Annotated in this window: 61 protein-coding genes and 3 tRNA genes (2 of these 64 only partly in view); 24 read left to right on the plus strand and 40 right to left on the minus strand. The window is 44.8% G+C overall.

Features of this window, described 5'->3' with window-relative positions:
• A protein-coding gene (lipA, locus tag G3M65_RS02200) for a lipoyl synthase (protein WP_173832936.1) crosses the window boundary here: on the plus strand, window positions 1-135 show its 3' portion. The gene continues 693 nt to the left of window position 1, outside the view; the window shows 135 of its 828 coding nt (coding positions 694-828); its start codon lies off the left edge, out of view; its stop codon occupies window positions 133-135.
• Here lipA and G3M65_RS02205 read toward each other — a convergent pair.
• The 8 genes from G3M65_RS02205 to G3M65_RS02240 are packed head-to-tail and all read right to left on the minus strand — an operon-like array spanning window position 118 to window position 6,546.
• Window positions 118-1,092: an MBL fold metallo-hydrolase gene (locus tag G3M65_RS02205; RefSeq protein ID WP_254426294.1), complete on the minus strand. Its 975-nt coding sequence runs from the start codon at window positions 1,090-1,092 to the stop codon at window positions 118-120. The genes lipA and G3M65_RS02205 overlap by 18 nt on opposite strands.
• Complete coding sequence (locus G3M65_RS02210; protein ID WP_173832937.1) at window positions 1,085-1,960, minus strand: DUF302 domain-containing protein; 876 nt, start codon at window positions 1,958-1,960, stop codon at window positions 1,085-1,087. Before G3M65_RS02210 ends, G3M65_RS02205 begins: the two co-directional genes overlap by 8 nt.
• Before the next feature lie 4 nt (window positions 1,961-1,964).
• The gene (gene soxB, locus G3M65_RS02215) at window positions 1,965-3,707 is read right to left on the minus strand and encodes a thiosulfohydrolase SoxB (protein WP_173832938.1); all 1,743 of its coding nucleotides are present in this window, start codon (window positions 3,705-3,707) and stop codon (window positions 1,965-1,967) included.
• A 52-nt stretch (window positions 3,708-3,759) separates the two neighbouring features.
• The gene (gene soxX / locus G3M65_RS02220; RefSeq protein WP_173832939.1) at window positions 3,760-4,443 is read right to left on the minus strand and encodes a sulfur oxidation c-type cytochrome SoxX; all 684 of its coding nucleotides are present in this window, start codon (window positions 4,441-4,443) and stop codon (window positions 3,760-3,762) included.
• Between the two features lie 5 nt (window positions 4,444-4,448).
• Window positions 4,449-5,288: a sulfur oxidation c-type cytochrome SoxA gene (gene soxA, locus G3M65_RS02225; RefSeq protein WP_173832940.1), complete on the minus strand. Its 840-nt coding sequence runs from the start codon at window positions 5,286-5,288 to the stop codon at window positions 4,449-4,451.
• A gap of 13 nt (window positions 5,289-5,301) precedes the next feature.
• Window positions 5,302-5,628 carry a thiosulfate oxidation carrier complex protein SoxZ gene (gene soxZ, locus G3M65_RS02230; RefSeq protein WP_173832941.1) on the minus strand — a complete coding sequence of 109 codons (327 nt, stop codon included), beginning with the start codon at window positions 5,626-5,628 and terminating at the stop codon, window positions 5,302-5,304.
• A gap of 45 nt (window positions 5,629-5,673) precedes the next feature.
• Window positions 5,674-6,117: a thiosulfate oxidation carrier protein SoxY gene (gene soxY / locus G3M65_RS02235; protein WP_173832942.1), complete on the minus strand. Its 444-nt coding sequence runs from the start codon at window positions 6,115-6,117 to the stop codon at window positions 5,674-5,676.
• A gap of 21 nt (window positions 6,118-6,138) precedes the next feature.
• Window positions 6,139-6,546, minus strand: coding sequence for a thioredoxin family protein (locus G3M65_RS02240; protein WP_173832943.1), 408 nt, complete (start codon window positions 6,544-6,546; stop codon window positions 6,139-6,141).
• 138 nt (window positions 6,547-6,684) lie between these two features.
• Here G3M65_RS02240 and lepA point away from each other — a divergent pair, with 138 nt between their 5' ends.
• Window positions 6,685-8,478, plus strand: coding sequence for a translation elongation factor 4 (gene lepA, locus G3M65_RS02245; RefSeq protein WP_173832944.1), 1,794 nt, complete (start codon window positions 6,685-6,687; stop codon window positions 8,476-8,478).
• Here the strand turns inward: lepA and G3M65_RS02250 are convergent.
• Genes G3M65_RS02250 through surE form a run of 6 tightly spaced genes read right to left on the minus strand, consistent with a single transcriptional unit; the run spans window position 8,456 to window position 12,570 of the window.
• Window positions 8,456-9,388, minus strand: coding sequence for a ketopantoate reductase family protein (locus G3M65_RS02250; RefSeq protein WP_173832945.1), 933 nt, complete (start codon window positions 9,386-9,388; stop codon window positions 8,456-8,458). The two genes, lepA and G3M65_RS02250, sit on opposite strands and share 23 nt — an antisense overlap.
• On the minus strand, window positions 9,385-9,882 hold the full coding sequence (locus G3M65_RS02255) for a LabA-like NYN domain-containing protein (RefSeq protein WP_173832946.1): 498 nt from the start codon (window positions 9,880-9,882) through the stop codon (window positions 9,385-9,387). The genes G3M65_RS02250 and G3M65_RS02255 overlap by 4 nt, the downstream gene beginning before the upstream one ends.
• A complete protein-coding gene (locus G3M65_RS02260) occupies window positions 9,879-10,070 on the minus strand; it encodes a hypothetical protein (protein ID WP_173832947.1) in 192 nt (63 codons plus the stop codon). The genes G3M65_RS02255 and G3M65_RS02260 overlap by 4 nt, the downstream gene beginning before the upstream one ends.
• Window positions 10,070-10,612, minus strand: a complete 543-nt coding sequence (locus G3M65_RS02265; protein ID WP_173832948.1) for a nucleotide exchange factor GrpE — start codon at window positions 10,610-10,612, stop codon at window positions 10,070-10,072. Before G3M65_RS02265 ends, G3M65_RS02260 begins: the two co-directional genes overlap by 1 nt.
• 15 nt (window positions 10,613-10,627) lie before the next feature.
• Complete coding sequence (locus tag G3M65_RS02270) at window positions 10,628-11,809, minus strand: pyridoxal phosphate-dependent aminotransferase (RefSeq protein ID WP_173832949.1); 1,182 nt, start codon at window positions 11,807-11,809, stop codon at window positions 10,628-10,630.
• A gap of 8 nt (window positions 11,810-11,817) precedes the next feature.
• On the minus strand, window positions 11,818-12,570 hold the full coding sequence (surE, locus tag G3M65_RS02275; protein ID WP_173832950.1) for a 5'/3'-nucleotidase SurE: 753 nt from the start codon (window positions 12,568-12,570) through the stop codon (window positions 11,818-11,820).
• A 17-nt stretch (window positions 12,571-12,587) separates the two neighbouring features.
• On the opposite strand from surE, the gene G3M65_RS02280 reads away from it, so the two are divergent.
• Entirely contained in the window at window positions 12,588-13,238 is a 651-nt protein-coding gene (locus G3M65_RS02280) for an ATP-binding protein (protein WP_173832951.1), read from the plus strand.
• 14 nt (window positions 13,239-13,252) lie between these two features.
• Here the strand turns inward: G3M65_RS02280 and G3M65_RS02285 are convergent, their stop codons facing one another.
• Genes G3M65_RS02285 through G3M65_RS02295 form a run of 3 tightly spaced genes read right to left on the minus strand, consistent with a single transcriptional unit; the run spans window position 13,253 to window position 18,277 of the window.
• Window positions 13,253-13,906, minus strand: coding sequence for a DUF554 domain-containing protein (locus G3M65_RS02285; protein ID WP_173832952.1), 654 nt, complete (start codon window positions 13,904-13,906; stop codon window positions 13,253-13,255).
• Window positions 13,906-15,114, minus strand: coding sequence for a glycosyltransferase (locus G3M65_RS02290; protein WP_173832953.1), 1,209 nt, complete (start codon window positions 15,112-15,114; stop codon window positions 13,906-13,908). The genes G3M65_RS02285 and G3M65_RS02290 overlap by 1 nt, the downstream gene beginning before the upstream one ends.
• A 10-nt stretch (window positions 15,115-15,124) precedes the next feature.
• Window positions 15,125-18,277 (minus strand): EAL domain-containing protein, encoded by a 3,153-nt coding sequence (locus G3M65_RS02295; RefSeq protein WP_173832954.1) that lies wholly within the window; start codon window positions 18,275-18,277, stop codon window positions 15,125-15,127.
• Window positions 18,278-18,381: 104 nt separating this feature from the next.
• Here G3M65_RS02295 and gap point away from each other — a divergent pair, with 104 nt between their 5' ends.
• The 8 genes from gap to truB all read left to right on the plus strand — a co-directional run bounded on the left by gap (window position 18,382) and on the right by truB (window position 23,998).
• Window positions 18,382-19,401, plus strand: a complete 1,020-nt coding sequence (gap, locus tag G3M65_RS02300) for a type I glyceraldehyde-3-phosphate dehydrogenase (RefSeq protein ID WP_173832955.1) — start codon at window positions 18,382-18,384, stop codon at window positions 19,399-19,401.
• An 18-nt stretch (window positions 19,402-19,419) separates the two neighbouring features.
• Window positions 19,420-19,492 (plus strand) — tRNA-Pro (locus G3M65_RS02305).
• A tRNA-Arg gene (locus G3M65_RS02310) sits at window positions 19,493-19,566 on the plus strand.
• Between the two features lie 48 nt (window positions 19,567-19,614).
• A complete protein-coding gene (locus tag G3M65_RS02315) occupies window positions 19,615-20,187 on the plus strand; it encodes an alpha/beta fold hydrolase (protein ID WP_254426323.1) in 573 nt (190 codons plus the stop codon).
• Window positions 20,141-20,797 carry a class I SAM-dependent methyltransferase gene (locus G3M65_RS02320; RefSeq protein WP_173832956.1) on the plus strand — a complete coding sequence of 219 codons (657 nt, stop codon included), beginning with the start codon at window positions 20,141-20,143 and terminating at the stop codon, window positions 20,795-20,797. The genes G3M65_RS02315 and G3M65_RS02320 overlap by 47 nt, the downstream gene beginning before the upstream one ends.
• Window positions 20,794-22,203 carry a Do family serine endopeptidase gene (locus tag G3M65_RS02325; protein WP_173832957.1) on the plus strand — a complete coding sequence of 470 codons (1,410 nt, stop codon included), beginning with the start codon at window positions 20,794-20,796 and terminating at the stop codon, window positions 22,201-22,203. The genes G3M65_RS02320 and G3M65_RS02325 overlap by 4 nt, the downstream gene beginning before the upstream one ends.
• On the plus strand, window positions 22,203-23,135 hold the full coding sequence (locus tag G3M65_RS02330; RefSeq protein WP_173834649.1) for a sigma-70 family RNA polymerase sigma factor: 933 nt from the start codon (window positions 22,203-22,205) through the stop codon (window positions 23,133-23,135). Before G3M65_RS02325 ends, G3M65_RS02330 begins: the two co-directional genes overlap by 1 nt.
• Window positions 23,135-23,998 (plus strand): tRNA pseudouridine(55) synthase TruB, encoded by an 864-nt coding sequence (gene truB / locus G3M65_RS02335; protein WP_173832958.1) that lies wholly within the window; start codon window positions 23,135-23,137, stop codon window positions 23,996-23,998. The genes G3M65_RS02330 and truB overlap by 1 nt, the downstream gene beginning before the upstream one ends.
• Here truB and prfA read toward each other — a convergent pair.
• Genes prfA through alaS form a run of 3 tightly spaced genes read right to left on the minus strand, consistent with a single transcriptional unit; the run spans window position 23,982 to window position 27,849 of the window.
• On the minus strand, window positions 23,982-25,055 hold the full coding sequence (gene prfA, locus G3M65_RS02340; protein ID WP_173832959.1) for a peptide chain release factor 1: 1,074 nt from the start codon (window positions 25,053-25,055) through the stop codon (window positions 23,982-23,984). The genes truB and prfA overlap by 17 nt on opposite strands.
• Window positions 25,055-25,240: a 50S ribosomal protein L31 gene (gene rpmE / locus G3M65_RS02345; RefSeq protein WP_173832960.1), complete on the minus strand. Its 186-nt coding sequence runs from the start codon at window positions 25,238-25,240 to the stop codon at window positions 25,055-25,057. The genes prfA and rpmE overlap by 1 nt, the downstream gene beginning before the upstream one ends.
• Entirely contained in the window at window positions 25,237-27,849 is a 2,613-nt protein-coding gene (gene alaS / locus G3M65_RS02350; RefSeq protein ID WP_173832961.1) for an alanine--tRNA ligase, read from the minus strand. The genes rpmE and alaS overlap by 4 nt, the downstream gene beginning before the upstream one ends.
• Window positions 27,850-27,903: 54 nt before the next feature.
• On the opposite strand from alaS, the gene G3M65_RS02355 reads away from it, so the two are divergent.
• On the plus strand, window positions 27,904-28,680 hold the full coding sequence (locus G3M65_RS02355) for a hypothetical protein (protein ID WP_173832962.1): 777 nt from the start codon (window positions 27,904-27,906) through the stop codon (window positions 28,678-28,680).
• Here the strand turns inward: G3M65_RS02355 and G3M65_RS02360 are convergent.
• From G3M65_RS02360 to G3M65_RS02380, 5 genes are read right to left on the minus strand one after another with little or no spacing between them, the layout of a single operon-like run.
• Complete coding sequence (locus G3M65_RS02360; RefSeq protein WP_173832963.1) at window positions 28,677-31,160, minus strand: AMP-binding protein; 2,484 nt, start codon at window positions 31,158-31,160, stop codon at window positions 28,677-28,679. The genes G3M65_RS02355 and G3M65_RS02360 overlap by 4 nt on opposite strands.
• Window positions 31,161-31,170: 10 nt before the next feature.
• On the minus strand, window positions 31,171-31,512 hold the full coding sequence (yajC, locus tag G3M65_RS02365; RefSeq protein ID WP_173832964.1) for a preprotein translocase subunit YajC: 342 nt from the start codon (window positions 31,510-31,512) through the stop codon (window positions 31,171-31,173).
• 9 nt (window positions 31,513-31,521) lie between these two features.
• Window positions 31,522-32,043, minus strand: a complete 522-nt coding sequence (locus tag G3M65_RS02370; protein ID WP_173832965.1) for a murein hydrolase activator EnvC family protein — start codon at window positions 32,041-32,043, stop codon at window positions 31,522-31,524.
• Entirely contained in the window at window positions 32,006-33,529 is a 1,524-nt protein-coding gene (locus G3M65_RS02375) for an NAD(P)H-hydrate dehydratase (protein WP_173832966.1), read from the minus strand. Before G3M65_RS02375 ends, G3M65_RS02370 begins: the two co-directional genes overlap by 38 nt.
• Window positions 33,530-33,554: 25 nt before the next feature.
• Entirely contained in the window at window positions 33,555-34,133 is a 579-nt protein-coding gene (locus tag G3M65_RS02380; protein ID WP_173832967.1) for a UbiX family flavin prenyltransferase, read from the minus strand.
• A gap of 38 nt (window positions 34,134-34,171) precedes the next feature.
• On the opposite strand from G3M65_RS02380, the gene accC reads away from it, so the two are divergent.
• The 4 genes from accC to G3M65_RS02400 are packed head-to-tail and all read left to right on the plus strand — an operon-like array spanning window position 34,172 to window position 38,084.
• The gene (gene accC / locus G3M65_RS02385) at window positions 34,172-35,503 is read left to right on the plus strand and encodes an acetyl-CoA carboxylase biotin carboxylase subunit (RefSeq protein ID WP_438616891.1); all 1,332 of its coding nucleotides are present in this window, start codon (window positions 34,172-34,174) and stop codon (window positions 35,501-35,503) included.
• On the plus strand, window positions 35,500-36,471 hold the full coding sequence (locus tag G3M65_RS02390) for a DNA polymerase III subunit (protein ID WP_173832969.1): 972 nt from the start codon (window positions 35,500-35,502) through the stop codon (window positions 36,469-36,471). Before accC ends, G3M65_RS02390 begins: the two co-directional genes overlap by 4 nt.
• Complete coding sequence (locus G3M65_RS02395) at window positions 36,419-37,288, plus strand: PSP1 domain-containing protein (RefSeq protein ID WP_173832970.1); 870 nt, start codon at window positions 36,419-36,421, stop codon at window positions 37,286-37,288. The genes G3M65_RS02390 and G3M65_RS02395 overlap by 53 nt, the downstream gene beginning before the upstream one ends.
• A complete protein-coding gene (locus tag G3M65_RS02400) occupies window positions 37,260-38,084 on the plus strand; it encodes a radical SAM protein (RefSeq protein ID WP_173832971.1) in 825 nt (274 codons plus the stop codon). Before G3M65_RS02395 ends, G3M65_RS02400 begins: the two co-directional genes overlap by 29 nt.
• Here the strand turns inward: G3M65_RS02400 and G3M65_RS02405 are convergent.
• Entirely contained in the window at window positions 38,056-38,478 is a 423-nt protein-coding gene (locus tag G3M65_RS02405) for a septal ring lytic transglycosylase RlpA family protein (RefSeq protein WP_173832972.1), read from the minus strand. The two genes, G3M65_RS02400 and G3M65_RS02405, sit on opposite strands and share 29 nt — an antisense overlap.
• 89 nt (window positions 38,479-38,567) lie before the next feature.
• On the opposite strand from G3M65_RS02405, the gene G3M65_RS02410 reads away from it, so the two are divergent.
• Together G3M65_RS02410 and G3M65_RS02415 are read left to right on the plus strand one after the other, a co-directional pair.
• Complete coding sequence (locus tag G3M65_RS02410; RefSeq protein WP_173832973.1) at window positions 38,568-38,840, plus strand: acylphosphatase; 273 nt, start codon at window positions 38,568-38,570, stop codon at window positions 38,838-38,840.
• Complete coding sequence (locus tag G3M65_RS02415) at window positions 38,809-40,230, plus strand: LysM peptidoglycan-binding domain-containing protein (RefSeq protein WP_173832974.1); 1,422 nt, start codon at window positions 38,809-38,811, stop codon at window positions 40,228-40,230. Before G3M65_RS02410 ends, G3M65_RS02415 begins: the two co-directional genes overlap by 32 nt.
• Here G3M65_RS02415 and upp read toward each other — a convergent pair.
• The 8 genes from upp to G3M65_RS02455 form a co-directional block, all read right to left on the minus strand.
• Window positions 40,214-40,840: a uracil phosphoribosyltransferase gene (upp, locus tag G3M65_RS02420; RefSeq protein WP_173832975.1), complete on the minus strand. Its 627-nt coding sequence runs from the start codon at window positions 40,838-40,840 to the stop codon at window positions 40,214-40,216. The genes G3M65_RS02415 and upp overlap by 17 nt on opposite strands.
• Window positions 40,821-41,195, minus strand: coding sequence for a RusA family crossover junction endodeoxyribonuclease (locus G3M65_RS02425; protein WP_173832976.1), 375 nt, complete (start codon window positions 41,193-41,195; stop codon window positions 40,821-40,823). Before G3M65_RS02425 ends, upp begins: the two co-directional genes overlap by 20 nt.
• Window positions 41,196-41,269: 74 nt before the next feature.
• Window positions 41,270-42,373, minus strand: coding sequence for an RNA-guided endonuclease InsQ/TnpB family protein (locus G3M65_RS02430; RefSeq protein ID WP_173832977.1), 1,104 nt, complete (start codon window positions 42,371-42,373; stop codon window positions 41,270-41,272).
• Window positions 42,374-42,463: 90 nt separating this feature from the next.
• On the minus strand, window positions 42,464-42,796 hold the full coding sequence (locus tag G3M65_RS02435; RefSeq protein WP_173832978.1) for a DUF4149 domain-containing protein: 333 nt from the start codon (window positions 42,794-42,796) through the stop codon (window positions 42,464-42,466).
• Complete coding sequence (gene dapA / locus G3M65_RS02440) at window positions 42,789-43,679, minus strand: 4-hydroxy-tetrahydrodipicolinate synthase (RefSeq protein WP_173832979.1); 891 nt, start codon at window positions 43,677-43,679, stop codon at window positions 42,789-42,791. Before dapA ends, G3M65_RS02435 begins: the two co-directional genes overlap by 8 nt.
• A gap of 35 nt (window positions 43,680-43,714) precedes the next feature.
• Window positions 43,715-43,792: transfer RNA gene (locus G3M65_RS02445), tRNA-Asp, on the minus strand.
• Between the two features lie 19 nt (window positions 43,793-43,811).
• Complete coding sequence (locus G3M65_RS02450) at window positions 43,812-44,126, minus strand: 4a-hydroxytetrahydrobiopterin dehydratase (protein WP_173832980.1); 315 nt, start codon at window positions 44,124-44,126, stop codon at window positions 43,812-43,814.
• On the minus strand, window positions 44,105-44,533 hold the full coding sequence (locus G3M65_RS02455; protein WP_173832981.1) for a Fur family transcriptional regulator: 429 nt from the start codon (window positions 44,531-44,533) through the stop codon (window positions 44,105-44,107). The genes G3M65_RS02450 and G3M65_RS02455 overlap by 22 nt, the downstream gene beginning before the upstream one ends.
• 20 nt (window positions 44,534-44,553) lie before the next feature.
• Between G3M65_RS02455 and G3M65_RS02460 the strand changes: the two genes are divergently transcribed.
• Window positions 44,554-44,931: a DUF192 domain-containing protein gene (locus G3M65_RS02460; RefSeq protein WP_173832982.1), complete on the plus strand. Its 378-nt coding sequence runs from the start codon at window positions 44,554-44,556 to the stop codon at window positions 44,929-44,931.
• Here G3M65_RS02460 and mraY read toward each other — a convergent pair.
• The gene (mraY, locus tag G3M65_RS02465; RefSeq protein ID WP_173832983.1) at window positions 44,923-46,002 is read right to left on the minus strand and encodes a phospho-N-acetylmuramoyl-pentapeptide-transferase; all 1,080 of its coding nucleotides are present in this window, start codon (window positions 46,000-46,002) and stop codon (window positions 44,923-44,925) included. The two genes, G3M65_RS02460 and mraY, sit on opposite strands and share 9 nt — an antisense overlap.
• A gap of 1 nt (window position 46,003) precedes the next feature.
• Window positions 46,004-46,576, minus strand: a complete 573-nt coding sequence (locus G3M65_RS02470) for an RNA methyltransferase (protein WP_173832984.1) — start codon at window positions 46,574-46,576, stop codon at window positions 46,004-46,006.
• Window positions 46,577-46,593: 17 nt separating this feature from the next.
• On the opposite strand from G3M65_RS02470, the gene G3M65_RS02475 reads away from it, so the two are divergent.
• Both G3M65_RS02475 and G3M65_RS02480 read left to right on the plus strand, forming a co-directional pair.
• Window positions 46,594-47,376: a glycosyltransferase family 9 protein gene (locus G3M65_RS02475; RefSeq protein WP_173832985.1), complete on the plus strand. Its 783-nt coding sequence runs from the start codon at window positions 46,594-46,596 to the stop codon at window positions 47,374-47,376.
• Between the two features lie 31 nt (window positions 47,377-47,407).
• Complete coding sequence (locus G3M65_RS02480) at window positions 47,408-48,112, plus strand: hypothetical protein (RefSeq protein WP_173832986.1); 705 nt, start codon at window positions 47,408-47,410, stop codon at window positions 48,110-48,112.
• Here G3M65_RS02480 and G3M65_RS02485 read toward each other — a convergent pair.
• From G3M65_RS02485 to G3M65_RS02495, 3 genes are read right to left on the minus strand one after another with little or no spacing between them, the layout of a single operon-like run.
• Window positions 48,106-48,435 carry a YraN family protein gene (locus tag G3M65_RS02485; RefSeq protein ID WP_173832988.1) on the minus strand — a complete coding sequence of 110 codons (330 nt, stop codon included), beginning with the start codon at window positions 48,433-48,435 and terminating at the stop codon, window positions 48,106-48,108. The genes G3M65_RS02480 and G3M65_RS02485 overlap by 7 nt on opposite strands.
• Window positions 48,413-49,357, minus strand: coding sequence for a D-glycero-beta-D-manno-heptose-7-phosphate kinase (gene rfaE1 / locus G3M65_RS02490; RefSeq protein ID WP_173832989.1), 945 nt, complete (start codon window positions 49,355-49,357; stop codon window positions 48,413-48,415). The genes G3M65_RS02485 and rfaE1 overlap by 23 nt, the downstream gene beginning before the upstream one ends.
• Window positions 49,347-50,585 carry an aspartate kinase gene (locus tag G3M65_RS02495; RefSeq protein WP_173832991.1) on the minus strand — a complete coding sequence of 413 codons (1,239 nt, stop codon included), beginning with the start codon at window positions 50,583-50,585 and terminating at the stop codon, window positions 49,347-49,349. The genes rfaE1 and G3M65_RS02495 overlap by 11 nt, the downstream gene beginning before the upstream one ends.
• A 42-nt stretch (window positions 50,586-50,627) precedes the next feature.
• On the opposite strand from G3M65_RS02495, the gene G3M65_RS02500 reads away from it, so the two are divergent.
• From G3M65_RS02500 to G3M65_RS02510, 3 genes are all read left to right on the plus strand, one after another.
• Window positions 50,628-52,421, plus strand: coding sequence for a KUP/HAK/KT family potassium transporter (locus tag G3M65_RS02500; protein WP_254426295.1), 1,794 nt, complete (start codon window positions 50,628-50,630; stop codon window positions 52,419-52,421).
• A gap of 146 nt (window positions 52,422-52,567) precedes the next feature.
• On the plus strand, window positions 52,568-53,212 hold the full coding sequence (gene sfsA / locus G3M65_RS02505) for a DNA/RNA nuclease SfsA (RefSeq protein ID WP_173832995.1): 645 nt from the start codon (window positions 52,568-52,570) through the stop codon (window positions 53,210-53,212).
• Window positions 53,209-53,793, plus strand: a complete 585-nt coding sequence (locus G3M65_RS02510; protein ID WP_173832996.1) for a nicotinamidase — start codon at window positions 53,209-53,211, stop codon at window positions 53,791-53,793. The genes sfsA and G3M65_RS02510 overlap by 4 nt, the downstream gene beginning before the upstream one ends.
• 6 nt (window positions 53,794-53,799) lie before the next feature.
• Here the strand turns inward: G3M65_RS02510 and hpt are convergent, their stop codons facing one another.
• Window positions 53,800-54,106, minus strand: partial view of a hypoxanthine phosphoribosyltransferase gene (gene hpt, locus G3M65_RS02515; protein ID WP_173832998.1) — the 3' portion only. Its footprint extends 218 nt past the window's final position; only the last 307 of its 525 coding nucleotides appear in the window; its start codon lies off the right edge, out of view; it ends in the stop codon at window positions 53,800-53,802.

Here is a 54,106-nt window from a genome sequence, read left to right on the forward strand (position 1 = left end):
GTGGTTAAATACTACACAGAGGAAGAGTTCAAAACCCTTGAAGAGCTGGCATATGGTTTAGGTTTTAAAAAGGTGGCAAGCGGACCAAATGTGAGAAGCTCCTACAAAGCTATAGAACTATCTTTGTTCTTCTAAAATCTCCCTCTCTATTTCAAAGTAGAGGTAGTAGGCGTTTACTGGATTAACCTCAAAGAATACTGAAAGCTGTGAGTATTCTGGGTTTATCTTAAGCATCTCCTCGTTAGCTTTGTTCCTTGCTTCCTCCACACTGTAGCCTTCCTCATATAACTTTCTTACCACAGACCTTACGTCTCTTATATAATTCATCGTCCAGTCTACCTGTTTAGTTATATCTTCCTTACCATAGAGCGGTTCACCATGTCCCGGAAGTAGTATTTCTGGAGAAAGCTCCTTTATCTTCTCAAGGCAAAGTAGCCATGTGCGGGAATTACCAGAGCCTAAGAAGGGGATGCGTCCTCCGAAAACGAGGTCTCCTGCAAAGAGTATCTTTCTCTTTGGCATCCAAACTACAAGGTCTCCGTCCGTATGAGCCTTACACCAATGGTGTATTTCAAAGAGCTCATCACCTAACTTTATTACCATACTACTGGATGTAGTTATGTCCGGTCCTATAAGTTTTGTTCCTTTAAGAAGTCTTTTACCTAAGATTTCAAGCCTAGCATTGAACATCCTTTTAGAAGCATCATCCGCAAGATAGCTGTAAGACCATGGATGTGCTATTATTACAGCACCCGATTCCCTTAAAGCCTTCACGCCGTAGAAGTGGTCTGTATGATAATGAGTGATAAGGACATATTTTATAGGAAGCCTTGTTTTTGTTCTTATGGTCTCCACGAGCTCCCTCCCAAGCATATAAGTGCTTAGGGCATCTATAACGAATACTCCATCCTTGGTTACTACGAAATAGGCGTTAGATATAAAGCCCCTGTTTTGCTTGTTTACCTGTTCGTAAACTCCAAAAACTCCAAAAACATTGGGTGCAAGCTCTCGCAAAGTTTCCCTGACGTGCTTTGGATAAGCATAGGAAAGTAGGGGTAGGGAAAGTATAATTAATGAGATTATCTTACTCACCCTTTGCCTCTTTCAGAGCCTGCTTTATGTCTTGGTCCGCCCTGCGAAATATCTCTGCATTTTCCTTGCTAAGGTGTCTTCCGTAGGTTTTAAGCAGGAAGGGTATGTTTATGTAACCAGTAATAACTTTTCCATCTCTTTCGTATAGATACACTCTACAGGGTGCAAGAGTTCCAAACTGAGGTATGTCCTTGAGTATGGCTTCACCGTAGCTAAGATTACAAGCAAGGAATATGGAAAACTTTGGACTGTCCTTTCTTATATCCATTATGTCCAAGATGTTCATGTTTACACCATCAAGGGCTGTTTTGTAGAGGGTTTTGAAAGTATCAAAGTCAAGACCATCTATTACATCCTCGTGGACGAGGTTTTCCCTAATTGCGGGAGCCTGAGAAATCGCTGGCTTGTTGGTGCTTACAGAAGCGAGAGCTGAATGAAGTTTGCGATAGAGCTGGCTTATTTCTCTTCTTTCAGATAGGGTTAGGTTATTTCTGTAGCGAGTGAGGAAGACCTGATGATTTACCACTGTTGCCCTTACCCTGCCTCCCTCTTCGTAAACCGCCACACTACATGGGACTATATTGCTAAGGGCTGGTGCTTTGAGGAGAATGTCTCCCATACCATCAAACTCGCACCCGAAGACAACGTAGTAGTTTCTGAAAGTTTCGTTTCCTCTCGCTCTTATGGCGTCAGATATGGTAAGAGTTCTCAATACCTTTAGACCTTGAGCCTCCATGCTTTTTCTTACAGACTCTACCCCTGCTTTGAAATCCCTCTCCTTAAGGTTATAGGTAACATACATAACCTTGAGAGGGTCCATAGCAAAGGTAAAAAGAGGCAGGAGCAGGAAAAGGAGAAACTTCAACATTTCCTTACCTCCAGTAGCAGTCTGTATTGTATGGATGGTCAAGCACTTTCACGTTGGGTCTTCTGTCTACTTCAATGTTTTTCTTTTTCCTTATGTAGTCTACCACTATGTCCCTTATGTTCTTCTTCTCAGGCTGAACTCCCATAGGAGGTGGTCCTCCGTAAACCGCAACCACATACTCTTTATCCATCTCTATGGGCTTACCCTTTATCCTCACATTCCTTATCCTCTCACCTTGTTTTGCGTTTATTTTTAGCTCGTATTCCACGCCATATATCCTTGACATGTCTCCACCTTGCTGATAGAGGGGGTTAGGGTTAAACACGTTGTCCGCCACATCCTCCCAAAGCACAAGTAGGTCTCTTCCCTTTCTCTTCATAATAAAGACCTCAGGATAGGTCATACCAAGCACATCGTAAACATGCTCCACGGTTATCTTCTGACCTGGGAGGACTGTAGTTCCCCATCTAAAGCCCGGGGATGTGCCCACATCCAAAGACATAACCGCATCCACCCCATGATAATAGTCCGCAAGAGCTTCACCTATGAGCCTGTCCCATGTGCTAAAGACAGTATCCCTCTTATAGAGCAAGGTATTAGCTGTGCCTATGACCGTGTTGAACTCCTTCTCATAAGGCTCATACCACTTTTTCACTAAATCCTTGGCACCCTTATCTTCTGGCACCACATCGGAAAGCACAGGGATGAGCTTAAACCTATATCCTTGAAGTTTTCCATTCCTCACATCCAAGTCCATCCTTCCCACAAACTTCCCGTGAGACCCAGGTGATACTATAAGTGTATCTCCCACTTTAACAGGAGTTGGAGTTATATCGTGGGTATGTCCAGATATAACTATGTCAATACCTTTGACCATCTTCATCAGTGCTATATCAAGAGGAAGACCATCATGAGAAAGAAGAATTACAAGGTCCACCTTGTGCTTTTCCCTAAGCTCGTTTACATACTTTTGAAGCTCATCGGGTCTCACGCCAAAACTCCAGCCCTCCGTGTATACCCTTGGGTTTGCAAGAGGGGTAAAGGGGAAGGAGCTTCCTATTATGCCTACCTTTACTCCATTTTTCTCCACCACATCGTAAGGTGGAAAAACGAGGTCGCCAAAGGGCTCTTCAGTTATGTTGTAGGAGATAAACTTTGCCTTTAGTTTATTCCTAACTATGTCTAAAAACTTTTCCTTACCTACGGTTACATCCCAGTGAGCGACCATGTAATCAAAGCCCACATAGTTCATCCAATCCACTATAGCCATGCCATCAGTTTTAACCGCAATGCCAGAAGTTGCCCACGTGTCTCCGCCGTCAAGCACAAGACATTTATCCTTTCCTCTTTCGTTGACTATGGTCTTTATTACAGTAGCAACCTGAGGTCCACCACCAGTCATTCCATACAAACCCGCCAACCTTATAAAGCTCACACAAGAACCCGTATAGGCTTCCACAGAACCCGGTCTTATGTTATAAAACCTCAAAAAGTCCATGCCTGCAAGATATCCGGGAGTTCCCCTTAGAGGTTCTGGAGCCAACAGGTTCATAGGTTCTGCAAAATACATAGGTTTGAGATGTCCATGAAGGTCAGAAGTAAACACAAGTGTAAGATTCCCATAGGGCTTGAATTCCATAAGTTTTTCAAAGCTCACAGGTCTTCTTGCAAAGGCTTCCGGAGAAAAAGCTAGGGCAGATAGAGCTAATGCTGAATATCCGAGGAAGTCCCTCCTGTTCAAAACCATTGTATGACCTCCTTTGGAAAAATATTATAAGGGGGCTTAGCCCCCAAGAAAATTATTTGTTTACAGGAGATTCTGGATGGAGAAGATAGGCGACTATGTTTGCCACATCTTCAGGAGAGAGGTTTCCATGATAGCCAAACCTTGGCATGGAAGAGCAAGGAAAAGCAGACCAAGAGTCATAGATTATGTTATAAACAGCCTTTATCTTTTCAACCGTTTCTGGGCTGTTTAGATTTTCCTTTGTTATACCCCACCTTTTACCATACTGGTAAAGATTAGGTCCCATTGTTCCACCAGGGACACCCTTTTCTATAAGGTGGCAGGCATAACAGTTCCCACCCTTATCGGTGGGCTTGTCAGAAAAGCCATAGCTTGCATACCTTCCACCTCTGGGAGAATCCACCAGTTTCTTACCTTCTTTCCAATCACCCATGTATATACCCCATTGAGGATACCTTATCTCCGCTTGGCTTAGTTGGGTAACCTTCTGTATGGCTTGTGCTGGCATCTGTTCCCTGCTTGGATACTGAGAGCATATCTTCTGGGCTTCGTCCTGCTGTATTTTCCACGCAAACCTTGGGTCACTGGAAAGCCCGGACTTCAAAACCTTAATAACTTCCTCATACTTCACTGCAGGTTGCTGTTGCCTTTGTGACTGTGCTTTCCTCTGCTGGGCTTCAACTACCGCACCCGTTAAAAGACTTGCAATACCAACGAGAATTAGAGCCTTTTTCATCTTTATCACCTCCCTATTCCTGGTGCTTTTATCTCAGTGCCATTAGCAGTGCCGTAAAGGTATGTGGAAAGAGCCACCCCCAAATCAGAATGGGGTATGAACTCTGGCCATCTCATCTGACGAATGCATTCCGCATACCTGTAATGCATGGTCATAGGAAGACCCCAACGCACCAAATATTTGGGGAATATGGAAACTGCCTGACCAGCCTCACCGGGTCTGTCCGCACTCCAAAGTCTTGTTGCCCTTATTCTTACCTCTTGCTTACCCGCATGACAGGTGGCACAGTTAAAGTCCCAAGGTCCAAGTCTTGTGTAGTATATTTGCTTGCCTATATCATACATCTTTTTAACGTTTGGGTCTTTGAGGTTTACATTTATTTTCTGCCCGTTGGATTCCATAGTAAGATACATGATTATTCCGTCGTATTCGCTCACACAGTTGCCCGATTTGCCCCAGCATTGACGCACAAACTTGAGAACCTGTTCCTGTGTCATGCCTGCATGCTTTTGTAGACACCATCCAACTCTTGTTTCAAGGTCCATCACCTTGCCTGCATCCGCAAAGTATCTGGGAAGTTGTGCTGCAGCGCCTTTGAAAACACCAGGACCAAGACCAAGGTCGCACTTGTCAAGGTTATACTTCTTTATAGCTTCTTTGCCCACCTCATACCAAACCTCACCGGGGTTTATACCTTCTGCGAGCATTTTGTTGAACTCTTGGACAAGCCTTATTTCTTCTTCAGGAGAAAGCTCCCCTTCAACCTGAGCAAAAGCCTTTGTAGACAAAAGTCCACCGGCAAGAGCACCGGCTGTAAACACCGCTAAAAGTGCCTTCTTTCTCATATCATAACCTCCCTTAAGAAACCTTTATCTCTGCAGTTCTCTCCCACTTACCGCCCTTGTTGTCCTCATAGACTATCTTCACAACACCACTTTCATCCGCTTTGAGAGTTAAAGCCATAAAGGGATTGGCAGACACACCCGCACCCATGTTCACAGTGCTTACCAACTTGTCGTTAAAGAAAAGGTCAAGTTTTGTAAGGTTATAGGCGGGTACCTCCTGTCCTGTCTGTGGGTCTTTCCTTGGTGGCGTCATGGGGTGGGTTATTACCATCTGCACCCTTATGATTTCCCCCTTCTTTGCCTCCTTTGGCACACGAAGTATACCTGTTCCTACTGCCATATTGCACCTCCTGTATAGAATTTTTGGTATTAGAAACCTATGGAATTATCCGCATCCACCAGCGGTAACTTTGACCTCCTTTGTTGCCATTACATAAGAGCCATCCTTTAGCTTGAGTATTGCCCTCACATTAGATGTCTCTCCCATCTTTATCCTTGTGGAGAAAAAGACCTGCCCGTTCATGGGAGTAAAGGACACATCCGCTATCCAAGGCACGGGGTTTTTGTCAACGAATATCCAGAGCTTTTCTACTCTGTCCACGGGTATGGTAGACTCCACGGTTATTGGCACATTGGCTCCTGACTCTGCTATGGTAGGAGCGGTTAATTTGATATCCGCCACCTCCTTAATCTGGGAGAGCTTAACTCCCAATCTTTTCTGCACTTCCTCTTCCAGCTTTGTAGCACCAAAAGCTGGCTGAACTGCTGGGACAAGTGTAAGTCCCATTACAGCTACTGCTGACAGCGCGATAAACTTTCTCCTATCCATGGTTTATACCTCCTTAAAAATTTAGCATGCTTTAAGGTTCTGCATCCTGCATATCTTCTGAATGGTGTTTAGAATTTCACCCCTTGGTCTGCTTCCAAAGAGGACACCAAGCACCTTTTCCTGCTTTGGGTCATAGAATACCATGGTGGGGACACCGGGAACTCCTAGCTTTCTTGCCCACTTACTTCCTTCATCAGAGGATATATTTAGGTTTATAACCACGAAGTTTTCCAATTTTTTCTGGACATCCTCTTGGTTGAGTACAAACTCTTCCATCTGGGCACAGTAAGGACAATAATTGCTATAGAAATAGAAGGCAACGGGTTTGCCTTCCTTCTGAGCGTATTCAAGGCCCTCTGAGACCTTGCCAAACCAAACCGCAAAACTCGTGGAAACCAATAAAATTAACCACACCAGTATTTTCTGCATACTGTTATCTAATATAAAGGTTATGAGAATCTTTAGCAATAGAAAGTTTTTATAGTGGGTATAAGCATATCTTATATAAGAAGATAAGAATTGTGTTAAAAGCATAAAAGCCCACAGCGGGCATAAAATATAAATCTTATGGAAAGGGTAAGAAACTTCTCCATAATAGCACATGTGGACCATGGCAAGTCCACCCTTGCGGACAGGCTCTTGGAGTTCACCGGCTCTGTATCCAGAAGGGAAATGAAGGAACAAATGCTGGACACCCTTGAAATTGAAAGAGAAAGAGGTATAACCATAAAGCTACAAGCGGTTAGGATGTTCTACAAGGCAAAGGATGGAGAAACTTATACCCTACATCTTATAGACACGCCCGGGCATGTGGACTTTTCCTACGAGGTTTCAAGGGCTCTTGCCGCCTGCGAAGGTGCACTACTTCTTGTGGATGCAACTCAAGGTATAGAGGCCCAAACGGTTGCAAACTTTTGGAAGGCAGTTGAGCAAGACTTGACCATAATACCAGTTATAAACAAGATAGACCTGCCTTCAGCAGACCCAGAAAGGGTGAAAAGACAGATAGAGGAAATCCTGGGACTACCCTCTGGGGATGTTATACTGGCATCCGCAAAGGAGGGTATTGGTATTGAGGAAATCTTAGAGGCTATCGTAAAAAGGATTCCTCCGCCAAAAGGCGACCCTAAAAAACCTCTCAAGGCTCTAATCTTTGACTCTTACTATGACCCTTACAGGGGTGCAGTAGCCTTTGTTAGGGTTTTTGACGGTGAGGTAAGACCAAGCACAAGGATAAGGCTTTTTTCCACGGGCAAAGAGTTTGAAGTCACGGAGGTGGGAGCGCAGACGCCAAAGATGACCAAGTTTGAAAAGCTATCCGCAGGCGATGTGGGATACCTCGCTGCATCAATAAAGGATGTGAGGGACATAAGGGTGGGTGATACCATAACGGACGCAAGAAACCCCACACCAGAGCCTGTGCCGGGCTTTAGACCAGCCAAACCCATGGTCTATGCGGGCATATACCCCTCCGAGGGCTACACCTACGAAGAGCTAAGGGATGCCCTTGAGAAATATTCTATAAACGACGCAGCCATACAGTTTGAGCCAGAAACATCACCCGCACTTGGTCTTGGCTTTAGGGTGGGTTTTCTGGGGCTTTTGCATATGGAAATAGTCCAAGAGAGGCTTGAGAGGGAATACGGTGTTAGTATTGTCACCACCGCACCAAGTGTGGTTTACAGGGTGAGGTTTAAAAATGGTCAGGTAAAGGAAATAAGAAACCCCTCAGAGATTCCAGAAAACTGGGGCATTATTCAAGCCCTTGAAGAACCCTTTGTTCTCCTCACCATAATCACACCCAAGGACTATGTGGGCAGTATAATGAACCTCTGTCAAGAAAAGAGGGGCATTCAAAAGAAGTTTATCTATCTTGACCCCAACACGGTTATGTTGGAGTATGAGATGCCTTTGAGCGAAGTGATAATGGACTTCCATGACAAGATAAAGGGCGTCTCAAGAGGCTACGCCTCCTACGATTATGAGTTTCTGGGCTTTAGAGAGGAGGACCTCGTGAGGTTAAACATTTTCATAAACAATGAGCCTGTGGATGCTCTGTCCTTTATCGTCCACAGGGACAAGGCTTACAGAAGAGCGCGTCAACTTGTGGAAAAACTAAAGGAAGTCATCCCCAGACAACTCTTTGAGGTAAAGGTTCAAGCAGGTATAGGCACAAAGATAATAGCTTCGGAGAGAATACCGCCTCTAAGGGCAAACGTGACCGCCAAGTGCTACGGTGGAGACATAACAAGAAAGAAGAAACTTCTTGAAAAGCAAAAGGAAGGCAAGAAGAGACTAAAGCAGTTTGGAAAAGTGGAGCTACCTCAGGAGGCGTTCCTTACCGTTCTAAAGGTAGATTAAAGAGCTCCTTTGCCTTTATGAGCCTTACCACAAGCTCGTTAACAGGAAGGGTTATACCCTTTGACCTTGCAAGCTCAAGGAGAGCACCATTGAGTGCGTCTATCTCCGTTTTTCCCCTTTTCACATCCGCAAGCATAGAAGGGTAATGCTCCGCAGTGGGTGGAATGAGCCTTTGGTAGAAATGCCTCTTGTATTCTTCCACATCTTGCCAAAAGGTGGGAATGGCATTCGCCCTTATGACCTCAAAGGCTTCCTCCAATATCTTGTCCATGAGCCCCTTTGTGTATACATTGCTTGCAAGATTGCCATAGGTGGTTTCAAAAATAGCACCAAGAGGGTTCAAGGCACAGTTATAGAGAATTTTGTCCCACAGGTATTTGTAAACTTCTCTTTCGTATCTGGTAGGTATACCAGCACTGCTAAAGGTCTCTGCCAAGTCCTTTAAAAAGCTCTCTTCTATTATGCCCTCTGGGTCTCCAAGCACCACATCATCACCGCACACGGTAATCCTTACCCTCCCCCACTCTAAAAGCTCCGCACCGAATATGACCCTTGAAAGAACTACCCTACCACTGCCAAAAACCTCCACAGCCTTCTCGTAGTTCCCATACCCGTTCTGTGCTACCATGAGAAGGCTTTTGGTTTCCCTCAAAGCCTGTATGCCCTTAAGAGCCTCCTCTGTGTCGTAGCTCTTTACGGTCAGTATGGTGAGGTCTGGCTCAAAGTCAAGAGACTCCAAAGCGTCTATGGTTCTTACTTCTTGTTCAAACTCTCCCCATATCCCCTCAACCCTTATCCTTTCAAGCCTCCTGCCCCTTTTTAGAAGACCCACTGCCCTGTAGCCAGCCCTGCTCAGGAAGGCAAGGTATGTGCTTCCCAAAGCTCCCACGCCTACTATCAAAAACTTCATTCCTTCTCTTCCAGCTTTATAAGGGGTAAGAGGTCTCTTAAGTCTATGTAGCGGTCGCAGGCATTGACCAGCTCCACTGCGGTGGCTTCCCTTGTGGAAACACAGATGATTTCCTTTCCGAAGTTTCTCAGAGTCCACACAAGCCTTTCAAAGTCACCATCTCCAGTGCAGAGGATGGCGGTCTGGTAGTTGTCTTTTGTGAGCAAGGCATCTATGGTGAGGTTTACATCCAGGTCGCCCTTGTAAGTCCCGTCCTTTAGCTGTTTTATGGGCTTTTTTACCACCGTTATACCGCTGAAGGCGAGGAGTTTTATAAAATTCTCCTGCTTTTCATCCCCTTCTCTGTAAGCAAGGTAAAAGAAGGTGTTGTAGATATCAAATTCTACTCTGAAGTAGTTCAAAAGTTTTACAAGGTCAATCTTTTGATGGAGTATATCCTTCTGAACAAAGTAGAAATTTGCCCCATCTATGAATATGCATGCCCTTCTTTTCATTCCTGAATATACCATATCCTTATGCCAGCAGAAACATGGGAATTCCTCTCCCATATGGTTTCCACGCTTACAATTTTTGGTTTATTCAGCTTTACCCACTGGTTTACTTGCTCTTCCAAGAGTTGTTCCATACTTTCATCCTTGAAGGGGGTCATTTTGCGATGGAAGTCCTTAAAGCGCAGTTCCATTAGGTAATCTCCTCTTCGTAATAAGATACTACCACTTTGGCAGGTCTTAGCACCCTGTCGTATAGCCAATAACCCTTTCTTTCTACCCGCACTACCGTGTTGGGTGGTGCATCTTGAGTATATTCCCTGTCTATAGCCTCCGCAAGGTATGGGTCAAACTCCTTGCCCAAGAGGTCCATCTCCTTTATGCCATACTTTTCCAGTATCCTCAGAAGTTCTCTGTATATAAGTTCAAAGCCCCTTCTGAGCCCTTCCAGGTCTTGCCCTTCATATTCAAAGGCTCTTTCAAAGTTATCCACCACCTCAAGAAGGTCAAGAGCCAGCTTTTCATGCCCGTATCTTCTTGCCTCCTCAAGGTCTTTTCTGTATCGCTCTTTAAGATACTCTGCTTCTCTTTGAAGTTCTACATACCTTTGATTTATTACTCTCGCAGTGTTTTCAAGCCTTGAAACCTTCTCCTCAAGCTCTTTTATTCTTTGGTCCCTTGGGTCTTCCTCTTTTGGTTGCTCTTCTAGAGCCTCTTTTTTCTCCTTTTCCTCCATAGGGTTAATTATAGCCTAACTTTGGAGCTCAAGCAGGGCTCTCTTTAGCCTGCCTATGCCTTCCTCTATGGTCTTTTCAGAAACGCAGTAAGATAGTCTTAAATATCCCTCTGCACCAAAGGCAGAACCAGGAACACCTGCAACACGACCCTTTTCTATGAGGTAGTCTGCCAGTTTTAGGTCGGAGCCGAGCTTTTCAGAATAGTGCCTGAGGTTTGGAAATATGTAAAAAGCCCCTTTGGGCTTTGCCACGCTGACCTTTGGTATCTCTCTCAAAAGATTGTAGGCGAGGTCTCTTCTCTTTTCAAAGGTTTTTCTCATATTTTCCACAAAGGCTTTGGCTTCTGGATTTTTTAAAGCCTCTAAGGCTCCATACTGGGCAAAAGTGGTGGCGTTGGAAATGCTTTGACTGTTTAGGTCCGCTATCACCTTTGCGTATTTTTCTGGACAGGCTACATAACCCACACGCCACCCTGTCATAGAATAACTCTTTGAGAAGGCGTTAACGGTAAAGGTTATCTCTCTTATCTCCTTTGAAAAGCTGGCAGGGCTTACGAAATTTTCTCCATCGTAGAGAAAGGCCTCGTAGCATTCATCTGAAACTATCAATATGTTCTTTTCAAGGCAGAGCTCCGCAATCTTTCTTAGTTCTTCTTCTGGAATTACCGCACCGGTAGGGTTAGAAGGTGAGTTAAGTATTAGCATTTTTGTCTTTGGTGTTATGTATTCTCTCAAAAGGTCTGCCCTAAGGACAAAGCCCTCTTCTTCTCTTAGTGGCACTTCTACAACCTCTGCATTACAAAGAAGTATCTGCTCTGGATATGTTACCCAGTAAGGTGTAGGAAGTAGCACCTCATCACCCTCTTCCAAGACCGCAAGCATAACAAGAAAAAGTGCCATCTTGGCGCCGGCAGTGACCACGATTTCTGAAGGTTTGTATTCAACCTTGTTCTCCCTGTAGAGCTTCTCCGCCAGGGCTTCCCTGAGCTGAGGAATACCTGCAGAGGGGGCGTATTTGGTTTTTCCTTCCCTTAAGGCTTTTATGCAGGCTTCCTTGATAAAGTCTGGCGTGTCAAAGTCTGGTTCTCCTGCACCAAAGCCCACAATGTCCACACCTTGAGCCTTGAGCTGGTTCACCTTGGCTGTAAGGGCAAGCGTGGGTGCGGGCTTTATGTGGGATACTCTCTTTGCTAACATAGGAGCTATTATAACCCGAAGCTACCTCTAAAGTATTCCATAGCCCTGTAGTTGGTAAGGTCCAGCTGAAGGGGTGTGATAGAGACATATCCATGGTAGACCGCCCAGTAATCGGTGCCTTCTTCCAAGTGCCAACCGAACTCTTCTGCGGTTATCCAGTAAAGGGGTCTGCCAGAAGGGTCCGAGAGCTTCAGCACTTTTTCTTTGTAAGCTCTCCTGCCCTGACGGGTAAGCATAAAACCCTTTATCTCCTCCTCCGGCAGGTTTGGTATGTTTACATTTAGGTATGTATCCTCTGGCATACCTCTTTCAAGAACCTTCAGAACCACTTTCTTCGCCACCTCTGCCATCTGAGAAAAGTCCACATCCTCCCTCCCAAAGGCGGAGAAGGCTATGGATGGTATACCCAGAATCCGACCCTCCATAGCACCAGAGACTGTTCCCGAATAGGTTATGTCTTCCCCCAGGTTTGGACCCTCGTTTATGCCAGAGCATACGAGGTCTGGCTTCTTGCCCTCAAGGAAGAGATAATACCCAAAGTGCACGCAGTCCGCTGGCGTGCCACCTATCACAGTCCAGAAGTCCTCATCCACCCTCCTTATCCTAAGAGGTTGGGTAAAGGTTAGTGAATGTCCCACACCGCTAAGGTTTCTGTCAGGTGCCACCGTTATGACTCTGCCAAGGCTTCTGAGTTTTTCCCTTAGGGCTTTTATGCCTTCCGAGAAATAGCCGTCATCGTTGGTAAGCAGAAAAAGGGGCATTGACTATATTTTATCTCATGGGCTGTCCCAAGTGTGGTGGAACTGGCTTTGTAGACAGGGGAGGTGTGCTTGAAATATGCAGTTGCAGGTATGAGGGTGTAAACCTCCAAAAATACCTTAACATACCCCCAAGGTTTGTTGAGGCAGAGTTTGAAAACTATGTGCCGGTCTCACCATCGCAGAAAGTAGCTTTTGAAGCCTGCCTGCATTACGCCCACACCTTTGAGCCAAAAGAAGGAAAGGGCTTGTCCCTCGTAGGACCTCCGCAGATGGGGAAGACGCATCTTGTAGTTGCAATCCTCAAAACTATCTACAGAGAAAAAAGAATAAGAGGGCTTTTCTTTGACACAAAGGACCTTTTATACAAGCTACAGAGCTATGCAAACACGGAAAAGTATCACAAGCTCATGAACCTCCTTCTAAACGCACCCCTTCTGGTTCTTGATGACTTGGGAAGTGAGAGGCTCTCAGACTGGCGCATAGAGGTGCTTTCCTACATAATAAGCCACAGGTATAACTTCCTCAAAAGCACCCTCATAACCACCAACTATCCGCTTCTTAAGCAGAGTGAAGAGGAGGTGGCAAGGGCTTTGGAAGAGAGGCTATCGCCCGCCGTAGTGGGAAAAATCCATCAGATGAACGAGGTTTTATACCTTATGCAATCATAACCTTGGAAAAAGGGCTAAAAGAACAGTGCAAGCACGAGTGCAGGCATAAGGTTAAGGACCCTTACCTGCTTTAAAATATCAAGGATTTTCATGGATGTAAGCACCATCAGTCCACCTCCAATAAATAGGGCGTTTGCCATGGATTGTTCCTTCAAAAACTCGCCGTAAAAGTAGGCAAGCAAGGTTATGGAACCTTGAAAGAAAAGAAGGTAGACCGCAGAAAAAACAACACCCTTACCTAAGGAGGAAGACAGAATTATGGAAGAGAAGCCATCCATAAAAGCCTTTGAGAGTATCAGCGAACTGTCTCCCCTTGCACCCTCAAGTATGCATCCCATGAGGGTCATCGGTCCCACCGTAAAAAGCAAGGAAGCGGAGATAAAGCCCCTTGCAGTATCTGAGGAGCTTTGGATAAGGTTCTCTAACCTCTCTTCAAGCCTTAGAAAACTGCCTATTAGTGAACCAACCACAAGCAGAAAAAAGACCTTCAGAAGCTCTGGCTTGTTCTCTGAAATAAGTTTAACACCCAGGGTCAACGTAAAAAGACCTATACCCTGCAGGACAGCCACCTTTAGACGCTCGGGGACAGCTCTGGATATAAAAAGACCCACAGAAGCACCAGCTACTACAAGCCCAGCGTTTACAAGGGTTCCGAAGGTTGGAAACATCAGCCTTCGCTGTTCCGCCTTGCTTGAGCTTGAGAAAGGATGTCTTCAAACATTTTATAAAGGAACTCCGCCCTGTCCTGTGGTGTGTAGCTTTGCAAGACCTTTTCTCTTGCCCTTTGACCTATTTCTCTGGCTTCGTGAGGGTTTTCAAGATAGTAGACCACCTTTTCCTCTATATCCGCCCTGTCAAGAGGTAGGTAGCTTATTATCTCCTGACCGGGTGTAAAAAATCCTGACAGGGTAGCCCTGAAGTCTATAAGGGGTGCACTACCCATAAAGGCAACCTCCAAGGGGACAAAGCCTACGCCAGTGGGAACCGCATGGGGGTAGCTCAAAAGGGTCATATAGGACCTTCCCATAAGCTCAAGTGCCTGCTCCCAGCTTTCTATTGGAACGTGTTCGTGCCCTTCCTTCAATTCACCTTCAAAGGCACCCACAATTTTAAGGTTTATTCCCTCAAGAAAGCTCAAAATATACCATCTTTTCCTTGCGGTTGCGTAAAAGCTAATGTCATTGAGAAGCCTTATGTAGTCCTGGGGGTTTTCCTGACGCCACCTTGTAAACTCTTCTTGAAAGTTCTGGTTGAACATGGAAAGGATGTATTCGCTGGCATAAAGAAGATGTGCCTCTGGGTTTCTGAAGAGAAACTCGCCCACCTCAAAAAAGTATGGGATAAAATCCTCTCTGAGGTTTTGAGCCACCTGCTGAGCCATTATGTTGGGGTCTACCACAGGACCAAGAAAGACCAACTCTATGTCCTTCTCTTCTGAAGGTTCTAACATCTGGCTTGGGTCTACAAAGGGAGTTATATAAAAGGTGCCCCTCTCATGTCCGAGAAATTTCAGGCTGTCCGCATATTTGAGGTCTGTGACCACTGGAAGGAAGTTGTTTGCCTGCCTAAGGTCAAACAGCACTGGAAAGTGAAAGAGAGGCTCGTCGGTGAAAAGGCTAACATGCACAAAGCCAAAGGCATCAAATATAGGAACCTTTTGACCTTCTCTTTCTCCAAAAACCACGCAACTACCGTTGAGGTCAAGGGTAAAGAGGGGTGAGAACTCTAAGAGCCTGTTTACCACCTCCTGAAGGTCTCCCTCTGTGAGGTCAAAGTCTTGAACCTCTGCACCCCGCTCTCTAAATATCTCAAGAAACGCCAGCACGTGCCTGTTTATCCCCAAGTCCTTTCCCTGTCTTAGTAAAGCTATCCGCATGGTCTAAAAATCATACCATAGGAACCAGTTTTATTGCCTCCTCTTCCGGCATGGGCTTTCCAAGAAGGTATCCTTGCACATAAGTGCAGGCCATTTCCTGAAGAATTTCCAATTGCTGGGCGGTCTCCACGCCTTCCGCAAGGGTCTGGATGCCAAGGTCCCTGGCGAGGTTTACTACATTACGCACTAAAGCCTTTATTTTCTTGTTTGTTGGAAGCTCTCTTACAAAAGAGATGTCAATCTTTACCACATCCACCGGAATCTCGGATAGGTATGAAAGGGAAGAGTAGCCAGTGCCAAAATCGTCAAGGGCTATCTTAATGCCAGCGGTCTTGAGTATATCTATGTGTTTTAAAGCCTTTTCCTTCTCCACCATGAAAACCCTTTCCGTTATCTCAACGGTTATATCACAGCCCTCCAGCTGTTGGACAAGCATGTCTATAAACTTGCCTTCTTTAAAGCTTCTGGCGGATATGTTTATGGAAAGGGGTATGCGGTGCCTTTCGTAAAAATCTCTGGCAGACCTAAGCAAGAAGGCTTCAAAGCTTTTTAAATATTTACTGTTTTCAAGGTAGTCTATAAAGTGAACGGGTGTGTATACCTTTCCTTCCTTGTCCACTATTCTTATAAGGGCTTCAAAGCCCGCAAGGGTTATATCCTTGCTTTTCCAGTAAGGTTGATAGTAAAGCACAAAAAGGTCTTCTTCCACCGCCCTCTGAACAAGTCTTATGGCAAGGTTTGTAGTCCTTATCCTCTCTTCAAAGTTTGTTTCAAAGAACCTTCTTTCTCCCTCACCTCCTGCTTTGGCACTTGATAGGGCTATTCCAGCCTTTTCACGAAGTTCTCCAAAGGTAGCTCCGTCAGAAGGATATACAGAAATGCCCATATTAAAGGTGGGCGTAAGGATATCTCCGTTTATAAGGATCGGTCTTCCCAGAAACTCTTCAAGGACTTCAAGAAGCTCAAGGATATCCTCTTCCTTCTCCACAGGCAAAAGAAGGACAAACTCATCGCTCGCAGTTCTTCCAACCATACCCCTGTCTCCAAAAACCTCTAAGAGCCTTTTTGCGGTCTCAACAAGCACTCTATCACCCACAGCCTCGCCGTAAACCTTGTTTATCATCGAAAAGTTGTATATGTCTACAAGCACCAGAACAGCCATCTGGCTTTTTTTGAGAAGCTCGTTAGCCCTTATTCTCATACCATCAATGTTTAGAATGCCTGTGAGTGTATCGTAGAAGGTAAGCCTTTCCACCTCAGAAGACAGATACACCTCCCTTGTTATATCCTTACCTATTTCTATAAACCTCAAAGAACCATCGGGAAGCCTTACGGGATATATGCTACTCTCAAGGTAGATAAGCCTTCCATCCTTTGCTTTGTTTACAAACAGAGCGTTGAAGACCTCACCAGAAAGTATGGTATCCCAAAGCTCCCTGTAGAATTCGCTTGTATGATAACCAGACTTGAATATCCTTGGGTTTTTACCTATAAGCTCCTCCCTTGAGTAGCCGGAAAGCTCAGAAACTGCTTTGTTTACATACAGTATACTGCCCTTCTCGTCTGTGATAAGAACCCAAGAGTTTGAATTTTCAAGGGCACTTGCTATGACAAGGTTCTTATTTTCCTCTTCGAGTCTCTTGAGAACAAACTCCACATCCTGCTTTATTTCCTCCAGGACCTCCCTGTTCTCCTCTGAGAAAAAATAGGGTTCCTCCGCATATAGGTTTATCACATACTTCACTTCTCCATCCCTTTCTATGGGTATGGCACAAGAGGAGAAGATGCCCATATTTATCTGCCTTTCCCTCCAAGGTGTCATCATGGGATTTTCCAGGGTATTTTCGTTTATGTGTATCCTGTTTTCCCTGTAGGCTCTTGCGGTTACCCCCTGACCCTCTGGAAGGTCCTCTCTGGTGGATATAAAAAGGTCTTTAAGATAGTCCACCGCCCTGCCATAGTAATACAAAGGTGCTATAACCTCTTTTTCCATGTCTGGAACACCAATCCACACAAGGGGTAAACCCATACTTTCCACAACCTGCACACATATTTTGTTGAGTAGGTCCTTCTCTGTTTTAGCCTTCAGTATCTGCTGATTTATCCCTATCAAGAGCCTGTAGAGGTTCTTCAGCCTTTTCCTTTTGGTAATATCCACAAAATAGACCACACCTGCATAAAAGCCTTCGTATAACACAGTCTCAGAAGAGGCTATTGTCCAGGCTATAGTGCCATCCCTTTTAAGAAGCGGAAGCTCCTCATAAAACTGGCTAAAGTGCTCGCCCCTTAACCTTCTTTTGACAACTTCCGCAGTAAGCTCCCTATGTTTGGGATGGATTATCCTATCTATAGCTTCAAAGATGTCCATACCAATTAGGTTTTCCTGTGGATAACCTACAAGCTCTGAAAAGCTTCTGTTTACATACTCAATTTTATGAGTGTATAGAAGGACCGCTACATGTTTTGCTCTATCCAGCGTATAGAAAAAGCTTGCCTTTGACCAGAGCTTCATGAATTTATCAAACTCCCTGAAGAGCTTTACAACCCTTTGTATATCCTCCTCACCTGCGGGTTCAAGCTCATCAATGGAAAGTAGGGCGGTTTTCACCTTGTGATAGACATGGGGTTTTGACATAAAGAGATGGGAGGTTTCAAAAACATAATCCTCTACAACCTTAAAAGGAGCTTTATCTTCCTCTTCTATCTGTTCCCATGTGTCGTTATACATAAGGCAGGCATGCACCTGACCCCTTTTCAAAAGCTCAAAGGCGGAGAGGAAGTTTTCTGTAAAAACTATCCTTATCCTCTCTATGTCCAGAGAAAGCAAGGAATAGCCAGCTGGTCTTAAAAAGGGTGTTGCCACAAGTATATTCCCCTCTTCTGGAATCCTGTCCCTTACGAGCAAAAATAGCTTGTCCCTCTGACCTTTAAACTTCGCCACGGGCAGATAGCCAAGTTCGTAGAGCCTCGGAGAGACAAGAGGACCTGCGTAGTAAAGGTCAAAGAACTCACCCCTTTCTATTCTTTCGTATTCCTCTCCATGCCCGCTAAGAACCTCAAAGACCACCTCTTCGCCAAGGAGCCGAGAAAGCCTTAAAGCAAGCTCTTTCCATCTTCCAAGTCCTTTTTCCGTGTCATGTGGACATACGGAAAATTTTATCATGGCTTTTTCTTTTCAATATGCATAAAAGCCTTGATTTTCCTTGTTTTCAGCGGGGGGGGGGGGGGGGAAAACACACCTATAAAGCATAGTATAATTTTATCACTATGGGTATAAAAGTTGGCATTAACGGATTCGGTAGGATAGGAAGGTCCTTTTTTAGGGCATGCTACGGGTATGAGGAGATTGAGATAGTAGCGGTGAACGACCTGACAGATACGAAAACCTTGGCACACCTCCTAAAGTATGACTCGGTGCATGGCAGGTTCAATGCACATGTGGAAGCAAGGGATTCAAGCCTTGTGGTGGATGGAAAAGAGGTTAGAGTTTTCTCGGTAAAGGACCCAGCGGAGATTCCCTGGGGGGAGCTTGGTGTGGATTTGGTCATTGAGTCCACAGGAGCCTTCACAAGCAGAGAAAAGGCGGAGCTACATCTGAGGGACACGGTAAAGAGGGTCATAATCTCCGCACCTGCCAAAAATCCCGATGTAACTCTTGTTCTCGGTGTAAATGAGCATATGTATGACCCAGAAAAGCACAGGATAATCTCCAACGCATCTTGCACCACCAACTGTCTTGCTCCAACTCTTAAGGTGCTTCATGAAAAGTTTGGGGTGAAAAAAGGTTACATGGTTACCGTTCATGCCTACACCAACGACCAGAGGGTTCTTGACCTGCCCCATAAGGACCTAAGGCGCGCAAGGGCAGCAGGTGTAAACATCATCCCCACCACCACAGGAGCCGCAAAGGCTATAGGAGAGGTCATACCCGAGCTCAAGGGAAAACTTGACGGTACCGCCAGAAGGGTTCCGGTGGCGGACGGCTCTTTGATAGACCTCACAGTTATTGTAGAGAGAGCACCCCAATCTGTGGAAGAGGTAAACAGAGCCTTTAAAGAAGCTTCAGAAAACCACCTGAAGGGCATACTCCAATACACAGAAGACCCATTGGTATCCCAAGACATAGTGGGCAATCCTCACTCTGCCATATTTGACGCAGGGCTTACGCAGGTGATAGAGGATATGGTGCATGTAGCCTCTTGGTATGACAACGAATGGGGATACTCCTGCAGGCTAAGAGACCTGACCCTCTTTGTGGCTGAAAGAGAACCAAGCCTTAAAGCTTGAGCTATAATTTTATATCTACGGGGTGTAGCTCAGGTGGCAGAGCGTTGGCTTTGGGAGCCAAAGGCCGCAGGTTCAAGTCCTGCCACCCCGAGGGCCCGTAGCTCAGCTGGACAGAGCAAGGGATTTCTAATCCCTAGGTCGGGGGTTCGAGTCCCTCCGGGCCCGCTTTTCTTCTTACATGGCTGGGGTTTTAGTTCAAAGGTCCTAAGGGATATTCCTTCCGTAGACCTTCCCTTTCATGGCAAAAGCCAGCTTAGATATAAAAACCTTCAAAGTCTTGCAAGAGAGATAGCATTAGGTGTTCCAGAGAATTCTATACTCATAGGCTGGTCTCTTGGTGCAAGCCTTTCTCTGCTTATGGCTTATATGTTTCCACAAAGGTTTAAGGGACTTGTGCTTATAGGTGGTAGTGCGTGTTTTGGTTGTTTATGGGGCAAGAAAAACCTCAGAGGATTCCTTATAAGGCTTGAAAGAGAAGGAGAAAAATTTCTCAAGGAGTTCAGGAGTTTATCCTATCCAAAACCCTTTGAAGACCACATTGACCTACAAGGTGCAAAAAGAATTCTTAAAGATTACATGGAGCTTGACATAAGGCACATACTACCATACATAACACAAAGGGTCATTATCCTGCATGGCACGCACGACCCTATAACTCCTCTTTCCTCCGCACTAACTCTTTACAACATGCTCAAAAGGTCTAAATTAATAATCTTCCCAGGAGGACACTTTCCTAAAAATGAAGGTCTTATCTTTGAGGTTCTCAAGAGCCTGCAGAAGCTATGAAGAATGGGCCATTCCCCAACGGTATTGTGCGGAGAGGCTAAAGGCACTTGAAAAAATAGACGGCTCCCTTCTGGACCTTGGTTGTGGAACAGGGCTTCTCAGCGACGGTCTTGAGGGGGTGGTAGGTGTAGACATAGCCATAGGTATGGCAAGGGTTTACAAAGAAAGGTTCCAGAAAGCGGTGCTGGGGGATGCTCATGACCTGCCCTTTAAAGACAAGAGCTTTGATTTTGTTATAAGCAACTTTGCCCTCCATTGGACTGACCTAAGCAGGAGCATACCAGAAGCCTTGAGGGTGTGCAGGGGGCTCTTTCTCTGTGCAATACCCGTCAAGGGAAGCCTTCCAGAGCTTGGCTTTCCCTTTCCAGAGGTAGAGAAGGTTCTTGGGCTTCTTGAAGGCAAGACAGTTGTGAGGAGCTTTTTTATTGAGCATGTCTCCATACCCTTTGGCGGGTGGGATTTGGTGAGGTTTTTCCACTACACGGGGTCTTCCTTCAATCCCCTATCCAAAGGTGGTATAATCTCAAGGAAGGGGATTGAAAGTATGATTTATAAAATTGACAAGCCCAGTTTTAAGGTTCTATTCTTTTCTTGTGAGGTTAGAAAATGAGGAGGAAGAAGATGGTTCTACTTATGACCCTTTTCCTGAGCCTTTCTCTTCTTATAGGCTGTAAGGCAAAGCAGGTTCAGAGTGTTAACCCATCTCTAAAAGAGGAAAGACCAGCACTTAACTCGGGCATACTCTCCCAGTTTGAGCAGGAGCTTACAAACATAGTGGAGACGGTCTCTCCCTCGGTGGTAACCATATTTGCCACGCAGGAGGTGACAGGTATTGAAGCTCCTTTTCCTTTTCCCTTTCAGATTCCACCTCAGGAAAGGAGGTCCTTGGGTTCTGGTGTAATAATAGACTACAAAAAGGGTAAGTTTTACATACTTACCAACAGCCATGTGGTGCAGAATGCAAGGGCCATAAGGGTTAGGTTTGACAGGCATACAGAGAAGAGGGCAAGGATAGTAGGCACAGACCCAAAAACGGATGTGGCGGTGATAGAAGTGGACGACAAGGACATACAGAACCCCGAGAGCAGGGTAGCAAAGCTCGGCGACTCGGATAAACTAAAGGTTGGTCAGCTGGCTATAGCTATTGGAAACCCATACGGGCTTGAAAGAACCGTTACTGTGGGGGTCATATCCGCTCTAAGAAGGGCAATAGGCATAACCCAGTATGAAAGCTTTATACAAACGGATGCTGCCATAAACCCCGGCAACTCTGGAGGACCCCTTGTGAACATAAAGGGGGAGGTGATAGGTATAAACACAGCCATACTGGCGGAAGGTCAGGGACTTGGCTTTGCCATACCCATAAACCTCGCCAAATGGGTTGCGGACCAGCTAATCGCCAAAGGCAAAGTTACAAGGGGCTGGCTCGGTATAGTCATACAGGACATAACCCCAGAGATGACCGAAAGTCTTGGGTTAAAGGAGGGTGTGATAATAGCCCAGATAATGCCTGGAAGCCCTGCAGACAAGGGAGGTCTCAAGGTTGGAGATGTGGTAGTGGAGGTTGATGGTCAGAAGGTAAGCGAAGTGAGAGAGCTTCAGTTCAAGATAATGAGGACAGAGCCAGGCAAGGAGATAGATCTGAAGGTAATAAGGGAAGGCAAGGAGGTAGGCTTGAGGATAAAGGTGGGAGAGATGCCAGAGGATAGACAGATTGGAGAGGTGGAGGAAGGTCAGGCGGACCTTGGACTTGCTCTCAGAGAGCTTACACCTGAAGAGGAGAGAAGGCTCGGCGTCAAGGGAGTTCTTGTGGTAAGGGTTGCTCCCAACAGCCTTGCCATGCAAAGCGGTATAGTTCCAGGAGATGTTATACTTCAGGTGGGTAACAAACCTGTCTCTAATGTAAGAGAATTCCAACAAAGCATAGATGCCCTCAGACAGGCAGGCAGAGAGAGCGCCCTCCTGCTTATAAGGAGAAGGGGCAACAACCTCTTCCTTGTGCTGAGGTTAAAATGATGATACCAGACACTGAGCAAGAGATAATAAACCAGTATCTCAAGAAGGTTTCCAAGATACCCCTTCTCACACCAGAGGAAGAGAAGGAAATCGCAAGGAAGGCAAAGGAAGGAGACCAGCAAGCCTTCAGAAGGCTTGTAGAGTCAAACCTCAGGTTTGTCATAAGCATAGCAAAGCAATACCTTGGCTATGGTCTTCCTTTGTCTGAACTCATAGCGGCGGGTAATCACGGGTTAATTGAAGCAGCAAAGAGGTTTGACCCAGACAGGGGCGTAAAGTTCATATCCTACGCGGTATGGTGGATAAGGCAGGCTATAATGCAGGCTCTTTCCCAACAAACCGGTGCGGTCAGGATTCCCATAAAACAGTCTCATTTAATAAACCGAATAAGCAGTCTATACAGCAGGCTTTACAGAGAGCTTGAAAGAGAGCCCACCTCCGAAGAGATTGCCTACGAATACACCAAAGAGGTGCTCCAAAAGGAGCTTGAGAAGGAGCTGGGACGCGAGCCAACAGAGGAGGAAATAGAGAAAAGGATTAAAAAGGAAGGCTACAAGATTAGCCCCGAGGAGGTGGATAAATGTCTTCAGCTTTGCAGAGTTCCCCTTTCTTTGGATGCACCGGTTGGTGAGAACGAGGATACCTTCTTTGTGGACTTTCTCAGCCAGCACGGCACCGCAGATGTGGAGGAGAGGATAATAAGCGAGGTGTTAGAGAAGGAGATAGATGACCTTTTGGACAAACTTCCTGAGAAGGAAAGAAGGGTTATAGAGCTAAGGTTTGGGCTGAGGGGCGAAGAGCCTAGAACTCTTAGGGAGATAGGGGACATATTGCAGATTTCCAGAGAGAGGGTGCGTCAGCTTGAAACCAGAGCCCTCAGAAAACTCAGAAACATGGCTATGAAAAGACACCTCAAAGATTTCCTTAGCTGATGCTTTCTGGTCTTCTTCTTGTGGATAAACCCAAGGGTCTCACCTCCATGGAGGTGGTTGAGTCTGTAAAAAGTCGTTTTGGGATAAAGGCAGGGCATGCTGGCACCCTTGACCCCATAGCTACGGGGCTTCTCCTTGTGCTTGTGGGCGAAGCCACCAAGTTCTCCCAGTTTTTTACAGGGCTTGATAAAGCCTACACCACAGTGGCAAAACTTGGAGAGATAACAGATACCTACGACGCAGAGGGGGAGTTGGTTGAGTCAAGGTCGGTAAAGGTATCTTGCGAGGATATAAAGGAAGCCCTTGGAAGGTTCACGGGCAAGATACTTCAGAAACCACCGCCCTTCTCAGCAAAACGTCTGGGTGGCAAAAGGGCATACCAGCTGGCAAGAAGGGGGATAAAGGTTGATATAAAGCCAGTGGAGGTTCATGTCTACAGGGCGGAGCTTTTGAGCTGTAATATGCCCTTTGTGGAGCTCTTCTTTGAGGTCTCCTCTGGCACATATATAAGAAGCCTTGTTCATGAGCTCGGGTTGGAGCTTTCCTGCGGTGCACATGTGGTGGAGCTAAGGAGGTTGAGGGTTGGTAATTTCAAAGTGGACATGGCGGTAGCCCTTAGCAGACTGCTCTCCATAGAGGATATAGGTGGGCTTTTAATCCCAGTGGGTGAGGCACTGAGTTTCATTCCCAAGATAAGCCTTGGGGGTGAGCTTTCAAGAAGGATAAAACATGGCTCTGTGGTCAGGCTCAGAGAAAACCTTGAAAAAACCTTTGTTAGACTCTATGAAAATGACCATTTTCTTGGTGTAGGCTTGATTGAAGGCAATACCCTCAAACCCTACAGGCTTATGCAAGGGCTTTGAGTTTTTCTTCTATATCATGCTCCACCAAAGCGTCTATGAGTTCGTCCAATTTACCTTCAAGTACATCTCCAAGTCTGTATAGGGTTAGGTTTATTCTGTGGTCTGTAATTCTATTTTGTGGGAAGTTGTAGGTTCTTATCTTTTCACTTCTTTCTCCCGTGCCTACTTGTTGTCTTCTTTCTTTTGAAATTTCCTCTTCCTTTTGCTTCTCGTAGAAGTCTTTTAGCCTTGCATAGAGAATCTTGAGAGCTTTTTGTCTGTTTTGAAACTGAGACCTTTCGTCTTGACAGGATACGGTTATGCCGGTAGGAAGATGGGTTATTCTTACTGCGGTTTCTGTGGTGTTTACATACTGACCGCCTGCACCGCTTGCTCTAAAGGTTTCTATTTTTAGGTCTTTTGGGTCTATTTGAATCTCTGTTTCGTCCGTTTCTGGAAGGACTGCCACCGTTGCAGTGGAAGTGTGTATCCTCCCTCCCGCTTCGGTTATTGGCACTCTCTGGACCCTGTGGACTCCGCTCTCAAACTTAAGCCTTGAATAGGCACCCTCGCCCTCTATGAGGGCAACCACCTCCTTGTACCCACCAAGCCCTGTCCTGTTTGAGGAGAGTATGCTGAATTTCCAACCCTTTTCCTCCGCATACTTCTGATACATGTTAAGAAGGTCTGCCACAAAGAGCGCCGCCTCCTCACCACCTACACCTGCTCTTATTTCTAATATGACGTTCTTGCTGTCCCTTGGGTCCTTGGGAAGTAGCAGGACTCTTATGTGTTTTTCTATCTTCTCTAACTCCTGCGTGAGCCTTTCTATTTCCTCCTTTGCCAAATCCTTTAGCTCTTCGCTCCTTAGTAGCTCTTTTGCCTGCTCAAGGTCAGAGAGGAGTTTCTTATAGTTTTTGTAGGCAAGGTAAACTTCTTCAAGTTCCTTTAGCTCTTTCCCCAGCCTCGTAAGGCTCTCTCTGTCCGATACTACCTCAGGACTGCTCAGCTTATACTGTAGCTCCAAATACCTCTGCTCTACCGCTTTTAGCCTTTCTTCAAGCTCAGGGCTGAGCATTATCCCTTACCTGTCAGCTCCAAGAAGGCAGGTTTTACCCGGAGTTTGCCCGTATAGAAGGGATGGCATGCATTGCATGTTTCAAGGTAGACAGTGCCTCCCTTCGTGGAAAGCAGTGTAAAGTTGTTTCCACAACCGCACACAAAATGAGTAGGTTTAAGTTCTGGGTGTATGCCCTTCTTCATCCTCTTACCTCCATAAACCGCTCTATTATAACAGATTTTAGACCCTCTATGGCTGTCTGCAACCCATCAAGGCTGTTGACACCCCCCTGAACCAGGTCATCCCTGCCACCACCCCCACCACCCAAGTGCTTAGAGACCTCCTTCATAAGTTCCTTTGCGGAGAGCCTATCTGTAAGCTCCTTGGAAAGGGCTATCAGGCAAGAGGCTTTTTCTCCCCTCTTGCTAAGGAGAAAGACCACCGCTCTGTCTGTGTTGTTTCTTATCCTGTCCGCAAGGACAAGCATGTCCTTTGGCTCAACCTCCTCAAGCACGCCAAAATACAAATCTATCTCTCCCACCTTTTCCTTCTTTACCTCTGAGAGACTACTTCCAGCAAGTAGCTTTTCCTTTAGCCTGCTTATTTCCCTTTCCTTTTCCCTTAGTTCTTCCGTAAGTCTTTGCACAGCCTTTGGGATATCCTCTGAGGAAACCCCAAGAGACCTGGCAATTTCAAGAATCCTTCTCCTCTCCTCAAAGGCATGCTCTACCGCCCACCTTCCCGTTTTTGCAATAATGCGTCTTACACCCGCACCCACAGAGGATTCAGAGACTATCATAAAGTAGCCTATGTCTCCCGTTCTTTTCACATGCGTTCCTCCGCATAGCTCCTTTGAGAAGTCCCCCACGCTCAGGACTCTTACCCGCTCGCCATACTTTTCCTCAAAGATGGCGATAGCTCCGCTCCTTATGGCGGACTGGTAGTCCATCTCCTCCACCAATACGGGCTGGTTTTTCATTATCTGCAAGTTTACAAGCTCCTCCACCTTCCTTATTTCCTCTTCTGTGAGAGGCTGAAAGTGTGTAAAGTCAAAACGCAGATATTGGTCTGCCACCAAAGACCCTGCCTGACGCACATGCTCACCAAGCACCTCTCTCAAAGCAGAGTGTAAAAGATGCGTTGCGGTATGGTTTCTTTTTATGTCCTCTCTCCTTTCCTCCTCTATGCGTGCAAAGGCTCTGTCTCCAAGCCTTATTGACCCCTTTGACACATAACCTATATGTGCTATCACACCCTCTGCGGGAGACTGGGTATCCTCCACAAAAAAGACGCCCCCCGAGGTCTCTATAAGCCCCCTATCCCCTACTTGACCACCCCTTTCTGCGTAAAAGGGAGTTTCCCTTAGAAACACCTCGCCCCTCTCTCCTTCCCTTAATTCAGAAACAAGCTCACCATCCTTTAACAGTGCTGTGACCTCTGTGTGTAAGCTTGTCTCTTCGTAGCCCAGAAAGGTAGAGGTTTTCCCAAGCTCCTTTAAGTGTTGATAAACAGGCTTTGTAGCCTTTACCTCTATCTTAAAGTGTTTTCTTGCCTTTTCCCTTTGCTCCTCCATTTCCCTCTGGAAGCCTTCCATATCAACCTTTAGACCCTTCTCCCTTGCCATGTCTTCGAGGAGGTCAATGGGAAAGCCATAGGTATCGTAAAGACTAAACACAAGATTTCCTGGTATAAGACCCTCTTCTGCCTTTTGAAGAATCTCTTCTGCGTAAGGCATACCTCTTTTGAGAGTGTTTATAAACCTCTCCTCCTCTGCCTTGACTACAGACTTTACAAAGGACTTTAACTGAAGAAGTTCAGGATAAGGCTCTTTCATTATGTCCACCACAAGGTCAATACCTTTATAGAGAAAAGGCTCTTCTATTCCCAGCTTGTAGCCATATCTCATGGCACGCCTTAGAATTCTTCTTATCACATAGCCCCTGCCTGCATTGGAAGGAAGAACACCATCACTTATGGCAAAGGTCAAAGCCCTAAGATGGTCCGCTATTACCCTTAGGGCACTATCTGTTTCAAAGTTTTCTCCATAAACCCTTCCAGAAAGCTCTTCACCAAAGGCTATTAGAGGTCTTATGAGGTCTATTTCAAAGTTGGTCTTTGTCCCCTGTAGCACGCTGGCAACTCTTTCAAGCCCCATACCCGTGTCTATATTAGGCTTTGGCAAAGGAGTCAGGTTTCCCCTTTCATCCCTGTTGTATTGCATAAACACAAGGTTCCATATTTCAAGGTATCTCTCTGGCTCGTATTCTGGACCCCTATCCACGTATATCTCAGAAGATGGACCGCAAGGACCCGTATCACCCATCTGCCAAAAGTTATCCTCTTCCCCCATTCTCCATATGCGGTCTTCTGGTAGTCCTATGTGTTCTCTCCATATATCAAAGGCTTCCTCGTCCTCTTTGAAAACGCTTACGAATATCCTCTCCCTTGGTATATTTAAGTGTTCGGTAACGAACTCCCAAGCGTATTCTATGGCTTCCTTTTTAAAGTAGTCTCCAAAGGAGAAGTTTCCAAGCATTTCAAAAAAGGTATGATGTCTTGAGGTAAAACCTACGCTCTCAAGGTCATTGTGCTTTCCAGAAACCCTAAGACATTTTTGACAAGAGACTGCCCTCGTGTATGGTCTTTTTTCTATGCCAAGAAAAACATCCTTAAAGGGCACCATTCCAGCGTTCACAAATAGAAGAGTTGGGTCCTTTTCTGGAACAAGGCTTGCGGACTTTACCCTCGTATGCCCCTTTTTTTCAAAGAAGCTTAAGAAAAGCTCACGAATTTCATGACCTGTCATAAGCATAGAATTATACACAAAGTGGTGCTACAGACAAGCTCCTGGGTTATATTTATTAGCATGAGTTATGTTATCAACACCATAGAAGACCTTGAGAGGATACTCAGAGAAAACCCCGAGTGGCGCGAGAGGATAAGAATCCTTATACTGGAGGAGGAGCTCAGAAGGCTTCCTGCGAGGTTTGAAAGGTTTGTAGAAGAAGAGTTCAGACCCCTAAGGGCAGACGTGGAGGTTTTGAAGGAAGATATGAAAGTAGTTAAGGGCGATGTGGAGGTGCTGAAGAGTGATGTGGAGGTGCTGAAGAGTGATGTGGAGGTGCTGAAGAGTGATGTGGAAGTGCTGAAGAGTGATGTGGAAGTGCTAAAGAGTGATGTGGGAATTCTCAAGAAAGATGTAGGAGTTCTTAAGGTAGATGTGGCAAAGCTAAGAGGAGAAAGTTTTGAAAGAAAGGTTAGAGAAAACGCACCTGCCTTCCTTGGCAGAGTTATAAGAAGACTAAGACCTATAGACAAGTTTACCCTTGCAGACATACTGGACGATGCTATAGATAGTGGTCTTATAGAGGAAGACATGAAAGACTTTGCTCTAAAGGTTGACTTTGCTGGCAAAGGAAGGCTCAAGGAAACTGGAAAGGAGGTTCATATAGCCCTTGAGGCAACTTTGACCCTTTATCCAGAGGATGTGGAAAAGGTCTTCAAGAGAGCTATGATAATCTCAAAGGCGGTTGGACAAGAAACCATTCCCGTGGTGGTTTATCTAAACGCAAAGGAAGAAGCCCTTTCCCTTGCGGAGGAAATGGGCGTTTTGGCAGTAAAGACGGTAGCGGAAGAAGCCTAAGAAAGCAATCTCTCAATTTCCTTTTTTGTCTCTTCTACGATTTCTTCGTAGCTCTTTCCTTGAGGTTTTATGGGCTTTCCAAAGACCACCTCTATCTTCGCAGGCTTTGGAAACTTATCGTATAGAGACAGGGACTGGTAAGTCCCTTTTATAGCGGTAGGCACCACAGGAACCTCAAGCTCCTTGCTAAGTATGGCAAAGCCCTTTCTAAAGGGTAGAAGTTTTCCGTCCCTCGTCCTTGCTCCTTCTGGAAAGATAACCACCACCCTACCAAGCCTCAAAGCCCATGCGGTTTTTTGAAGAGACTCTTTTAGCCTTTTGTCTAAGTTAACCGTTATCACATGGGCAAGCCTACCAAAAACTGCACTCACAGGATTTCTAAAGTATTCTTCCGCTCCAAGGAAGTAGGTTTTGAGGGCTATATCTTGTGGCAGTGCACAAGCCAATACAAAACCATCTAAATAGCTGGCATGATTTGGTGCAAGTATAAAGGGTGGTTCAGGCAAGTTTTCAAGCCCATGAACCTCAAGGCGGTTGTATAGTTTAAAAAAGGTCTTGAGAACTAACCTGCCTGTGCTGAAGGCAAAAGTATATTCTTTTAACTGGTATGGCTCTCCCTTGAGAAGTATATCCTTCCAATGGACTTCTGAAAGCTCAAGCCTTTCTTTCCTCTCGGATACAAGCCTTACCACATCCTGCACCCTGGGATTGTTTATTAGGTCTTCTTCCCACAGGGAGACCCCAAAGGTAGATTCAAGAAAGCTCAGAAACTCCACCTTTCCTAAGGAGTCTAATCCAAGGTCAAGCTCAAGATGGTGGTATCCTTTTACTTCTCTTTGAGTTAGCCCTCGTAAAAAGGACCTTATAGTCTGACCCTCTTGAGTGTTCATTATATGGTCTTCCTGTCCCTCTTTGCTATAGGCTTCTGTGGACTGATATATCTGAGGAAGTAAAAATCTCCTTAGTTTTCCAAGTCTTGTCTTTGGAAGCTCTTCCTTCACCACCCTAAACCCTGTTATCCTTTTCCATTCTGGAAGTTTCTGGTTTACCCGGTCTATGACCTGCCAGCGGACAAACTCCTCTATGTTAACAATACCCTCTTTCCTCAAAGTTTCAAAGTCTGGCAGGACAAGAGCCTTTACTGTTCCGTCCACCTCAAGCACCGCTACTTCCCTTATAGCCCTTCCCTCTCTCATTATCAGAGCTTCCAGCTCTTCAGGGTTTACCTTCTTCCCACCAGAAAGCACAAGAATCTCTTTTTTTCTGCCTGTTATGTATAGATAGCCCTCCTTGTCAAGGTATCCAAGGTCTCCAGTGAGAAGCCAACCGTCCTTGAAAGCCCTCTGTGTCTCTTCTGGCTTTTTGTAGTAGCCCTGCATTACGTTCACACCACGCACGAGCACCTCACCCTCTTCGCTAATCTTTACATAAACCTCCTCTATTGGCAGTCCCACAGAGCCAAGTTTTGGCTTCTGAGGCGGATTAAAGGAGACTATTGGAGATGTCTCAGTAAGTCCATAGCCTTCAAGGATAGTGAAGCCAAGCCTGTTTAGGTCAAAGGCTATTTCAAGAGGAAGTTTTGCCCCTCCGCTTACCATGTATTTTATCTTCCTTCCCAAAGCTCTGTGAGCCTTCACAAAGACCAGCTTCCTGAGACCTCTTGTCATGTAGGGTGAGAGCATAAAGAGTAGCCTACCTATAGCGTTGGCTCTTAGACCTTCCATCATTCTTTGATGTAAGAGCTGATAAAGCCTTGGAACACCTACAAGGATTGTAATCTTGTGTTCTCTTAAGGCTTTGAGGAGTTCTTCTGAGCTTAGTTTTTCTATGAAGACCACCGTTGCACCAAGATACAAAGGCACAAGCAAAGTAACCATAAGAGGATAGGAATGATGAAATGGCAAAAGGGCAAGAGTTCTGTCTTCTTTTCCTGCCACACCCACCTTCTCTATAGCCCTTATGTTAGAAAGCAGGTTCTTAAAGCTAAGCATAACACCCTTTGGCTGTCCAGTAGTGCCAGAGGTGTAAAGAATTAGGGCAGTTTCGCTCAAGCTCCTACTCATGGACTTTCCATGAGGTTTTGGAAGTATCAGAGCATCAAAGTTGTAAAAAAGAGGCTCTATTCCAGACCTTTGAAGGGCTTTTTTGACAGAGCTTTCCGTTTGCTGTGAACAAAAAACTACCGCAGGTTCTGTTTCTTTTAGGATGTATAGTATTTCGTCCACACTTGACATAAAGTCCACAGGAACTACCACCCCTCCCCTTTGCCAAGCACCGTAGAGGGCATAAACCCACTCAGGTCTGTTTTCGGAGCATACAAGAACCCTCTCACCGGGTAGGATATCCACAAGGGTTGCGAAGGAAGAGATATTTTCTATAAGCTCGCTGTAGCTTATGCTTTGTTTACCCTTCACAAGAGCGGTTTTGCGGTGGTCTTCCAACTCTGGAAGAATTACCCCCTCCTCCAGCAACAGCTTCATAGAAAAAAATTTATTCTTCCTTCTCTCTTTCTTCTTTCTTGTAGCCTGGCTGGTAGTGGGATATGGCTTCCTTTGTGAAGGTTATGCGTGTGTTGGCATCCACTTTGAGAGTGACCGTATCGTCCCCTATCTCCACCACCGTGCCCCATATACCCCCTGTGGTTACAACCCTATCACCCTTTTTGAGGTTTGCCAAAAACTCCTGATGCCTTTTCCTTGCCTTGTTTTGTGGTCTTATGAGGAGAAAGTAAAAGAGAGCAAAAAGGGCTATAAAGAATATAAGCTGGAAAAGGAGTGCTCCTACTGGGCTTGAACCGTGTCCTGTTTGCTGTGCAAAGGCTATGTCTATCATGGTAGCCTATTATATCACAAGCTCAAAGTTTACTGGTCTTCCCTCTTGGTCTCTAATCTCAAAGAGAATACCGCAACTATCCCCAGAGTTCCCTACCCTACCCAAAGGCTGTCCCCTTCTTACCGTCTCTCCTCTCTTCACCAGCGAACTGCCTGCCCTTGCATACACATACACATACCCGTCTTCCGAGTCCACCATAACCACCCAGCCCATATTCCTTATGTCATCTCCCGCATACAGAACTCTACCGTTGCCCACAGACCTAAAAAACTCACCACAGGAAGTGGTAATAAAATATCCTCTTTCGGTGCGTGCAATTTTACCCCTCACAGGCGTGGCAACTTTGAGAGTTTCTCCTTGAGGTTTTGAAGCTTGTGGAGCTTTATCCTCTTTTTGTGATATAGCGGGCTTTTTCTCCTGAGGAGTTTGTCCCTTTCTAACCTCAGTTTGAGCCTTTTTATCCCTTACCTCAATTTGCACTATGCTACACGCACTAAGGAATATAAGTAAAAGGAAGACTATAGGCTTCATTCTCTATTAGATTATAGGCATTTGGAATCTCTTCCACAAGGTCAAGGGCTCGTAGGCTTTCTCTGTGCCTTTTGCCTTCCGCTATCTCACCTGCAAGACCGTGCAAGAAAACACCCAACTTCAAAGCTTCCTCTGTGGGCATACCTCTTCCAAGAAGTGCGGTAAGAATCCCCGAAAGCACATCACCCACACCACCTTTTGCCATGGCAGGCGTGCCTCTTGTGGAAAGGAAAACTCTACCCTCTGGAGTAGCTATAACAGTCCTTGAGGACTTAAGAACCAGATAGCAGGCATACTTTACCGCAAACTCTTGAGCCACCTCTAAGAAGTTTTCCAAGATGTGGTTTTTTTCAAGACCTGTTAACCTTTGGAACTCACCTACATGCGGAGTAAGCACCGTTGTGCCTTCTCTTTCTTTCAAGACTTCTACCCCCAAGTCCGCAAGGTTGTTTAAGGCATCCGCATCCAAAAGCAAAGGCTTTTTAACATGTAAGAGGAGCTCCTTTATTATCCGTCTTCCCTCTTCATACCTATCCATGCCCATACCCACGCCAATGGCAGAAAACCTCTCTTGAATTTCTAAGACCTGCTTTATAGCCTCAAGAGAAAGCCTATCTTGACCCTTTAGAGGAATACTCATCTCCTCCACAAGGCTTGTTTCAAAGATGTGGTTTAGACCCTCTGGCACGCCCACGCTCACAAGCCCAGCACCCGCCCTTGTGGAGGCTTTGGCACTCATAATAACCGCACCCGTCTTTCCTATGCTCCCACCCACCAAAAGCACATGACCCATAAGCCCCTTGTGAGCGTTTGCAGGTCTATTAGGCACTTTTACCCTTGTGAGTAGCTCTGTTTTTATGTCCTGTGCAAGCCACTGAGGTATGCCAATATTTGCCACATATAGCTTTCCACAGCGTAGGCTAACAGGATGCAAAAGATGACAAGGCTTTGGAAATTGAAAGGTTATGGTAATAGTTCCTCTCACTGATGGCTCGTATTCCTTTGGACTATCCGCAGAAAGCCCAGAGGGAATGTCTACACAAACCACAGGAAGCCCGCTCTCGTTTATAAGCTCTATCCACCTTATGGCTTCACCCCTAACGGGAGGCTCAAAACCCGTGCCAAAGAGAGCATCCACCACAAGGTCAAATTCAGAAAAGTTAACCTCCCTTGCTGGCTCAAGCCCAAGCCTTCTCAAAATCTCAAGTTGAAGCCTTGCATCCCCCTTTAGGTCTTCACCAAGTGCAAGCACATAAGAAACCCTATAGCCCAACAGGTGCAAATGCCTCGCTACCACAAGCCCATCGCCCCCATTGTTTCCCTTGCCTGCAACCACCAAAACCCTCTTGGCACTTGGAAACTCCCTTCTTATGACCTCCACCACCGAAAGCCCCGCCTTTTCCATAAGCAAGAGAGAGGGAATACCCAGCCCCTCTATAGCCCTTCTGTCTATCTCCTGCATCTGTTTAGCCTTTAGGATTTTCATCTTCCACCTTCAAAATATCATACCTTTATTCCCTCCACCTTCTGTATAGGTTATGCTCTATTCTCAAACTATCAAGCACTTTACCCACTACAAAGTCTACAAGCTCTTGCAGGCTTTTGGGTCTGTGATAAAAGCCTGGGCTTGCGGGCATGACTATTGCACCTGCTCGCGATACCTCCAGCATGTTTCTGAGATGAACTAAAGAGTAGGGTGCTTCTCTTACCAACAGAAGGAGAGGAACCCTTTCCTTTAGGGCTACTTCGCATACTCTGTGGATAAGGTTTTGGTTAGTCCCAGAAGCTACATGAGAGAGGGTGCTCATGGAGCAGGGTGCTACCACCACACCCCTATAAAAGATAAGCCTTGAGCCACTGGCTACTGGGTTGGCTATGTCCTTTTCTGGAATGAGCCTTACCTTTGGAAACTCTCTGAGTATCTCTGGCTTTGTTAGGTCAAGCTCTTGCTTTAAAACCACCCAGCCAGAAGAGGAAACTATGAGGTCTATCTCAAAGTCCATTGAACTTAGAACCTGTAAGAGCCTATAGCCGTATATGGCACCGCTTGCTCCCGTGATGCATACTACTATCTTGTTTGAATTTGACATGTGAAAATTGTATAGCCTTTATGTGTAAAATAGTCTTGATGCAAAGCCTTCTTATAGCCAATAGAGGTGAGATAGCGGTTAGGGTCATAAGAACCGCCAAAGAAATGGGCATAAGGACTATAGCCATATACTCAGAGGCGGATGCAAACAGCATGCATGTAAAACTTGCGGACAGGAGCATATGCATAGGACCTCCAGAGCCCTCAAAGAGCTATTTAGACACGCCTAGAATAATGTCCGCCCTTGAGGTCTCAGGTGCAGATGCGGTCCACCCTGGCTACGGCTTTTTGGCAGAAAACCCCAAGTTTGCAGAGATAGTTATGGCAAGTGGCAAGGTCTTTGTGGGTCCTTCTGCAGAAACCCTTGAACTAATCGGTGATAAAGTAAAGGCAAAAGAGGTGGCAAAAAAGGTTGGACTTCCCCTTGTGCCGGGAAGCGATGGACCTGTGGACTTTCAGAAGGCTCTTGAGGTGGCAAGCAAGATAGGTTATCCGGTGGTCATAAAGGCTGCCGCAGGTGGAGGAGGAAGAGGCATAAGAGTTATAAACAACGAAAGGGAGCTGAGAGAAAAGCTACCTTTAGCCATGCAAGAGGCACAAGTAGCCTTTGGAGATGGAAGAGTATACATAGAGAAATATCTCATAAACCCCAAACACATAGAAATACAAGTCCTTGCGGACAAATATGGAAAGGTGCTTACTCTTGGAGAGAGAGAGTGCTCCATCCAAAGAAGACACCAAAAACTCATAGAAGAGGCTCCGAGTTCTTATCTTACAGAAGAAAAGAGAAGAGAAATGGAAGAGCTTGTGGCAGATTTCTGCAGAGAGATAGGATATGAGGGTGCTGGCACGGTGGAGTTTCTTATGGACCAAGAGGGCAACTTTTACTTTATGGAGATGAACGGACGCATACAGGTAGAGCATCCCGTCACGGAGATGGTTTATGGCATAGACTTGGTAGAGTGGCAGATAAGAATAGCAAGGGGTGAAAAATTAAACATACAAAAACCAGCAAGAAGAGGCTACGCCATAGAGTGTAGGATAAATGCGGAAGACCCAAATACCTTTTTACCCTCTCCAGGCACCGTAGAAGAGTTATATCTCCCAGGAGGCTATGGTGTTAGGGTAGACACTCACCTATACTGTGGCTATTCTGTGCCACCCTATTATGACTCTCTCCTTGCCAAGCTCATATGCTGGGGGCAAACAAGAGAAGAGGCTATAAAGAGGTCTATAAGAGCCCTTGAGGAGTTTAGAATATCTGGCAATGGTCTAAAAACCAACATAGAATTTCATAAGAGGGTTCTCTCCAGTAGAGAGTTCCAACAGGGAAAACATCACATAAGGTTTGTAGAAGAGCTTATGATATGAGGGAAAGGTTTAGACAATTCTTGAGTAGACTCTTTTACCAAAGACGTGTGCCAGCATCACTTCTACTGTATGGAAAGGAAGGCATAGGAAAAAGGGATATAGCCTTTGAATTTGCAAGTTCTCTTTTGTGTCTACAAGAAAAATACCCACCCTGTGGAGAGTGTGAGTCGTGCTATCATATGGAGGACTTTAAAAAGAAAAAGGAAGAGGAGTTAGCCTTCTACGGAGAGGACAAGAGAGGTAAGAAGGTCTATCTCTACCTCCAAGGAGACCATCCAGACTTTATATACCTCAAGCCAGAAAAGGCTGAGATAAAGATAGACCAAATAAGAGGCGTTAAAGACTTTGTATATCTTAAACCAGCCCTATCTAAAAGAAAGGTGGTTCTTATAGAACCTGCGGATGCTATGAATATGCAAGCACAGAATGCCCTCTTGAAGGTTCTTGAAGAGCCTCCTGAGGATACCCACTTTCTCTTGGTAGCCAACAAGCTCCAAAAAATCCTACCTACCATAAAATCCCGCAGCTTTCTCCTTGAAGTCCCACCCCTGAGCGAAGAAGAATTGAAAGAAAAAACAGGAATAGATGACCCCCTAATCCTTGAACTCTCTGAAGGAAGCCTTGAGATGGCTCTGAAGTTAAAGGAGGACAAAGAGCTAATAAACACCGCAAAGGCTTTGCTTGAAGGAAATATACTTACCCTATACAAAAAAGCCCTTGAGGTGGAAAAGTGGGAATACGAAAGACAAGCCCTGCTTCTAAAAGTTATCATAAGCCTGCTTCACAAAAAATATTTGGAAACAAGGCAAGAGGTCTACCAGCAATCTCTTGACAAAGCGTCTATAGGGTTAGAATATTTAAGCAAGGGCATAAAGTTAAGCCTTTTACTTTTTCAGCTTAGAGGAGGTGTGAATAATGTCTTACATAAAGGCAAAGTTTCAGGACACCAACAAGGTGCTTCAGGTTGAAGGTGTATGGGAAAGGGATGTGTCTCGGGGTGAGCTTCTTGTAGTTCAATCAGAAAAGGGAGAGGAGGTGGTAAAGGTGCTTGGCACTTCAAAGGAGCCATCCTCTTACAAGGCTATATTCCTCAGGAAGGCAAAAAGAGAAGATATACAGAGGATGGAAGAAAACGAAGAGAAAGCCAAGGAGGCAATGGAAGTATGCAAAAAGAAGATAATTGAACATGGACTTGACATGAAGCTCATAAAAACCTACATACCCTTAGACAAGAGTAAGATATTCTTCTACTATACTTCCGACCATAGAGTGGACTTTAGAAACCTCGTAAAGGACCTTGCAAAGGTCTTCAAAAAGAGGATAGAGATGAGGCAGGTAGGAGTAAGGGACGCAGTGCAGATGCTCGGGTGGGTAGGTGCATGCGGAGACATGCCTTGCTGTATAAGATTTCAAGAAGAGTTCCAGTCTGTGTCCTTGCGTGATATAGAGGAGCAGAACCTCCCTCTATCACCCCAGAAGTTTACAGGTCCTTGCGGAAGGCTCATGTGTTGTCTGGTATTTGAAAGGGAAAACTACCTCATAAAGTCCATACTTCCTGAGGCAGGGAGCGAGCTGTGTTATCAAGGTAAGGTATATAAGGTCTTGCAGGTTGACCCCCTAAGGTGGAAGATAAGCCTCGCCTCAGAAGACTCAAAAAGGGAGATAGACCTTCAAAGCATTTTACCAGAGGGCTACGACAGAGCTTTAAAGCATTGTCAAGCCTGCGGTGGTTGCTGTAAGAAAGCTCTGGTGGAAAATGAAGCTCTTGCAGGAGTTGAGCAGTAGCCTTAACAGGCTATTTCTTTTTGAGCTCTTTGACGGAAAAAGAGTGGAAGCGGTTTACTACAGGGGGGATACCCTCTGTGTATCCACTCAGGCGGGCTGTGCCATAGGTTGTCCCTTCTGCCTTTCTGGCAAAAGTGGTCTTCTTAGAAACCTCTCTGCGGAAGAGATAATAGGGCAGTATGAACTTTTGAGAGATAGGCTTGAAATAAAGGGTATAGCCCTTGCGGGCATAGGTGAACCTCTCATGAACTGGGAAGCGGTAGAGGATGCTTTTTGGCACTTCAAAAACTTAGGTTTAAGAGTGAGCTTTTACACTACAGGATACCCAGTTAAAAAACTCAAAGAACTTCTAAGACTACCTCACAACGGAGTAAGCATATCTGTGCACTCTCTGAGAAAAGAGGTGAGGGAAAGATTGCTTCCTTATGCTGGTAGCTTAGAAAGTCTCATACAAACCTTAAGAGAAGAGCTTTCCACTATGCCCTTGAGGAAAAGAAAAAAGATAAGCCTTGCCTATTTACTGCTTAAGGGAGTAAACGACACTGAAGAGGAATTGAAAAACTTTGCCATGCTCGTAAAATCCTTTGGAGTGAGTGCAACTCTGTTGAGGTATAACCAGACAGTAGGAGACTTTAGAGACGTAGAGGACTGGGAGTATGAGAAAGCCTTTTTGCTTTTGAGGTCTTATGGTATAAGGGTTACGCTCTCCAATAGATTTAGAAAAGACCCTCTTGGAGGATGCGGGACACTTGTAGCAAACAGAAACCTCACAGAGTGTTTAGAATGTCCTTTATAACCTCTTCGTGAAACTCTTCGCTAAGCTCATCACCCCCTGCCGCACAGTAGAGAGGCATTACCTGAACCTTAGCCACACCCTGTTTTAGCATTCCTATCTTTTCAGCTGCGGACTTTGAAAGGTCTATTATTCTGCTCTTTTTGGCTGGTCCTCTGTCTGTAACTACCACCACCACATCCTCTCCGTTGCTGAGATTCCTAACCAACAGGTATGTTCCAAGAGGGTAATCTCTTGAGGCAGCGGTAAACTTATGCTTATTGAAAACTTCTCCTGAGCTCGTTTTTCTGCCATGAAACTTTCCGCCATACCAGCTTGCGTAGCCTTCCTGAACCTTACAATCTTGAGCGAGGGCAAAAGAAAAAAATAGCAAAGATATAAGTATGGCTATTCTCATAGAGACACCTCCTGCGGGTATAACTCCTTAATGATACCATATATCATTTTAACTTTTCAACATGGTTTTTCTGATGTAAAATTCTATAGATGATAGCCCTAAGGATTTATATAAGCGGTATAGTGCAGGGAGTGGGCTATAGGGCTTTTACAAAAAGACTGGCTCATAGCTACGCTCTCTCTGGCTGGGTTAGAAACTTACCTGACGGAAGGGTTGAGGTCTTTGTCCAAGGGGACAAAGATGTGATCTGGGATTTTTTGAAACAACTTTGGGAGGGTCCCACTGCGGGAAGGGTTGACCGCATGGAGATCCTCAAGGAGGTGCCAAGCCATGAAGAAAGGGATTTTACTATTAGGTATTAGTCTTAGCCTTTCCTTCGCCTTGGAGTGTAAAAACTACAAGGTGAGGGAAGGGGACACTTTGGAAAAGATAGCCAAGAAAGAAGGAATAGATGTAAACAGTCTAAAGTCTGCCAACAGAGGTATTGATGAGAGAAAGCTCAGAGCTGGTCAAACCATATGTATACCAACAAAAAACACACAGAAAAAAACCACAGAAAAGTATGCTATATATGAGGTAAAGAAAGGAGATAGCCTTCAAAAGATAGCGGACAGCTTTGGCGTGGATGTAAGAAGCCTAAGGGAGATTAACAACCTAAAGGATGACAGGATAGTGGAGGGTCAGAAGTTAAAGATTCCCGCAAGGGCAGGTGCTTCTGCAAGAGGCGCACAGATTAGAGAATACGACATCTATACAGTAAGGAGAGGTGGTAGGCTAGAGCATGTTTCAAGGACAACAGGCGTTCCTCTCAGGGAATTAGAGAGGCTAAACCCAGAGCTGAGAGATGCATGGCTAAAACCAGGAACACAGGTAAAGATGCCAAAGGGTAGTTTGAAGGCAAAGGCTGAAGAAGAAAGGGGAAAACCAAAAGAAAAAGAAAAATATGAGCTTTATACTGTCAAGAAAGGTGCAAGGCTGGAGCATGTGGCAAAAGCAACCGGTGTTCCGCTTGACGATTTAGAAAGGCTCAATCCAGAGCTTAAGGGCAAATGGCTTCGAGCTGGGACAAGGGTAAAGGTGCCTGTGAGAGATACTCAAGAAGCGGAAGGAAAGAAAAGAAAAGAAGAATCTTATGAAGTATACAAAATAAAAAGAGGTGGAAGGCTAAGGGATGTTGCCAAAGCGACAGGTGTCCCACTTAGAGAGTTGGAAAGGCTAAACCCAGACCTAAAGGGTAAATTCCTGCAGGCGGGGACAAGGGTAAAGCTACCCAAAAGGGAAACCATAAACGCAGAAAGGCAATCACAAGAAAGAGGACAACAGGTCAGCAGAAGAGAAGAAAGGGCTGTGTTAGCAGAGCCAGAGAGGGAGACACCCACCACCCCTGCACCAAGGAGCTTGAATATACCGATGCCTGTTGAAGGTAAAGTTATCAAAGTGCCAAAAGGCGTAGAGATCTCCGCGCCTTGCTCATCACCCGTAAGAGCAGTTGAAGAGGGTAAGGTCATATATAGCGGTGGTGACCTGCAGGCTTATGGAAACATGGTCATAGTGGAGCATGACAGTTTTATATCCCTTTATGCCCACAATGAGGTTAATCTTGTCAAAAGAGGAGAAAAGGTGAGTAAGGGACAGGTAATAGCAAGGGTTGGTAAAAAGAACAACTCCGAAGAGTGTGCACTGAGATTTGAGCTGAGAAATAAAGAAGGTGTTCCCCTTGACCCAACAGAATACATCAGAGACCTTCAGTGAAAAGCCTATCACCTATGTCTCCTACCCCGGGCACTATGTAGCCCGCAGGGCTAAGCCCCTCATCTAAGCTCAGCAGGAAGAAGTCAACCTCAGGGTGTGCGGACATAACCCTTTGAAGTCCCTGAGGGGAAGCGACAAGGTTAAAGACAAGGAGCCTTTTGGGTTTCATAGATTTGGTCTCCTTCAAGGCAAGGTCTAAGGTGCCACCAGTTGCCAGCATGGGGTCAAGCACCACCACATGTCTGTTTTCCAAAGGTGGAAGCCTTCTGTAGAAGATTTCTGGAGTGAGGGTATGCTCATCCCTCTTTATGGCAAGAAAGCCCGCCCTTGCCTTTGGCAGTGCCCTTAGGGCACCGCTGAGCATGGGAAGACCGGCTCTGAGTATGCAAACAAAAACAAACCTGTCCTCCTCCACAAACTCAAAGCTACCCACACCCATAGGCGTCTCAACCCTTTCTGTCTTAAGTGGAAGTTCGCTCAAGATAAAGGGCATAGCCATTAGGGTTATCTCCTCAAGGAGGCTTCTGAGCCTCTCAGAGGGTGTGTGCTTGTCCCTCACAAGGTTTAGTTTATGTCTTAGCAGTGGATGGTCAATAATCTCCAAAGCCATGTTCAAATTCTCCAAGCCTTATAAGGGTTCCCTGCTGACCCTTCACCACTCTCTTGAGGGTCCTTACCTCGTATATCTGGCTGTCATTCTTTATCACACCACCCTTTTCCAACACATCCCACAGGCTTTTGAGCATGTTATCTATGTCCCTTCTTCTGTGGTTAGGAAGTATAAGTTCTATATAAACAGATAGTTTTCCCTTAAGTGGCTCGCCCGTGTATTGCTCTCTTATCTCCCAAAGGGCTCTTACCTCCCAGTTTTTTACCCTTGGGGGTTTAAATACCCTGCCACCCTTCCTTCTTATGTATCTGTTGCTCTTTGGCACAGGAAGCATAGAAAGCCTCAGCTCTATCATCTTTTTATAAAAATAAGGCATAGGAAAAGTGTAAGCAAAAGACCTAAAAGGTTCATACCCATAGATATAGTTCCTCATCCAATAGAAAAACATTCCACAAGATGAGGTTTCGCAGGCAAGGGGACTATAAGCTCCCTTGTGAACCGCATAAGAACATTCCTTGCACCTACGATATCTGCATCTTCCTCATATCCACACCGTAGGCACTTGAAATGTTCCCCATTACGGTTCAACTTATCCTTATATCCACACTCAGGACAAGTCCTGCTTGTGTATTGTGGTGGAACTATGTAGGGCTGGACGCCAACTACCTCACATAGCTCCCTTATCCTCTTTAGAACATACCCATACAACCAGTGGTTAAACCTCCTGTTTACCACCCTACTCCATACTCCACTTTTACCCTTCTTCAAATTCTTTAATCCTTCAAGCACTGGAGAAAAACTACCATCTATCACCCTCTTGAGTATTCTGTTTATCTCTGTCTTTAAATAGTGCTTTGCCCTTTTCCATCTTTTTGAACCTTGCTTTTTAGGTTCTATCCTCTTTTCTATTATCTCTTTCACCTCTTTACCAAATATCTCTCCTTCTGATGTAGCGATTAACTTCTTGTATCCTATGTCTATACCCTTTGGTTTTTTACTTTCCAGTTTAATTTCCTTCTCAAAAACCAGTTTTAAATACCACTTACCGTTCTTTTCCAAAATCTCTATATCAGAGCACAATTTCCAATCTCTAAAGTAATTGTTAGCATACTCATAGCTTTTGAAAGGGAAAGCAATCCATCTTTGATTTTGAGGGTCTCTCAAGAAGAGCCAAAAGTCAAAGGAGTTTCTACCTTTCTCAATCCTGTAAAACCTACTGTCAAGTTTTAAGGCAGGCTTTTTTATCAAAGGTTTTTGAGGATTTTTACCTTTTTTAAGTTTTGAAAAGAAACTTTTAAGGATTGCTTTTGCCTGCTGTAAAGCACAACCAAGATATCTCTTACTTAACCAAGTTTGGTATGGGTAGCTTTTAACATGTTTATAGGAAGGTAGTGTTTTAGTTTCATAGCCTACATCTACAAAGTATTGACATGCCTTTTGATATTCGTGCCAGAGGTTTTCAAGAAAGCTTAACTTGCCTGTATTTGAAAAATCCAGAGAGAAGAGCAGACTTCTTTTGATGCTACTTTGCATAGCGGGTTAAAATTTTAATGTCAACCTCCATAAGTGTCAAGGGGTCTTCACGTTTCCAAATTTCTCTATAAATTTCTATACTTTCAGTGATTAGTTTCTAATACCGTGCCATCTCATAAAAGCGTCATAGTCTGTGAGCTTCAGGGAATGGGCGGTTGGAAGCACATAAAAGATATGAATGGCATGAATCAGAAGGTTAAAGAAGGCAAGGACAGGGATTAGCCTTCCGTATTTAAATCCAAGGAACAAGGTGGTCAGAGAAACCACAAGCCCTATGCCAAAGTATACGGGAAATATCCTCTCCACCACCGCACCTGCCTGTTCCTTTTGAAGCACCCTAAAAAGAGTGGGAGCAATAAAGAAGCTAAAGAAAGAGCCAAGCCCAAGGTATAGGGAGTTTATAAAGAGTAGAAACTTAAGCATCCCTTACCACAGGAAGTTTATATTTTTTAAGAGTTTGTATAAGTTTCTCTTCGTTTTCTGGCTTCATGGGACAAAGGGGAAGTCTGAATTCCTTTTCACACATACCAAGAGCCCAGCAGGCGGTCTTTACAGGAATGGGGTTTGTCTCTATGAAGAGCACCTTAAAGAGCTCAAAAAGGTAATAGTGCAGTTCCCTTGCCCTATGGAAATCGCCCTTAAGGGCATGGTCCACGAGGGCTTTAACCTCCCTCGGCATTATGTTATTAGCAACGGATATAACGCCCTTTGCACCCAAAGCCATCATGGGAAGCGTCAAAGAGTCATCACCCGAAAGGATAGTAAAGTTCTCTCCCAGAAGCCTCGTAAGCTCGGAAATCCTGTCCATGTTGGGCGTAGATTCCTTTGACCCTACTATGTTGGGGCAGTCCTTGACAAGCCTGTAGATGGTCTCGGGGGCTATCTCCACACCAGTCCTTGAGGGTATGTTGTAGAGGATTATGGGAATATCTACCTCTTCCGCCACTGTCTTAAAGTGCTGGTATAGTCCCTCCTGAGTGGGCTTGTTGTAGTAGGGGACCACAAGAAGGCAGGCATCCGCACCCACCCTTTTTGCATGAGATGTGAGCTCTATGGCTTCATGAGTGGCGTTTGCACCCGTGCCTGCAATTACCTTTATCCTTCCGTTAGCATACTTGACCGCATGCTCCACTACCCTCTCATGCTCTTCAAAGGTAAGAGTAGGAGACTCTCCAGTTGTCCCGCACACTAAAATAGCATCCGTGTGGTTGTTCACATGAAAGTCTATTAGGCTCTCAAGGGCTTTAAAATCAACCTCTCCGTCCTTAAAGGGTGTTATGAGAGCGACGATTGAACCCTGAAACATAGAAGAGATTATAACACATTGACCTTTTATAAGGGTGGCGGAGCCGACGGGACTTGAACCCGCGCCCTCCGGCTTGACAGGCCGGCGTTCTGACCGGGCTGAACTACGGCTCCTTTAGAGAGGTATATTATATCACCTTTTTAGCAAAAGGGAAGAGATTTTTTCTATCTCTTTGGCAAGCTCAAAGTCTCTGTCTGTTATACCATTGACTTCATGGGTGGTGAACTTGACCCTCAGCCTCTTAAAGCTCACCTCTGCGTCTGGATGATGCCAGTGGGCTTCCGCAAGACTTGCAATTGCATTAAAGAGAAAGACAGTCTCCTTCCAGTTCTTGGTTTCAAAGTCCCTTAATATGCATCCCTTTTCATAACGCCAGAGGGGAAGCTCTTTAAGTTTTTCTTCAATCTCTTGTTGTGAGTAAACTCTCAGTTCTCTTTCGTCTGACATTTAGGGCATACTCCGTATATGTGTAGGGAATACTTGTGAACTCTGTAGCCTTCCATGTATGCGGGTGGTGTCCAATCTATGCAAAACTCCACATCTCTTATAGCACCACACTGAGTGCATATAAGGTGGTGGTGGTCACTTACATTTGCATCATATCTCACAGAACCACCCCAATAGGCTACCTTTTTAACAAACCCAAGTTCCTCAAGGGTTTCCACTGTCCTGTATACAGTAGCAAGGGATACGAAGGGGTATTTTTTCTTTATTTCGTTGTATATCTCCTCAACGGTGGGGTGGTCATCTCTGTTAAGCAGGACCTCATACACTGCCACCCTCTGGGGTGTGATCTTTAGTCCCATGTTCTTACAAGCCTCTATAAACTCCTGAAGCCTTTCTTCCTTAAGCATGGGTATATAATATAAACCATATGCTAATAATTTTCAATATCATACTCCTTCTGATAGGATGGACCGCTCAGGGACAAGTGCGTCAATGCAGGCTTCTTGTAGCAGACACCCCAGAAAAGCATGAGAAGGGTCTTATGCATATGAAGTCTCTTGTAGGCTATGACGGTATGGTGTTCCTCTACAAAGATAGGATGGTGAGGCATTTCTGGAACAAAAACACCCACTTGGAGCTGTATGTTTATTGGATTGATGGAAGCAGGCTTGTGGGAAGGTCCTACCTGCCCCCTGAGGAGAGGGCTGGCATTGTTATAGTCTCATCGCCAGAGCCAGTGGACACCGTGGTGGAGCTTTTAAAGGGTAGAAGATGTATGTATAAGAACATACCGCTTTCACCTTAGCTTTAGGGTAGCAAGTGCAAGGATGCCAAGAAGTATTGATATTATCCACATCCTCACCACTATTTTTGGCTCAGGAACGCCAGAAAGCTCAAGGTGGTGGTGGAAGGGAGCCATCTTAAAGAGCCTTTTGCCCTTTGTGAGCTTAAAGTAGGCAACCTGAAGTATAACAGATAAAGTCTCAAAGACAAAGACGCCCCCTGCTATGGGAAGTAAAAGCTCAGACTTGGACACTAAGGCTATCACACCAAGCCCAGCCCCCAAAGCCAAAGCTCCCACATCTCCCATAAAAAGCTGAGCTGGAAAGGCATTAAACCACAGAAAGCCAAGCCCTGCACCCACTATAGCAAAGCACAGCACCGTTATATCACCTGCATATGGGACATAGGGTATGTTTAAATAGCTGGCTATACCCGCATGACCCACCGCATAGGCTACTATACCCATGCTCGCCGCAGTGGTCATCACAGGACCTATAGCAAGCCCATCAAGTCCATCCGTGAGGTTAACCGCATTGGAAGTGGCAACTATAATCAACATGGCGAAGGGAATGTATAAAAGCCCAAGGTCTATCTGAAGGTTTTTGAAAAGAGGAAAGTAGAGCTTTGTATCAACACCACTGTATAGGTATATAAAAGTTGATGTTAGCCCAGCAACAAAAACCTGTGCAAAGAACTTTTGTTTGGCGGATATGCCTTTTTTGTTTTTTAGCTTAACAAAATCGTCCCAGAAACCTATTAGAGCAAAACCCAGTGCACAAAAAGCAACAATCCAAAAATAGACAAGGTCAAGCCTCATAAGAAGCAAAGAAGTCAAAAGAACAGAAAGGACTATGATGATGCCACCCATAGTGGGAACATACTTCTTGACGAGATGTCCTTCTGGTGTGTATTCTCTTATGTATCCCTTGAATAACCTTTGAATGGCTTTCATCTTTCTCATAAAAATAGGTGTTAGGATAAGGGTAATGGAAAAGGCAATAAAGACCGCCAAAAAGGATCGGAAGGTTATGTATTTAAACACATTGAAAGCAAAGAAATAATCTCTTAGGTATAGGGCTATATGGTAGAGCATGTCAGCACCTGTTTCTACTTAGTAGTCTATCAAGGATTATAGCCACCGCATTCCTCACCGATAGATGATTCCAATCTCCTGCACCATATACGGGTTCAAGGATGTAATCAAAGGTATTCATAAGAGACGGTGGGATGCCATAACCCGTGCCAAAAACTATAAGAAAATCCTTCTCTCTTTTGTGAATCTCCTCTGAAAGCCAGCGATAAGAAACCGTATTAGGATAGGTTCTTGCATCCGTGCCTACTATTATAGGTCTTCTACCCCTTTGTGCTTGCAGGTCTTCAAGGACTTCGTCAAAGGTATAACACAGCTTTACCAGTTTTACCACCTCATTCCTTGTAGGGTTAGTCCTTAAACCCTCTTGAGAGAGCCAATATTCAATCTGCTTTTTTATTATGTATCTTTGTCCGTCCACAGGTTGAACTATATAGTAGGTATTTATCTCGTATGCCCTTGCAGGGCGAGCTATATCATGAAGGTCCATGGTGGTAAAGGAAGTAATAATCGTCCTACCCTCTCTGTCCATTGCAGGATAGTGAAGAAGTGCTATAAACACATTGTGGTTTATCATAAGTTTCTTATTATAGCATGTGGCTTTTGTATAGGCGTGGTGGTCTTGGAGATACACTTCTAACTTTCCCTATCCTTGAACTTCTGAAAAAGTCTGGAAGAAATGTCTGGGCGGTAGGAAATACGGACTATTTTGCCATTGCCAAAGAGGTGGGATGGGTGGATATGGTAAGTTCAGAAATGCCAGAAACCGAGTTTGAAGGAAAGATTTTGATATCCTATGAGGGAAATGTAAAGCCTTTTCCAGAGAAGAGAATGTGGATAGTGGAGCACTACTTTCAGAGCTTGTCCTTAAGAGGAGGGTTTTCAAAGGTTTTGCCTCTTGAGCCTGCGGAGAAAAGCCCCATTAAAGGCTGTGCGGTGCTTCACCCCTCAAGCGGTTCTTGGAAGAAGAACCCACCCCTTGAGCTATTTTTCAGAATTGAAGCCTTTCTCAAGAAGGAAGGCTATAAGACCATATACCTTGTGGGTGAGGCGGACCAGTGGTTAAAAGACCATGTAAAAGACTACTTTGAAAGCTATTCACCACTTGAGATAGCGAGAGCTTTGAGGACAGCCAGGTTGTTTGTAGGACTTGATAGTGGGCTTTCACACCTTGCCAGCTACTGTGGAATTCCTACCTTTGTCTTTTATGGACCTACAGACCCAGTGGTATGGAAACCCATAGGAGAAAGAGTCTTTCAGATAAGCCTTGAGCTCTCTTGTAGTCCATGCTTTCCAGAAGTTTGCGAAGAAAGGAGCTGTTTACATGTAGAAAAACTTTTTGCTGAATTTTTGAAAGCCTTTAGTGCCTTGAGTTGACTTCTTCCCAAATTGGCTATATGATTTATCTATGACCCTTGAGCTTGTTATAGGAATAATAACCGTAGTCGGTGCAGTAGTGGGAGTTGGCGTTTTTCTTATGATGCACATAGACAAGAGGCTTGATGACTTTGCGTTAAAACTTTCAGAGGTCAAGGAAGATACCGCAAGAAGGTTTGAGGAGTTAAAGGAGAACATAAAATCTGTAAAAGCGGAGGCAGATAGGAAGTTTGAACTTCTAAGACAAGAGCTTAACGAATACAAAACTGATACCGCAAGAAGGTTTGAAGAGGTAAAGGAAGACATAAAACTTTTAAGACAAGAACTGAATGAACATAAAGCGGATACCGCAAGAAGATTTGAGGAAGTAAAGGAAGACATAAAACTTTTGAGACAGGAACTTAACGAACATAAGGTGGAAACTGCAAGAAGGTTTGAAGAGGTAAAAGAAGAGATTAAGTTTGTAAAAGCGGAGGCAGATAAGAAGTTTGAACTTCTAAGACAAGAACTTAGCGAATTCAAGACCGACACCGCAAGAAGGTTTGAAGAAGTAAGGGAAGAGCTAAGGGACTTGAGGCAGGAAACAAGGTCTCTCAGAAATGAGTTTTCCTTCAAGATTGAAGAGCAAAGGCAGGAAGTAAGAGAGCTCAAGGCAGATATAAGGGAAGTAAGGCAGGTTCTCTTTAGAGTCCTTGAGGTTCCTTACACTGGAGGTAAAGAAGAAGGACATCAATAAAGCTCCACACCCTTTATATGCTCAACTTCTTTGTTCCTTATCACTATCACATCAAGCCTGTAGTCTTCCGATGGATATTTATGGAGATAGTGTTCTATGCATCTAAGTAGTCTCTCCATCTTTTTTCTATCCACTCTCTCCGCTGGGTCTCCAAAGTCTGTGGTTTTACCTCCTTTTACCTCTACAAAGACTACCGTATTACCATCAAGGGCAATAATGTCTATTTCACCAACCCTGCAGTGGTAGTTTCTGTGAATAACCTTGTAGCCTATGCCTTCAAGGTATTTTACCGCAAGCTCTTCAAACTCTGCACCCTTCCTCAAGGCTTTGGAGTATCTCCTCTGGCTTTACTACCGCAGTGCCGAGCTTTCCTACCACTATACCAGCACAGAGATTGGCAAGCTCGCAAGCACTATCCCAATCCACACCTGCAAGGGCACAGGCACTAAGCACCGCAATCACAGTATCACCCGCACCAGAAACATCATACACCTGCTTAGCCTTTGCAGGAAAAACCTTAAACTCACTTCCAAAAAGAGCCATACCCCTTGCACCAAGAGTTATCACAAGGGTCTCAAGCCTTAGCTCCCTCTTTAGACCCCAACCAAGTCTCTGAAGACTTTCCTCAGAAAACATACTCCTCGCTTCCTTTTCGTTGGGCGTCATTAAATTTGCTCCTATGTATAGCCTCTTGTTTTGAGGTCTTGGGTCAACAGAGAAGAATACTCCTTTCTCTTTGACTCTATCCATAACATCCTTGCAAACCACCCCCTTAGCGTAATCGGATACCACTATGCCATCCACATTTAAGTCCATCCTTTGAAGAACTTCTTCAAGAGGTTTGCCCTCAAGGACTTTCCTGCTTTCGCTATCTATCCTCAAAAGTTGTTGAGAAAGGGCTACTATGCGCGCCTTTTCTGTGGTAGGTCTTTGCGGGTCTTCCACAAGCAAGTCCTCTATGCCCGCTTCTTTTAGCAGTCCCTTTATTATGTGCCTTCCGTAGTCTTGTCCCACCACCCCAAGTAGGTAAGTTTTTACGCCAAGGCTTGCCAAGTTGTTGGCTACGTTTCCCGCACCACCCAACCTAAATTCTTCCCTCTGGACCTCTACCACTGGCACTGGAGCTTCTGGAGATATTCTTTCCACCTTTCCGAACACATATCTGTCAAGTATCACGTCCCCCACCACAAGTATCTTTAAACTTTTGAACCTCTCAAGAATCTCTCTAACCCTTTCAGGGCTCATTGACCACCTTTACTTCTTCGCCTTCTTCTATAAATGCCTGATGTAGCTCTCTAACTGCCAACTCCCCGTATTTGTCCTCTATAAGGCAGGATATTTTTATCTCAGAGGTAGATATAGCCATTATGTTTATACCATTTTTGTAGAGAACTTCAAACATCTTTGCAGCGGTCCCATATGAACTCCTCATGCCTATGCCTACCACAGAGACCTTTGCTATTCTGTCATCTCTGACCACTTCCTTTGCTCCTATGCTTTGGGCAACCTTTCTGACTATCTCTTCTGCCTTCGGTGCATCTGCCTTGTTTACCGTAAAGGACATATCCGTATAACCTTCATGAGATACATTCTGCACTATCATATCCACCACAATGTGGGCATCACCAAGGGCTTTAAAGATGCTGTAGGCTATGCCTGGTTTGTCTGGCACTCGCACCACCGTTATCCTTGACTCGTTCCTCTCAAGGGTTATGGCTCTTACTACACTTTTTTCCATTACTTCCTCCTCCGGCACTATCCATGTTCCTTCATTGTCGGTAAAAGAGCTTCTTACATGTATCCTTACACCATACTTCATAGCAAATTCTATGCTCCTTGCCTGCATAACCTTTGCGCCCAAAGATGCCATCTCAAGCATCTCTTCGTAGGATATAACGGGTATCTTTTTGGCATTGGGCACTATCCTTGGGTCTGCAGTGAATACACCTTCCACATCCGTGTATATTTCACAGTCCGCACCAAGGGCGTAGGCAAGTGCAACCGCAGAGAGGTCTGAGCCACCTCTACCAAGAGTAGTTATCTCCCAATCTTCCGTCACACCCTGAAAGCCAGCTACCACAGGCGTGTAGCCTTCTTGAAGTAGGTTTTTTAGCCTCTGGACACCTATTTTTTGTATCCTTGCCTTTGTGTGAATCTTGTCGGTGATTATAGGCACTTGCCAACCACAGAGGCTTACCGCAGGGACGCCTAATTTCTGCAAGGTCATGGCAAAGAGGGCTATAGCCTGCTGTTCGCCTGTGGATATTAACATATCAAGTTCACGCTCAGAAGGTAGGGGTTCTATCTGTTTGGCAAGGTTTATGAGCCTGTCTGTCTCTCCTGCCATAGCAGAGGAGACCACCACCACCTTGTAGCCTTCCTTTAACTTTTCAACCACCCTTTTTGCTGAGTTGTATATCCTTTCAAGACTTCCCACAGAAGTCCCGCCGAATTTGACTACCAAAAGTCTCATCTATACTATTTTACTATGAAGGCAATAACAGAACTTTCTCACATGGTAAGAGCTATAGGGGTTGTGTTTGGGGACATAGGCACAAGCCCTCTCTATACATTGTCTGCAATAATTCTTATAGCAAAGCCAAGCAAAGAGGATATTATAGGGATAGTTTCATTGATAATATGGTCTCTGATACTTATACCAACCATTCAATATGCATGGTTTGCTATGAAGGTTTCTACCAAAGGAGAAGGCGGAATAATTGTTCTGGGTGAGTATGCATCAAGCATCTCAAAATCACTTAAATTGAGAAGGGTTATAAGAATCCTCACCATATTAGGTATTGGTTTCCTATTAGGAGATGGCATAATTACACCAGCTATAACAATACTCAGTTCTGTAGAAGGTCTAAGGCTTATAAAGGGTTTGGAAAGTCTATCTCAGGATATGGTAATAGTCATCGCCTTTATTATTGCCTTGTTTCTGTTCGCAGTCCAGCGATATGGAACAGGTAATATAGGAATTGCCTTTGGACCGATAATGGTTATTTACTTTTCTACCATAGCTGTTATAGGTTTATACTACATATATGAGAATCCTAATGCGCTTAGGGTTATAAACCTAGCGGAAGCTATAAGTTTCATTCTGAAACACCCCTTCATTGCAATACTTTCCCTTTCGGAAATCATACTTGCAGTAACAGGTAGCGAGGCAATGTATGCGGACATGGGTCATGTTGGTAAAAACGCTATAAGAATTGCCTGGGGCTTTGTTTTTATATCTGTATCACTAAGCTACATCGGGCAATGCGGGTTTATTTTAGAAAAAAGCTTAGAAGGCCACATAAATCCCTTTTTCTATAGTGCAAATGAATTGCTTGGAAACAACATATACATACTATTTCTAATCTTGGTTACAGTTGCTGGTATAATAGCCTCTCAAGCCTTAATAAGTGGGGTATTCTCTCTTGTATTTCAGTCAATAAATTCGGGGCTGATGCCATTGTTATATGTGAAGCATACATCAACCCACTTCAGCACTCAAATATACATACCTGTGGTAAATTTTCTACTTTTTGTTGGTGTATCTACTATGTTTCTTGTGTTTAAACAATCAGAAAGGATGGCTTCCGCATACGGCTTTGCGGTAAATATGAACATGGTTATAACTGCAATGTTGCTTATGTATATCTTTCTAATACTTAGAAAAATCCCCTTTTTTCTTGGGTCTATAGGTCTTTTTATTGTGGACACACTATTTCTATTCTCTGGCATCTTTAAAATTCCCCATGGGGCTTATTGGGCAATAATTTTTGCGATACCCCCTATACTTTTGATATTCTTATATACCTCTGGTCAAAGAAGAATCTATGAGAAATCTAAATTTATGGATTTGGAAAAATTTCTGGAGGTTTTCAACAAGGTTTACTCAAAAGGAAGAGTGTTGAAAGGCACAGCAGTTTTTCTTATAAAGGACGTAAGAAAAATACCACCTTATGTGGTCACTTCCGTGATAAATCATGGCATAGTATACGAACAAAATGTTTTTCTGTCCCTTAAAAAATTAGAAAAGCCCTTTGGAATAAATGTCACTTTCTACGAAGACTTAGATCCGCATATAAAGTACGTGGTTATAGAATATGGCTATCAGGAGATAGTAAATTTAGATGAGGAGCTAAAAAAGTTAAACATAAATGAAAGAGTAATCTTTTATGGTGTAGACAACATTTACTCACACAGCCTTGTATGGAAACTGTTTGGGCTTATAAAAAAGGTGTCTCCAAACTTTGCAGATTTCTATAGGCTACTGCCCCAGAAGGTTCATGGAGTTGTAGTAAGGATAGAGATTTAGGTTTTTAATTACCCCCTTGACAAAGGAAAAATTTTTATATATACTATAAAGTGTAAATGGATAAAAAAGTTAGGGGAAGTTAGAAACTCCCTCCCCCTCCCTCCCCTAATTGTTTTGCCCCACCGCCCGGTGGGGCCTTTCTAAAAATGAGGTTTCCAGAGCTTAAGAAGGCAAAGTTTATAAAAAGGCTTAACAGGTTTGTGGGTCTTGTGTTCCTTGAAGATAAGGTCCACAGTGCCTATATAAGAAACACGGGAAGACTAAGGGAGCTTCTGTCAGAAGGCAGGGAGGTTTATGTGGCAAAACGAGAGGGTGGGAAACATCCCTTTGAAATAGTGCTTGCAAGGATGGGTCAAAACCTCGTATGCATAGATTCTCATATAACTCCCAAGCTGTATGCGGAGTATTTAAACCTGCCCTTGTCCTTTGAGCCTCGCTTTGACAATAAGAGGTTTGACCTTTTGGTGGAGGGAAGACCCGTTGAGGTAAAGTCGGTAAACCTTGTAGAGGGAGAAACCGCACTTTTCCCTGACGCTCCTACAAAAAGAGGAAAAGAGCACATAGAAAAGCTCATAGAGCTATCAAGAGAAGGCTACAAGCCCCTTGTGGTCTTTGTAGTCCAAAGAGAAGACGCAGAAGTCTTCTCCCCAAACTGGAGGGTGGACCCAGAGTTTTCTAAGGCACTACTGGACTACTTTCAACTTGGACTTGAAATAAGAGCCTACAAATGCACAGTAAGCCTTGAAGAGATTAAATTAAAAGAGGAGATACCTGTGGAGGTTTTGCCATGAGGATAAAGCTGACTGATAAGGATGCCCTCATTGTGGTAGATATGCAAAGAGACTTTATGCCAGGGGGTGCCCTGCCAGTGCCAGAAGGAGACAAGATAGTCCCAAGACTTAACCAATACATAAGGCTGTTTTTTGAAAGAGGTCTGCCCGTGTTTTTTACAAGGGATTGGCATCCTCCAGACCATATATCCTTTAAAGACCAAGGAGGAGTTTGGCCCCCACATTGCGTCCAAGACACAGAAGGTGCAAAGTTTCACCCAGACCTATACATACCTCCAGACAATCGCTTTATAATCTCAAAGGGAACGAGTAGAGACTTTGATGCTTATTCTGGCTTTCAGGGAACAATGCTGGACCAACTTTTAAAGGAAAGAGGTATAAAGAGGGTCTTTGTAGGTGGTGTTGCCACAGACTATTGTGTGAAAAACACGGTGCTTGGTGCCATAAACCTGGGATATGAGGCATTTTTGCTACTTGACGGTATAAAGGGTGTGGATGTAAAACAGGGAGACTCCGAAAGGGCTATAGAAGATATGCTTGGTGCGGGTGCGGTAGGTGTGGAGTATGAGGAAGTCAAATAAGTAAAACTACTCTACCGCATATATGCCTCTTAGGTTTCTTCCCTCTTCGTCCCAATCAAGTCCATAACCTACAAGGAAGAGGTTTGGCACCTCAAAGCCCACAAAGTCTGCGTTGAAGTTTACTTTTCTTCTTTCCTTCTTATCAAGCAAAACACAGGTTTTTATCTCCCTTGCTCCTTTTAGTTCCAAAAGCCTGTAGACCTCTGCAAGAGTGTAGCCCGTGTCTAATATATCATCCACGAGTAAAACCCTTAGACCCTCTATATCTCTATCTAAGTCTTTGACCACCTTTACATGACCTTGACTTTCCTGC

Origin of the sequence: Hydrogenobacter sp. T-8 (genome assembly GCF_011006175.1) — a bacterium.
Classification (GTDB): Bacteria; Aquificota; Aquificia; order Aquificales; family Aquificaceae; genus Pampinifervens; species Pampinifervens florentissimum.

Coding starts and splice junctions, on each gene's coding strand:
- G3M65_RS02210 (WP_173832937.1), bottom strand. CDS start 1,960: ATGTTGAAGTTTCTCCTTTTCCTGCTCCTGCCTCTTTTTACCTTTGCT.
- soxB (WP_173832938.1), bottom strand. CDS start 3,707: ATGGTTTTGAACAGGAGGGACTTCCTCGGATATTCAGCATTAGCTCTA.
- soxX (WP_173832939.1), bottom strand. CDS start 4,443: ATGAAAAAGGCTCTAATTCTCGTTGGTATTGCAAGTCTTTTAACGGGT.
- soxA (WP_173832940.1), bottom strand. CDS start 5,288: ATGAGAAAGAAGGCACTTTTAGCGGTGTTTACAGCCGGTGCTCTTGCC.
- soxZ (WP_173832941.1), bottom strand. CDS start 5,628: ATGGCAGTAGGAACAGGTATACTTCGTGTGCCAAAGGAGGCAAAGAAG.
- soxY (WP_173832942.1), bottom strand. CDS start 6,117: ATGGATAGGAGAAAGTTTATCGCGCTGTCAGCAGTAGCTGTAATGGGA.
- G3M65_RS02240 (WP_173832943.1), bottom strand. CDS start 6,546: ATGCAGAAAATACTGGTGTGGTTAATTTTATTGGTTTCCACGAGTTTT.
- lepA (WP_173832944.1), top strand. CDS start 6,685: ATGGAAAGGGTAAGAAACTTCTCCATAATAGCACATGTGGACCATGGC.
- G3M65_RS02250 (WP_173832945.1), bottom strand. CDS start 9,388: ATGAAGTTTTTGATAGTAGGCGTGGGAGCTTTGGGAAGCACATACCTT.
- G3M65_RS02255 (WP_173832946.1), bottom strand. CDS start 9,882: ATGAAAAGAAGGGCATGCATATTCATAGATGGGGCAAATTTCTACTTT.
- G3M65_RS02260 (WP_173832947.1), bottom strand. CDS start 10,070: ATGGAACTGCGCTTTAAGGACTTCCATCGCAAAATGACCCCCTTCAAG.
- G3M65_RS02265 (WP_173832948.1), bottom strand. CDS start 10,612: ATGGAGGAAAAGGAGAAAAAAGAGGCTCTAGAAGAGCAACCAAAAGAG.
- G3M65_RS02270 (WP_173832949.1), bottom strand. CDS start 11,809: ATGTTAGCAAAGAGAGTATCCCACATAAAGCCCGCACCCACGCTTGCC.
- surE (WP_173832950.1), bottom strand. CDS start 12,570: ATGCCCCTTTTTCTGCTTACCAACGATGACGGCTATTTCTCGGAAGGC.
- G3M65_RS02280 (WP_173832951.1), top strand. CDS start 12,588: ATGGGCTGTCCCAAGTGTGGTGGAACTGGCTTTGTAGACAGGGGAGGT.
- G3M65_RS02285 (WP_173832952.1), bottom strand. CDS start 13,906: ATGTTTCCAACCTTCGGAACCCTTGTAAACGCTGGGCTTGTAGTAGCT.
- G3M65_RS02290 (WP_173832953.1), bottom strand. CDS start 15,114: ATGCGGATAGCTTTACTAAGACAGGGAAAGGACTTGGGGATAAACAGG.
- G3M65_RS02295 (WP_173832954.1), bottom strand. CDS start 18,277: ATGATAAAATTTTCCGTATGTCCACATGACACGGAAAAAGGACTTGGA.
- gap (WP_173832955.1), top strand. CDS start 18,382: ATGGGTATAAAAGTTGGCATTAACGGATTCGGTAGGATAGGAAGGTCC.
- G3M65_RS02320 (WP_173832956.1), top strand. CDS start 20,141: ATGAAGGTCTTATCTTTGAGGTTCTCAAGAGCCTGCAGAAGCTATGAA.
- G3M65_RS02325 (WP_173832957.1), top strand. CDS start 20,794: ATGAGGAGGAAGAAGATGGTTCTACTTATGACCCTTTTCCTGAGCCTT.
- G3M65_RS02330 (WP_173834649.1), top strand. CDS start 22,203: ATGATACCAGACACTGAGCAAGAGATAATAAACCAGTATCTCAAGAAG.
- truB (WP_173832958.1), top strand. CDS start 23,135: ATGCTTTCTGGTCTTCTTCTTGTGGATAAACCCAAGGGTCTCACCTCC.
- prfA (WP_173832959.1), bottom strand. CDS start 25,055: ATGCTCAGCCCTGAGCTTGAAGAAAGGCTAAAAGCGGTAGAGCAGAGG.
- rpmE (WP_173832960.1), bottom strand. CDS start 25,240: ATGAAGAAGGGCATACACCCAGAACTTAAACCTACTCATTTTGTGTGC.
- alaS (WP_173832961.1), bottom strand. CDS start 27,849: ATGCTTATGACAGGTCATGAAATTCGTGAGCTTTTCTTAAGCTTCTTT.
- G3M65_RS02355 (WP_173832962.1), top strand. CDS start 27,904: ATGAGTTATGTTATCAACACCATAGAAGACCTTGAGAGGATACTCAGA.
- G3M65_RS02360 (WP_173832963.1), bottom strand. CDS start 31,160: ATGAAGCTGTTGCTGGAGGAGGGGGTAATTCTTCCAGAGTTGGAAGAC.
- yajC (WP_173832964.1), bottom strand. CDS start 31,512: ATGATAGACATAGCCTTTGCACAGCAAACAGGACACGGTTCAAGCCCA.
- G3M65_RS02370 (WP_173832965.1), bottom strand. CDS start 32,043: ATGAAGCCTATAGTCTTCCTTTTACTTATATTCCTTAGTGCGTGTAGC.
- G3M65_RS02375 (WP_173832966.1), bottom strand. CDS start 33,529: ATGAAAATCCTAAAGGCTAAACAGATGCAGGAGATAGACAGAAGGGCT.
- G3M65_RS02380 (WP_173832967.1), bottom strand. CDS start 34,133: ATGTCAAATTCAAACAAGATAGTAGTATGCATCACGGGAGCAAGCGGT.
- accC (WP_438616891.1), top strand. CDS start 34,172: ATGCAAAGCCTTCTTATAGCCAATAGAGGTGAGATAGCGGTTAGGGTC.
- G3M65_RS02390 (WP_173832969.1), top strand. CDS start 35,500: ATGAGGGAAAGGTTTAGACAATTCTTGAGTAGACTCTTTTACCAAAGA.
- G3M65_RS02395 (WP_173832970.1), top strand. CDS start 36,419: ATGTCTTACATAAAGGCAAAGTTTCAGGACACCAACAAGGTGCTTCAG.
- G3M65_RS02400 (WP_173832971.1), top strand. CDS start 37,260: ATGAAGCTCTTGCAGGAGTTGAGCAGTAGCCTTAACAGGCTATTTCTT.
- G3M65_RS02405 (WP_173832972.1), bottom strand. CDS start 38,478: ATGAGAATAGCCATACTTATATCTTTGCTATTTTTTTCTTTTGCCCTC.
- G3M65_RS02410 (WP_173832973.1), top strand. CDS start 38,568: ATGATAGCCCTAAGGATTTATATAAGCGGTATAGTGCAGGGAGTGGGC.
- G3M65_RS02415 (WP_173832974.1), top strand. CDS start 38,809: ATGAAGAAAGGGATTTTACTATTAGGTATTAGTCTTAGCCTTTCCTTC.
- upp (WP_173832975.1), bottom strand. CDS start 40,840: ATGGCTTTGGAGATTATTGACCATCCACTGCTAAGACATAAACTAAAC.
- G3M65_RS02425 (WP_173832976.1), bottom strand. CDS start 41,195: ATGATAGAGCTGAGGCTTTCTATGCTTCCTGTGCCAAAGAGCAACAGA.
- G3M65_RS02430 (WP_173832977.1), bottom strand. CDS start 42,373: ATGCAAAGTAGCATCAAAAGAAGTCTGCTCTTCTCTCTGGATTTTTCA.
- G3M65_RS02435 (WP_173832978.1), bottom strand. CDS start 42,796: ATGCTTAAGTTTCTACTCTTTATAAACTCCCTATACCTTGGGCTTGGC.
- dapA (WP_173832979.1), bottom strand. CDS start 43,679: ATGTTTCAGGGTTCAATCGTCGCTCTCATAACACCCTTTAAGGACGGA.
- G3M65_RS02450 (WP_173832980.1), bottom strand. CDS start 44,126: ATGTCAGACGAAAGAGAACTGAGAGTTTACTCACAACAAGAGATTGAA.
- G3M65_RS02455 (WP_173832981.1), bottom strand. CDS start 44,533: ATGCTTAAGGAAGAAAGGCTTCAGGAGTTTATAGAGGCTTGTAAGAAC.
- G3M65_RS02460 (WP_173832982.1), top strand. CDS start 44,554: ATGCTAATAATTTTCAATATCATACTCCTTCTGATAGGATGGACCGCT.
- mraY (WP_173832983.1), bottom strand. CDS start 46,002: ATGCTCTACCATATAGCCCTATACCTAAGAGATTATTTCTTTGCTTTC.
- G3M65_RS02470 (WP_173832984.1), bottom strand. CDS start 46,576: ATGATAAACCACAATGTGTTTATAGCACTTCTTCACTATCCTGCAATG.
- G3M65_RS02475 (WP_173832985.1), top strand. CDS start 46,594: ATGTGGCTTTTGTATAGGCGTGGTGGTCTTGGAGATACACTTCTAACT.
- G3M65_RS02480 (WP_173832986.1), top strand. CDS start 47,408: ATGACCCTTGAGCTTGTTATAGGAATAATAACCGTAGTCGGTGCAGTA.
- rfaE1 (WP_173832989.1), bottom strand. CDS start 49,357: ATGAGCCCTGAAAGGGTTAGAGAGATTCTTGAGAGGTTCAAAAGTTTA.
- G3M65_RS02495 (WP_173832991.1), bottom strand. CDS start 50,585: ATGAGACTTTTGGTAGTCAAATTCGGCGGGACTTCTGTGGGAAGTCTT.
- G3M65_RS02500 (WP_254426295.1), top strand. CDS start 50,628: ATGGTAAGAGCTATAGGGGTTGTGTTTGGGGACATAGGCACAAGCCCT.
- sfsA (WP_173832995.1), top strand. CDS start 52,568: ATGAGGTTTCCAGAGCTTAAGAAGGCAAAGTTTATAAAAAGGCTTAAC.
- G3M65_RS02510 (WP_173832996.1), top strand. CDS start 53,209: ATGAGGATAAAGCTGACTGATAAGGATGCCCTCATTGTGGTAGATATG.